Origin of the sequence: Enhygromyxa salina, assembly GCF_002994615.1 — a bacterium.
In the GTDB taxonomy this organism is placed as follows: Bacteria; Myxococcota_A; Polyangia; order Nannocystales; family Nannocystaceae; genus Plesiocystis; species Plesiocystis salina_A.
On sequence record NZ_PVNK01000166.1, the window covers coordinates 57,672 to 103,912 of the forward strand.

Annotated in this window: 36 protein-coding genes, 1 tRNA gene and 1 other RNA gene; 17 read left to right on the plus strand and 21 right to left on the minus strand. The window is 69.2% G+C overall.

Annotation, left to right across the window (positions count from 1 at the left end; all coding sequences use genetic code 11):
• Positions 1-119 precede the first annotated feature (119 nt).
• From ENSA5_RS18785 to rnpB, 6 genes are all read right to left on the minus strand, one after another.
• Positions 120-689: an EF-hand domain-containing protein gene (locus tag ENSA5_RS18785; protein ID WP_106393056.1), complete on the minus strand. Its 570-nt coding sequence runs from the start codon at positions 687-689 to the stop codon at positions 120-122.
• Positions 686-4,762 carry a thioester reductase domain-containing protein gene (locus tag ENSA5_RS18790; RefSeq protein WP_106393057.1) on the minus strand — a complete coding sequence of 1,359 codons (4,077 nt, stop codon included), beginning with the start codon at positions 4,760-4,762 and terminating at the stop codon, positions 686-688. Before ENSA5_RS18790 ends, ENSA5_RS18785 begins: the two co-directional genes overlap by 4 nt.
• Before the next feature lie 202 nt (positions 4,763-4,964).
• A complete protein-coding gene (locus tag ENSA5_RS39265) occupies positions 4,965-6,020 on the minus strand; it encodes a hypothetical protein (protein ID WP_258182920.1) in 1,056 nt (351 codons plus the stop codon).
• Positions 6,021-6,059: 39 nt separating this feature from the next.
• A complete protein-coding gene (locus tag ENSA5_RS18800; protein ID WP_106393058.1) occupies positions 6,060-6,737 on the minus strand; it encodes a potassium channel family protein in 678 nt (225 codons plus the stop codon).
• A 183-nt stretch (positions 6,738-6,920) separates the two neighbouring features.
• Positions 6,921-8,462 carry a TrkH family potassium uptake protein gene (locus tag ENSA5_RS18805; RefSeq protein ID WP_106393059.1) on the minus strand — a complete coding sequence of 514 codons (1,542 nt, stop codon included), beginning with the start codon at positions 8,460-8,462 and terminating at the stop codon, positions 6,921-6,923.
• Positions 8,463-8,511: 49 nt separating this feature from the next.
• Positions 8,512-8,889: RNase P RNA component class A (rnpB, locus tag ENSA5_RS18810), an RNA gene on the minus strand.
• A gap of 184 nt (positions 8,890-9,073) precedes the next feature.
• On the opposite strand from rnpB, the gene ENSA5_RS18815 reads away from it, so the two are divergent.
• Positions 9,074-9,709 (plus strand): hypothetical protein, encoded by a 636-nt coding sequence (locus ENSA5_RS18815; protein ID WP_146155862.1) that lies wholly within the window; start codon positions 9,074-9,076, stop codon positions 9,707-9,709.
• A gap of 40 nt (positions 9,710-9,749) precedes the next feature.
• Here the strand turns inward: ENSA5_RS18815 and ENSA5_RS18820 are convergent, their stop codons facing one another.
• On the minus strand, positions 9,750-10,517 hold the full coding sequence (locus tag ENSA5_RS18820) for a zinc ribbon domain-containing protein (RefSeq protein WP_106393061.1): 768 nt from the start codon (positions 10,515-10,517) through the stop codon (positions 9,750-9,752).
• A gap of 79 nt (positions 10,518-10,596) precedes the next feature.
• A tRNA-Ile gene (locus tag ENSA5_RS18825) sits at positions 10,597-10,670 on the minus strand.
• Positions 10,671-10,903: 233 nt separating this feature from the next.
• Between ENSA5_RS18825 and ENSA5_RS18830 the strand changes: the two genes are divergently transcribed.
• The gene (locus ENSA5_RS18830) at positions 10,904-12,163 is read left to right on the plus strand and encodes a glycosyltransferase family protein (protein ID WP_146155863.1); all 1,260 of its coding nucleotides are present in this window, start codon (positions 10,904-10,906) and stop codon (positions 12,161-12,163) included.
• 61 nt (positions 12,164-12,224) lie between these two features.
• Here ENSA5_RS18830 and ENSA5_RS18835 read toward each other — a convergent pair whose 3' ends face one another.
• Together ENSA5_RS18835 and gshB are read right to left on the minus strand one after the other, a co-directional pair.
• Positions 12,225-12,980 carry an RNA polymerase sigma factor gene (locus tag ENSA5_RS18835; RefSeq protein ID WP_106393063.1) on the minus strand — a complete coding sequence of 252 codons (756 nt, stop codon included), beginning with the start codon at positions 12,978-12,980 and terminating at the stop codon, positions 12,225-12,227.
• Between the two features lie 48 nt (positions 12,981-13,028).
• Entirely contained in the window at positions 13,029-13,985 is a 957-nt protein-coding gene (gene gshB / locus ENSA5_RS18840) for a glutathione synthase (protein ID WP_181197912.1), read from the minus strand.
• A gap of 201 nt (positions 13,986-14,186) precedes the next feature.
• Between gshB and ENSA5_RS18845 the strand changes: the two genes are divergently transcribed.
• The 4 genes from ENSA5_RS18845 to ENSA5_RS18860 all read left to right on the plus strand — a co-directional run bounded on the left by ENSA5_RS18845 (position 14,187) and on the right by ENSA5_RS18860 (position 17,875).
• Positions 14,187-14,753: a hypothetical protein gene (locus ENSA5_RS18845; protein ID WP_146155864.1), complete on the plus strand. Its 567-nt coding sequence runs from the start codon at positions 14,187-14,189 to the stop codon at positions 14,751-14,753.
• A complete protein-coding gene (locus tag ENSA5_RS18850; RefSeq protein WP_106393066.1) occupies positions 14,750-15,757 on the plus strand; it encodes a helix-turn-helix domain-containing protein in 1,008 nt (335 codons plus the stop codon). The genes ENSA5_RS18845 and ENSA5_RS18850 overlap by 4 nt, the downstream gene beginning before the upstream one ends.
• A gap of 137 nt (positions 15,758-15,894) precedes the next feature.
• Positions 15,895-16,587, plus strand: a complete 693-nt coding sequence (locus ENSA5_RS18855) for a DUF2293 domain-containing protein (RefSeq protein WP_106393067.1) — start codon at positions 15,895-15,897, stop codon at positions 16,585-16,587.
• A gap of 148 nt (positions 16,588-16,735) precedes the next feature.
• Entirely contained in the window at positions 16,736-17,875 is a 1,140-nt protein-coding gene (locus ENSA5_RS18860) for a DUF7168 domain-containing protein (RefSeq protein ID WP_106393068.1), read from the plus strand.
• 38 nt (positions 17,876-17,913) lie between these two features.
• Here ENSA5_RS18860 and asnS read toward each other — a convergent pair whose 3' ends face one another.
• A complete protein-coding gene (gene asnS, locus ENSA5_RS18865) occupies positions 17,914-19,305 on the minus strand; it encodes an asparagine--tRNA ligase (RefSeq protein WP_106393069.1) in 1,392 nt (463 codons plus the stop codon).
• 298 nt (positions 19,306-19,603) lie between these two features.
• Here asnS and alaS point away from each other — a divergent pair, with 298 nt between their 5' ends.
• The gene (gene alaS / locus ENSA5_RS18870) at positions 19,604-22,342 is read left to right on the plus strand and encodes an alanine--tRNA ligase (RefSeq protein WP_106393070.1); all 2,739 of its coding nucleotides are present in this window, start codon (positions 19,604-19,606) and stop codon (positions 22,340-22,342) included.
• Between the two features lie 736 nt (positions 22,343-23,078).
• Here alaS and ENSA5_RS18875 read toward each other — a convergent pair.
• Positions 23,079-24,503, minus strand: coding sequence for a serine hydrolase domain-containing protein (locus ENSA5_RS18875; protein WP_106393071.1), 1,425 nt, complete (start codon positions 24,501-24,503; stop codon positions 23,079-23,081).
• Positions 24,504-24,571: 68 nt separating this feature from the next.
• Between ENSA5_RS18875 and ENSA5_RS18880 the strand changes: the two genes are divergently transcribed.
• Both ENSA5_RS18880 and ENSA5_RS18885 read left to right on the plus strand, forming a co-directional pair.
• A complete protein-coding gene (locus tag ENSA5_RS18880) occupies positions 24,572-25,918 on the plus strand; it encodes a radical SAM/SPASM domain-containing protein (protein ID WP_106393072.1) in 1,347 nt (448 codons plus the stop codon).
• A 154-nt stretch (positions 25,919-26,072) separates the two neighbouring features.
• Positions 26,073-26,372 carry a hypothetical protein gene (locus ENSA5_RS18885; RefSeq protein ID WP_106393073.1) on the plus strand — a complete coding sequence of 100 codons (300 nt, stop codon included), beginning with the start codon at positions 26,073-26,075 and terminating at the stop codon, positions 26,370-26,372.
• A gap of 254 nt (positions 26,373-26,626) precedes the next feature.
• Here the strand turns inward: ENSA5_RS18885 and fdhF are convergent, their stop codons facing one another.
• Positions 26,627-29,467: a formate dehydrogenase subunit alpha gene (gene fdhF / locus ENSA5_RS39270; protein WP_258182922.1), complete on the minus strand. Its 2,841-nt coding sequence runs from the start codon at positions 29,465-29,467 to the stop codon at positions 26,627-26,629.
• On the minus strand, positions 29,464-30,978 hold the full coding sequence (locus ENSA5_RS18900) for an NADH-ubiquinone oxidoreductase-F iron-sulfur binding region domain-containing protein (protein WP_106393076.1): 1,515 nt from the start codon (positions 30,976-30,978) through the stop codon (positions 29,464-29,466). Before ENSA5_RS18900 ends, fdhF begins: the two co-directional genes overlap by 4 nt.
• Positions 30,979-31,094: 116 nt before the next feature.
• Here ENSA5_RS18900 and ENSA5_RS18905 point away from each other — a divergent pair, with 116 nt between their 5' ends.
• Both ENSA5_RS18905 and ENSA5_RS18910 read left to right on the plus strand, forming a co-directional pair.
• The gene (locus ENSA5_RS18905; protein WP_146155866.1) at positions 31,095-31,559 is read left to right on the plus strand and encodes a hypothetical protein; all 465 of its coding nucleotides are present in this window, start codon (positions 31,095-31,097) and stop codon (positions 31,557-31,559) included.
• 10 nt (positions 31,560-31,569) lie between these two features.
• Positions 31,570-33,270: a tetratricopeptide repeat protein gene (locus ENSA5_RS18910; RefSeq protein WP_106393078.1), complete on the plus strand. Its 1,701-nt coding sequence runs from the start codon at positions 31,570-31,572 to the stop codon at positions 33,268-33,270.
• A gap of 13 nt (positions 33,271-33,283) precedes the next feature.
• Here ENSA5_RS18910 and ENSA5_RS18915 read toward each other — a convergent pair whose 3' ends face one another.
• Positions 33,284-34,195 (minus strand): LysR family transcriptional regulator, encoded by a 912-nt coding sequence (locus ENSA5_RS18915; RefSeq protein ID WP_106393079.1) that lies wholly within the window; start codon positions 34,193-34,195, stop codon positions 33,284-33,286.
• Positions 34,196-34,251: 56 nt separating this feature from the next.
• Here ENSA5_RS18915 and ENSA5_RS18920 point away from each other — a divergent pair, with 56 nt between their 5' ends.
• The 3 genes from ENSA5_RS18920 to ENSA5_RS18930 all read left to right on the plus strand — a co-directional run bounded on the left by ENSA5_RS18920 (position 34,252) and on the right by ENSA5_RS18930 (position 37,229).
• Positions 34,252-35,130, plus strand: coding sequence for an alpha/beta fold hydrolase (locus ENSA5_RS18920; protein ID WP_106393080.1), 879 nt, complete (start codon positions 34,252-34,254; stop codon positions 35,128-35,130).
• A gap of 183 nt (positions 35,131-35,313) precedes the next feature.
• The gene (locus ENSA5_RS18925; RefSeq protein ID WP_181197914.1) at positions 35,314-36,840 is read left to right on the plus strand and encodes an FG-GAP repeat domain-containing protein; all 1,527 of its coding nucleotides are present in this window, start codon (positions 35,314-35,316) and stop codon (positions 36,838-36,840) included.
• Positions 36,841-36,971: 131 nt separating this feature from the next.
• Positions 36,972-37,229, plus strand: a complete 258-nt coding sequence (locus ENSA5_RS18930; RefSeq protein WP_106393082.1) for a hypothetical protein — start codon at positions 36,972-36,974, stop codon at positions 37,227-37,229.
• 94 nt (positions 37,230-37,323) lie between these two features.
• Here ENSA5_RS18930 and ENSA5_RS18935 read toward each other — a convergent pair whose 3' ends face one another.
• Both ENSA5_RS18935 and ENSA5_RS37845 read right to left on the minus strand, forming a co-directional pair.
• Positions 37,324-38,097, minus strand: coding sequence for an alpha/beta fold hydrolase (locus tag ENSA5_RS18935; RefSeq protein WP_106393083.1), 774 nt, complete (start codon positions 38,095-38,097; stop codon positions 37,324-37,326).
• A gap of 378 nt (positions 38,098-38,475) precedes the next feature.
• Positions 38,476-38,640, minus strand: coding sequence for a hypothetical protein (locus tag ENSA5_RS37845; RefSeq protein WP_181197915.1), 165 nt, complete (start codon positions 38,638-38,640; stop codon positions 38,476-38,478).
• A gap of 252 nt (positions 38,641-38,892) precedes the next feature.
• On the opposite strand from ENSA5_RS37845, the gene ENSA5_RS18945 reads away from it, so the two are divergent.
• Positions 38,893-39,894, plus strand: a complete 1,002-nt coding sequence (locus tag ENSA5_RS18945) for a S1 family peptidase (protein WP_181197916.1) — start codon at positions 38,893-38,895, stop codon at positions 39,892-39,894.
• A gap of 147 nt (positions 39,895-40,041) precedes the next feature.
• On the opposite strand, the gene ENSA5_RS37850 is transcribed toward ENSA5_RS18945, so the two are convergent.
• Complete coding sequence (locus ENSA5_RS37850) at positions 40,042-41,817, minus strand: IgGFc-binding protein (protein WP_181197917.1); 1,776 nt, start codon at positions 41,815-41,817, stop codon at positions 40,042-40,044.
• Positions 41,818-41,979: 162 nt separating this feature from the next.
• Positions 41,980-43,230, minus strand: a complete 1,251-nt coding sequence (locus ENSA5_RS18955) for a hypothetical protein (RefSeq protein ID WP_106393086.1) — start codon at positions 43,228-43,230, stop codon at positions 41,980-41,982.
• Positions 43,231-43,408: 178 nt separating this feature from the next.
• Between ENSA5_RS18955 and ENSA5_RS18960 the strand changes: the two genes are divergently transcribed.
• The gene (locus ENSA5_RS18960; RefSeq protein WP_106393087.1) at positions 43,409-44,356 is read left to right on the plus strand and encodes a hypothetical protein; all 948 of its coding nucleotides are present in this window, start codon (positions 43,409-43,411) and stop codon (positions 44,354-44,356) included.
• Positions 44,357-44,415: 59 nt separating this feature from the next.
• Here the strand turns inward: ENSA5_RS18960 and ENSA5_RS18965 are convergent, their stop codons facing one another.
• Complete coding sequence (locus tag ENSA5_RS18965) at positions 44,416-44,772, minus strand: hypothetical protein (protein ID WP_106393088.1); 357 nt, start codon at positions 44,770-44,772, stop codon at positions 44,416-44,418.
• Between the two features lie 484 nt (positions 44,773-45,256).
• On the opposite strand from ENSA5_RS18965, the gene ENSA5_RS18970 reads away from it, so the two are divergent.
• Positions 45,257-45,898: a hypothetical protein gene (locus tag ENSA5_RS18970; protein ID WP_146155868.1), complete on the plus strand. Its 642-nt coding sequence runs from the start codon at positions 45,257-45,259 to the stop codon at positions 45,896-45,898.
• 15 nt (positions 45,899-45,913) lie between these two features.
• Here ENSA5_RS18970 and ENSA5_RS37855 read toward each other — a convergent pair.
• A partial coding sequence (locus ENSA5_RS37855; protein WP_181197918.1) for a hypothetical protein occupies positions 45,914-46,241 on the minus strand: 328 nt, incomplete at its 5' end.

Genomic DNA, 46,241 nt, shown 5'->3' on the forward strand with positions numbered 1-46,241 from the left:
CGCAGCTGGGACGGCGCGCTCGCGTTGGCCGGATCTGGATCGACCTACAGACCGAGGGGCGCCCGGGTCCACCGTGTTGGAACCCGGGCGCTGAAGGACGCGCGACGCGAAGAGGCGTCTTACGCGGGGTCGCCAGACTCGCCGGTCACGAGCACGTTGCCCGGATCGGATGGGTCATTGCTCATCACCCACTGGGAGTAGAGCTCCTCGAGCTCGTCGATCTCGAGCCGCCCGGTGCCGCGAAGGTCCAGCCGCTTGAAGGCCGCCGAGGCGTCGACCGTGGCCCCGAGCGCGCGCAGCCACAGCTCGTACTCGGCGAGGGAGATCGATCCGTCGCCGTCGAGGTCGAGCACGCGGTGGAAGCCGTGGACCACGTTCATCGCCCAGGCGGGCACCTTGCCCAGTCGGCCGATCTCGTCGTTCACCTGAGCGTAGAACTGCTGCCACTCCTGGCGATCGACCTGGCCGTTACCGTCGGTGTCGACTCGCTGGCTTAGCTCGGTCCAGAAGGTCTGCATGGCCGCGAGGAGGCTTTTGTAGCCGGCGTGCTCGTCGGTCCAGCCGCGGTCGTCGCGGATGAAGCGGGCGGTCTGGGCGAAGTCGTTCCAGTCGATGGTGCCGCTCTTGTCGGTGTCGAGGAGTTGGAAGTAGCGCTCGTATTTGTTCAGTTGATAGGTCGTTGGGGTCATGATGGGTTGCCTTTCGGGAGGACCGGCAGCTTGCCGGTCTGCTGCAGCCAGTCGAGCCACAGATCGAAGAGATCAGCCGCGCGCGCGCAGCGGATCTCGGGGGAGCGAAGGAACGCGCCGGTGGTCCGCTCGGCCAGGAGGCGAGGGGTCTTCGTCCAGGCGGGGTAGCCGCCGACGATCCGGTCGAGCGGGAAGCTCTCGTAGCAGGGGCGCATCGCGACCAGCGGCTCGACCGAGGAGCTGCGGACCCGCTCGAGCCAGCGCTCCGCAGGCTCGAGGGTGATGGGGTGGCCGCGCGCGATCAGGCGGGCCACCACCTCCGGCCAGGGGATCGGCTCCGGGTTGGCGAGGTGGAAGCTGCGCCCCACCGCGCGCGGCTGCCGGGCCAGGTCGGCGATGACCTCGGCCACGTAGTCAACGGGGACCATGTCGAGCACCACCTCCACGTCCGGGGCCCAGCCGAGCTGCACGCAGCCGGCGATCGACGCGGCGATGATGTCTGACGCCGACCAGGCCCCGGTGTCGCTGGCCCCGGCGATGTAGGGCATCCGATACACGACCACCGGAAGCCCGCGCGCCTGTGCGGCCTGCACCAGCTGATCGGCGACCCACTTCGCCTGGATGTAGCCGAGCTGGAAGCCGCGCCGGCGTAGGTAGGGGGCATCGATCACCTCGCGGCTGTGCTCGTGGACGGGGCCTCCGTCGAAGCCGCCGTAGCCCTCGATCTGGGCGAGGGCGCCCAGGCTGGAGATGTGGTGGACCACCTTGGGCCGCCCCGCGGCGGCGAAGCGGAGCACGTCCCGCGTGCCGTCGACCACGGCGGGGACGAGGCGGTCGTAGGGGAGCACCCAGCTCACCGGCGCGGCGGCGTGGACGACCGCGTCGGTGCGCTCCGCCAGGCCGCGCCAGGTCGCCTCGTCCAGGCCCATCGAGGGGCGGGTCAGGTCACCGGGGATCACCTCCACGCCGTCCAGCAGCTCCTCGGCGGGGAGGCGGTAGCGGAGCAGGTTCTGCTTGATCCGCTCGCGCCCGGCGGCCGGATCCCCGTCCGGGGCGCGGACCAGCAGCGCCAGCCGGGCTCGGGTGTGGTGGCGAAAGGCGCGGAGGAGGAAGGCGCCGAGGAAGCCGGTGGCGCCGGTGAGGAAGACCTGCTCGGGGCAAGCGATCGCCGCGTCCTGGACCGGCGTGGGGAGCGGGCGGATGTCGTCGGGGAGCCGCGCGTCGGCGATCAGCCGGGAAGGCTCGATCCGCACGGCCCCGGTGTCACCGCCGAAGACGAGCCGCTCGTAGAGCCGTCCCGGCGGCTCGACGGGCTCTTCGCTCGCGTCGGGAGCGGGCTCACCGGGCTTCGCCTGGGCCCCCTGTGCACGCCCGCAGCGGACGGCGGTCAGCGGGACCGTGGTCGGGGAGAGGGCGAGCGCGCGCGCGCAGCGGCCCAGGTCCGCGCGGGGAAGGAGGGTGAGCTGGAGCCCGTGCTCTGCGGCCGCGACGCCCAGCGCCTGGAGCAGCGCGCCCGCCTGCAGCGTGGCCAGGCGGTCCCCGGAGGCGCCAAAGATCGGCGCGATCGCCTCTCGCTCGGCGGCCAGCACCAGGGTGCAGGCACCTGGCTCGCCTGACCCAAAGGCGTCTCGCTCAGCCGCGTCCAGGGCGGCTTCGGGGGTCAGCTCGAGCAGCGAGTGGTAGACGGGGTGGTGGTAGTAGGTGCCTGGCTCGAGCCCCTCGACCCCCTTTGGCTCCGCGCGGCAGTAGGCCTGGACGGCGTGTAGCCCCTCGACATCCGGGGTGCGATAGGCCGGCGCGCCGCCTTGGACGGCCTGGCGAAGGGTGGCGAGGAGCCCCCCGAGCTGGTCCAGCGAGATCGTCCCGGGGGCGATGCGTCCGCGCCAGACGGCGAGCTGCGAGCGGGTGGGGAGCGGTCCGGGGAGCCGCCGCGAGCGGCGTGCGTCGTCGCCGGTACGGATGCCGCGCTGGAGCTGGGCGAAGCCCGGGTCGGCGGGGCGGCTCGGCTCGGCGGGCGCGTCCGAGCTGCCCGCCTGGAGCCTGCGCCAGCGCTCATACTGCGTGACCAGTGCTCGAACGCTAGGCTGCGCGAGGAGCTCCCGCGCGGGAGGCGTGAAGCCGTAGGTCTTCTTCAGCGCGGCCGTCAGCTCGACCAGCGTCAGCGAGTCGAGCCCGAGGGCGAGGAGGTCGTCGTCAGGGCCCGGCGGCGGCTTCTCCAGCAAGCGCCCGATCAGCTCCGCGAACGCGCCGAAGAGCCCCTGCTGCGCGCCGCTCCCTTCGCGGTCGGGCGTCGAGGAGTTGGCGATCTCGCTCGCCGCGCGCTCCGGCGCGACCATCCCGACCATCCCGGCCGCGCTGGTCTCCAGGACCGAGAGCTTCTCCGCCAGGAACAGGCGCCGCGCCTCCGCCCGCCGGATCTTCCCGCTCGAGGTCTTCGGCATCGTCCGCGCCGCGATGGCCACGAAGGCGTGCACCAGGACATCGTGCCGAAGCGCGATGGCCTCTCGCACGGCCGGCCGCAACCCCGCCACGTCCCCGCGCGAGGGATCGACCTCCGCCACGATCACCAGCAGCTCCGTGTCCGGCCCGTCGATCGAGAAGGCCGCCACGCTCCCCGGGCGCACCGTCGGGTGCGCGTCTTGTACGGTCGCTTCGAGGTCGTGCGGGTGGTGGTTTTGTCCGCGGATGATGATCAGGTCCTTCACCCGCCCGGCGAAGAAGAGATCGTCCCCGTGGAAGAAGCCCAGGTCGCCGGTCCGCAGCATCGGTCCGGCGCCGTCCGTGGTTCGGGCGCCGAAGGTCTCCAGCGTCGCGTCGGGGCGGTTCCAGTAGCCGTCCGCGACCGCCGGCCCCTCGTACCAGAGCTCGCCGACGCGGCCCGGACTGCACGGGACGCGGGTCTCCGGGTCCACGATGTACATCCGCGACCCCGGCCCAGGCTGGCCCAGCGCGACAATCGGGACCCCGTCCGGGGCCACCACCACGCGCCCCTCACGTAGGGCCGCCGCATCGAAGCGCTCCACCCTTGGCGGCCGGCCCCAAAAGTGGACGCTCAGCTTCACCGACGCCTCCGCCATCCCGAAGGACGGCATCAGGGCTTCGGGCCGCAGCCCCTGCTCGCCGAACACGGCGAGGAAGCGCTGCAGCGTCGCCTCTCGCACCGGCTCCGCTGCGTTCATCGCCGAGCGCAGGCAGGAGAGGTCGAACTGCCCGTCGCGGGCCGGGTCGTAGCGGCGCAGCACCAGCTCATAGGCGAAATTCGGCGCCGCCGTGTGCGTGGCTCGAACTCGATCGATCGCGCGTAACCAACGCACTGGCCGCTCGATGAACGCGGCGGGCGTCATCCCCCAGGTGGAGAAGCCGAGGAAGATGCCGCCCAGGAGCGCGTAGATGAGCCCCATGTCGTGGTAGTGCGGCAGCCAGGTGACCTGCGACGAGTCCGGGCCCATCCCCACCGACCAGGCGGTGTCGCGCACCGTGTGTTCGAGCTGCCTGTGCGTCACCCGCACGCCCTTGGGCACGCCGGTGCTCCCCGACGTGTACTGCACCAGCGCCAGGTCGTCCGGCGACGGCAGCTCCGTGCAGGGAGCGGCCCCCTGAGCGTCGGATAGCTCCAACATCTGGATCGCCGGGTCCAGCGCGGTCTCCAGCGCGCGGTGCAGCTGTGGCCCGATCAGCATCGCGGCGGCCCCACAGTCGCCGGCGATGGCGGTGAGCCGCGGCAGCGTCCGCTCCGGACGCGAGGGATCGAGGGTGGTCGCCGGCACCGGCACCACGCCACCCGCCACGCAGCCAAGGAAGGCCTGGAGGAAGTCGAAGCCGTCGGCGTACTGGAGCAGCACCCGCTCACCGCGCAACCCGAGCGCGCGCAGGTGGCCACCCAGGCGCAGCGCCACGTCTGCGAGGTCGGCGAAGGTGATGCGCCGCCCGTCGCCCTCATCCCCGTCGAGCCAGGTCAGCGCCGTCCGATCCGGCTGCTCGCGCGCGTGGGCGAGCAACGCGTGCAGCACCGTCGGGGCGCCGATGGGTGGAAACGGGCCAGGGTGGGTGTGGGCCGGTTCGTATGTGAGCATCGGTGAGGCAGGCTGCGGCCTCGTGAGCTGTGGAGAGCCCGCGGCCGCGGCCGCGGAACTTTGCACAATTATGAGGGCGAGGGAAAGGCCGTCGCGCCGTCGCTTCGCCCTAGTTGGAGTTCGCGCGGTCGTCGTAGACCACGCAACGGCCGCGCGCACGAAGACACGAACATGATGCAATCGTGGTCAGGCGCGCTCTCGCTCAGGGAAGAACGACGAGGTCGGCCGCGTGACGGGGGGCGACCTCGTAGGTCTCTTCGTACTGCGCGACCAATCCCACGACCTCGACCGAGTCACCGATCGTCAACCCGGTCGTGTCGATGACTCCAACCTCGTCGACCAGGTGGATGAATACCTGGATTTCGCCCGAGCCGTCGTCGACATGGAGCTTGAGCCCATAGGGCGAATCGTCTTCCAGTTCTTGGCTCACGGTTCCGCTGATTTTGACCAGCAGCCCCTCGAGGTCTTCGTCGATGTCGCCGGTCGCCGCGTCCATGGGGGCGACCGTTTGTCCACCGTCGAACGAGACGATGTCCCCAGCGGTAGCCTCGATCACACGCAATTGGTTCATCTGCCCGAGCACACCCGTCACCTGCACGGTGGTGTCGAGCGGGAAATCCATGGCGTCGGAGGTCTTGATATAGATACCTCCGCTGGGGTCCTGGATGGCGAATCCAAGCTCGCCCGTCGCAGAGTTGAAGGTCCCCGGCGCTACGGTTGTGTCGCCCTCGACGGTGACGGTCATGCCGTCGCTTTGCGCGCGCGCTTGCGCGATCGAGATCACTTCCGCGTCGCCCGAGGTCTCTTCGGTACCCGAGGTCTCTCCGGTACCCGAGGTCTCTTCGGTACCCGAGGTCCCCGAGGTGTCGTCGTCGGCAGCGCCGCCTGTACACGCGGTCGCGACGAGCACAAAGCCGCCAAGGATCGGAGCGAGAAAGCTAAAAAAGGGGGATGTCGGGCTTTGCTGAGAAATCCTCATCCGGCCGGTGTATCCCTTTCGATCTTGGTCGACAAGTGTTTGCTGCCGAGCTCGTCGCCTCGCCTCTGATTGGGGCGATCCCACAGCAAGATGGTCTCCGAACTCTTCGCAGCGCGAGGGCGAAGCTCGACTTGCCTGCGCCGACCAGTCCGAGGACGAGCAGCCCGTGGTGCAATGCATCGTGTCGCCTCGCTTGGTCTTTTCGCCGAGGGCTTTGTCGCCAAAACTTGCAGTACGCCCGGTACAGCGGCGTTTTGGCTTCGCGCCCTCGGCGAACATTCCGGCGCGAGGCGACACGATGCATTGCACCACGGGCTGCTAGCCCTTGCGGGTCAGGATCGCAACCGCACGATCGATGTCGCCGCCCGCCGCGATCGCCAGGATCGAGTCGCCGACGCCGACGCAGGTGTCCCCGCGTGGGATCTCGAGCGAGGTCGAGCCCGCGCGCCGCAGCCCGATCAGCAAGCAGTCCCGGGGAAATTTCCGATTCGTCGCGATCTCTGACACCCGTCGCCCGGCGCACCAGCTGCCCGCGAGGACCGGGACCGAGAAGATCTGCGCGGCGTCGTCTCCGATCGACACGATCTCCTCGACGCTCGGGTGCTCGACGTGGAGCACGACCTGGTTGCAGAGCATGCGCGTGGATCGGATCAGGTGGGTGACGCCCGCGACCTCGTAGGCCGACGCGTAGGACACGTCGCGGAGCCGCCCGATGATGCGCTCGATCCCGAGGCTGCGACCGAGCAGCGCGCAGGCGATGTTGTCGGCGTCGCTCGGCATCGCGGTGATCAGCAGCGCCGCCCGCTCGCCGCCCGCGTCGCGCAGGACGTGGAGGTTGGTGGCGCCGCCGTGGACGGTCACCGCCCCGATCTCGGCGTAGATCGAGTCGCAGGCGTACTTGTCGTGATCGACGACGACCACGTCGTGGCGCCGATCGATCAGCGCCGTCGCGACCTCGCGCCCGAGCGCCCCGCCGCCCGCGATGATGACGTACATCGCGGCGAACCCTAGCAGACTCTAGCAGCCCGTGGTCCAATGCCTCGCGGCGCCTCGCTTGGCCTTTTCGCCGAGGGCTTTGTCGCCAAAACTTGCAGTACGCCCGGTACAGCGGCGTTTTGGCTTCGCGCCCTCGGCGAACATTCCGGCGCGAGGCGACACGATGCATTGCACCACGGGCTGCTAGCGGGTCCACGCGCGCGGGCTCAGGAGCACGACCAGCGGCAAGATCTCCAGGCGCCCGGCCAACATTGCGACCATCCACGTCAGCTTGACGGCGGGGTCGAGGGCGCGCATCTCGGGGATCGTGATGTAGCAGGGCCCGATGTTGTTGAGCGCCGAGCTCACGCCCGAGAAGGCCTGCCAGCCGTCGTGGGCCGAGAGCAGGGTCGTCAGCAAGGTCCCGAGGGCGAGCAGGCCCAGCCACGCGATCGCGAGCCCGACGACCCGCGCGAGCTCGGCCTGGTCGACGGCGTGGTGCTCGATGACCACGGGCGTGGTCGCGCCTTGGGGCAGCGTCAGGCGGCGCAGCTCGCGGGTCATGATCTTGGCCAGCAAGACCACCCGCGCGAGCTTGAAGCCGCCCGAGGTCGAGCCCACGCAGGCGCCGAAGATCATCAAGAGCAAAAACAGCGCCTTGGCCGTGCTCGCGAAGAAGGGCCCGGCGATGTCGACGGTCGCGAAGCCGGTCGTGGTCGCGATCGCGAGGGTCGTGAACAGGCTCGTGCGCACGCCTGCCTCGATCCGCGCGGCCCAGCCCGGCCCCGCCGCGTGGGTCGTGACGAGGCCGTCGGCCGCGAACATCCCGGTCCCGCGCTGCCACTGCTCGAACACGAGCAGCCCGAGCACAGCGATCAACAGCCCGAACCAGACCCGGATCTCGACCCCGTCCCACAGGGCCCGAACCTCGCCCCGCGCGAGGCGATAGTGGATGACGAAGCTGGTCCCGCCCGCGGCCATGCCCGCGATCACGACCCACTCGATCCACCGCGGGCTGACCCCGCTCAGGTCCGGGTCGCGCCAGTAGCCGACGCTCGCGTCGTGGGTCGAGAACCCGCCCGTCGACATCGTCGTCAGCGCGTGGGTGATCGCGTCGAACCACCCCACGCCGCCGAGCAGCAGCCCGAGCGCGACCAGGATCGTGAGCCCGAGGTAGACCAGCGCGAACAGCTGCAAGGTCCGAAAGGGGCCCGGGACCGGCCGGCTCGCGCGGATCTTGTGGGCCTCGGTCCCGCCGAAGCGGTGGGCCAGGGCCGGGCTCCGGGTCACGGCCACGAACAAGCTGAGGATCCCGACGCCGCCGATCCACTGGCTGAGCGCGCGCCACAGCAGCACGCTCGCCGGCATCGCGTCGAGGCCCTCGAGCAGCGTGATCCCGGTCGTCGTGAACCCGCTGACCATCTCGAAGCTCGCGTCGAGGAGCGTGGAGTCGAGCAGCACGCACAGCGGGACCGCGCCGATGACCGAGGCCAGGATCCAGGCGAGCCCGCACACGAGCATCGCCTGGACCTCGTCGAGGCGGACCGCCTCGGTCCGCCACCAGGTCAGCGCGCCGACGGTCGCGGTCGCCAGCGCCGGGGCGCCAAAGGCCCGCGCGAGCAAAGCCGCGGGCTCGCCGAGCAGCCAGCCGACGAACCCGGTCACGAGCATCGCCGCCGCGAGCAGCAGCAGGACCAGACCGAGGGCGTGAGCCACCGCGGCGGCCGTGCGTAGGCGCGGACGCATCGGGGGTAGGGTAGCCGTCGAGGGGGTGAGGAAAAAAAGTGGAAGCGAGGCGGCCGAGAGGATCGTAAGCCGGGTTTTGTCCCTGAGCTCGTTGCCTCCCTCAGGTGGTGATCATTCTTCTACGCGGCACTACCCGGGATAGGGCGGGCCACCCCTCGTCGCGGGCCCGAAGACCCGCGACACATCCCTGTTCGGCCTTGCTCCGAGTGGGGTTTACCGTGCGACTCCCGTCACCGGGAGCCCGGTGCGCTCTTACCGCACCCTTTCACCCTTACCGGCGCGAACGCCGGAGGTTTGCTTTCTGTGGCACTTTCCTGCGGGTCACCCCGACTTGCATTTCGCAAGCACCCTGCCCTGTGGGGCCCGGACTTTCCTCGATCTGCGAGCTCCCGAGGGAGCCCCGACCGCGATCACCTCAGCCTCTCGACCGCCTTGCTTCCGCCGCGCTATGTAGCACGGACAGCGCCTCGTTACACATGACAGTGACGCGCTCTGGGCCGCGCTGGGTTGTTCAGCCGGGCGTACTGCAAGTTTTGGCGACAAAGCCCTCGGCGAAAAGGCCAAGCGAGGCGGCGCGAGGCATTGCAGCCCGGGCTGCTAGACTGCTCCGGATGTCCCCACGACCTTGGCTCGGACCGACCCTGCTGGTCGCGCTAGGCACGAGCTTGACCCTGTTCCCGGGCAACGGCGGGGCGACGATCGCCGAGCAGCGCGCCCGGCTCCCGCCGCCCGCCGCGTGCAAGGACCCGGTCAGCGGGGTGTGGCAGTCGCACTCCTTCAACGAGATGTACCAGGAGTGGGGTCGCTTCACGCTCACGATCCGCCGCGTCGAGGGCAGCGAGACGGCGCTCGAGGGCGAGATCGTCAACGAGAGCTGGTACGGGCCCAAGACCGAGAAGGTCCGCGGGCCCTGCGTCGGGCGCCTGCAGTACATCGTCTCGATGGAGGCCCGGGGCGAGTACGTCGGCGAGACCGTCAAATTCCAGGGCATCAACTGGAAGATGGAAGATGCGCTGTGCTCCGTGGACGGGAGCTTCGGCTACAACCTCGACCGCTTCTCGGGCGTGATCGACCACGAGATCCAGGAATTCCAGTCGATCAACAACGACGGCGGCCGCTACATCGACGTGCCCACGGTGTTTCGCCGGGTCTCGTGCGACGACCGCGAGGAGCTCGCGCCCCGCGTCACGATGGCTCCGCCGCCGCTCTACCCGCCCGAAGAAGAGCGCGGCTGCGGGGTGTTTTAGACCCCCGCAGGCACCCTGCACTTTGGCGCCGCGCGGGCCGCTACTCGCCGGCGGAGGGCGCGGCTTTGGGCTTGGTCTCTTCGGGCTTGTCCTCGTCGGGGAACAGCCCGCCCCAGTACAGCATCCGCCCGCAGCTCTCGCACAGCGCGATGATCTCGGCGTTGCGCAGCGCCACGTAGGTCTGGTGGGCCACGGCCATCTTGCAGGCGGTGCACCGACGATCGCGGACGGCGACGAAGCCGATGCCGCCGCCGCGCTTGCGCACGCGCTCGTAGCGGCGCAGGTGCGGCTTGTCGATCTTCTCGGTCAGGCTGCCGCGGTTGCGGCGGGCCTTCTTGTAGCTGCGCGTGAGCTTGGCCTCGATCTTCTCCAGCCGCTCGAGCTCGGCGCGGACGCTCTCGCGTAGGTCCGAGAGCCCGCCTTCCATCGCCTTGATCCGGGCCTCGGCCTCGGCGATCGCTTCGTCGATGCCGCCGATCTCGGTCTGGCGCTTGTCGGCGAGGCGGCGGGTCGAGTCGAGCTCGCGCTGGGCAGCGTTGAGCTCGCGCGGGGTCTTGACCTGGGAGATGCGCGTCCGGCTGCTGCGGATCTGCTCGCGCTCCTCCTCGAGCTGCCGCTCCTGATCCATGCGGAACGAGCGGCTGGTGTCGAGCTTGTCGAGCTCGGTCTGGAGCATGGCCTCGAGTTTCTCGAGGTCGCGCTCCATCTCTTGTTTGCGGCGGGGGATCGCGCCGAGCTTGCGCTCGATCGACACCAGCCGACGGTCCTGCGTCTGCAAGCGGTGGAGCGCCTCGATCTGATCCTTCATCAAGTCTTTCGTGCCTTTGGTGGAGGGTGCCCGGACTTGCACACGGGCGTCAGTTGACGATCGCGTGTTCGAACGGGAGTAGGCCCACCAGGGCTCGAACCTGGGACCAGCCGGTTATGAGCCGGCCGCTCTAACCGACTGAGCTATGGGCCCGTGGGACGAACGATAGGGAGGGCGGTCGGTCCAGTCAAACCCTGGCGCCGATCGGGCCGGTGGGGAGCGCGGGAGCGAGGTCCGACGCCGACGCCCAGAAGCACCCCGCGGGTCGGCCGTCTGCGCCCGGGCAAAACCCGGATTTCGCGCCCCCCCTCCAGGTCCGCGGAGTTTGCGCGGGTGCAGGCGCAGCGTGGGAATTCCCCGCGCCTCGCACTACCCTGCGCTTGTCGATGGCACCTCCGAGGAGCACGCGCTGGATGTTGATCTCGCGCCCGGTGATCGGGCCGGTCCTCGACGGCGGCCCGGCGCTCTTGCGCGAGCTGATCCCGGCCTTGCCCGACGGGCCCTGCGACTACTTCGGCGACCACCGACGCCCGCTGCGTGCGCGCAGCCGCGGCGACCACCTGCTTCGGGTCCCGCGCTTGCCGGGGAGCCGGGGCGCGGAGGTGCTCGAGCGCGCGGCGATCGGCGCGGCCCTGCTCGCGCGCGAGCGTCGGCGCCAGCCTGTTCATTTGTTCTTCGCGCCCGGGCGCCTGACCGAGCGGGTCGCGGCTGGCATCGTCGCAACCCCGGCCCCGCTGTCGAGCTCGACGAGCCTGGTCGCGCGCGCGAGCAGCGGGGCGCGCTCGCTGTTCGGGGTCGCGTCCTCGATGTTGCGCGGGCGCAGGCGCGGCCACGACCGCCCGGCCCCCGTCCTCCAGACCCTGACCTGCGCCGCCGGGCTCGAGACCTGCGCGCACTTGCTCGAGGTCCTCGATGGCGTCGTCGCGCTGTCGAACCACACCCGCGATCGCCTGATCCACAGCGGCGTCGCGGCCGAACGCGTCCATCGAATTTATCCAGGGGTCGAGGTCTCGGGGGCGGCGGCGATCGAGAACCCGGCGGCGCTGCAGCGGCGCCGGGCGGTGCTCTACGCGGGCGAGCTCGACGCTGGCGCGGCCGACCGCCTGATCGAGCTGGCGCGGACGCTGTCCGAGCCGGCGCTGCGCGGGTGGAAGCTGATCGTCGCCTGCCGCCCGGACCAGATCATCGAGCGTGACGAGCGGACCCGCCTCGGCCGCGAGCTCGCGGGCGCGATCGGGGCCGGCCGCGTGGAGCTCTACGGCGAGGTCGAGGACATGGGCGCGCTCCAGCGGCGCTGCGCGATCCAGCTGTTCGTGGCCGACGAGGTCCACCGCCGCGTCGACCTGCCCTTCGTGCTGCTCGAGGGGCTGCGCGAGGGCCTGGCCCTGGTCGCGCTCGATCGGGCGCCGATCCGCGAGCTGTTCACGACCGCCGATCAACGCGGGCGCGAGGTCGGGGCCCGGGTCGATCCAACCCTCGGGCCCTCGGGCATGGTCAAGGCCGTGCACGAGCTCGCCGACCACCCCGAGCAGCTGCTGGCGATGTCGCACGACTGCGTCGGCCTGGTCCGCGACGCGTTCTCGGCCGCGCGCATGGGGGCCGACTACGCCGCCCTCCACCGCGACGTCCTGCGTCGCTACTCGTAGTCGCTGCTCGCCGTCGGGCCGGGGAGGTCGGGCCGGGGAGGTCGGGCCGGGGGCGCGCGGCTCAGCCTTTTGCGAGCCGGTCGATCTCGGTCTGGGCCAGGGTCACGTGGGGCAGGCCGCGGTAGAGGCTGCCGACGTCGCGCTGGGGCCCGCCCGTGTCGTGGGGCTCGTGGGGGATGTCTTCGCCCGAGGTCGGAGGCTTCACGAAGCCGGCGTCGACGGCGATCATCAGGCGCCCGGTGCAGGTGCAGGGGTTCTCGCGGTCGACGTGGAAGCAGCGCGGCGCGAGGTAGTCTTCGATCCGCTTGCGCGCCCGCGTGAGCCGGACCCGGTAGGCGCTCTCCTTGATCCCGAGGATCTCGGCCGCCTCCTTGGGCGAGAGCCCGACGAGGTCGGTGAGCACGAAGGACAGGCGCACCCCCGGCGGCAGGCAGCCGAGGACAGAGGTCAGGCAGGTCCGCTTGAGCTCCCACAGCATCAGGTGGACCTTGCTCGGGTCGTCGCCCATGCCGACGTTGCTCAGATCGATCGGCCGGGTGATGTCCGAGCGCAGGATCGTGTCGAGGGACTCGAAGCTGTGCTCCGAGCGCCGCCCGAGGTTCTCCTCCATGGTCCGCGCCATCATCCCGAGCAGCGTGCGCCCGGGGTCGCCGTCGTGGAGCAGCTTCTGGTCGTCGAGCTTTGCGACCTGCTGGCTGAGCTCCTCGAGGAAGCGCGCCGCGTCGCGGCGGGCGCCACACATCTGGTAGGCGAAGGCGTAGAGCTTCGGCAGCTCTTGGTTCAGGAGCTCCCGAACGGTCTGAGGCGGGCTCGACATCTCCGCGAGGTTATCACTCTTTGGCGTGTGCCGGATTATTGGGCAGGCTCACGCTGTCAGCCGCGCTTCAACCCCGTCCCAAAATTTCGCTTGCATGGTCGCGTCGCCTTCGAGGCCGCCGAGTCGGTTGACCTCTTGCATCCCCGTCGGGCTCGTGACGTTGATCTCGGTCAGGTAGGGGCCGATGACGTCGATGCCTGCGAACAGCTGACCGCGCTCGCGCAGCCACGGGCCCACGACCGAGCAGATCAGCCACTCCCGCTCGTTGAGCTCGGTGGCGATGCCCTGACCGCCGGCATGGAAGTTATCGCGCAGCTCGCCCGCGGCCGGGACCCGTAAAACCGCGCCGATCGGCTCGCCCTCGACGAGGAGGATGCGCTTGTCGCCGACGCTGGCCTCGGGGATGAACTGCTGCGCGACGGTCCAGCGGGTCTCGTCGGCGGTCGCGATCTCGAGGATCGTCGAGAGGTTCGGATCGCCGTGCGCAGCTCGCAAGATCTCCTTGCCGCCGTAGCCGAGCAGCGGCTTGACGATCATCGACCCGCCCATGTCATCGAGGGCAGCCCGCAGATCCGAGATCTTCCGGAGCAGGCGCGTGTCCGGGATCAACTGGGGAAACTCGAGCATGCTCAGCTTCTCGTTGAGGTCGCGCAGGCCCGCGGGCTTGTTGAGCACCAGGGTGTCGGCGCGATCGAGGATCCACGTCGCCGCGATGAAGCTCGCGTCGACCGGCGGATCCTTGCGCATGAACACGACCGCGAAGGAGCTCAGCGGGCGCGGCTCGGGCTCGCCGCGGTCGACCAGGGGCGCGAGCGGCTCGTCGCTCGCGGGCCCGAGCGCGCGGGCGTGGGCCCAGGCCTGGCTGCCGCGCAGCGCGAGCCCGTCGAGGGTCGTGTAGAAAGGTCGGTGACCCCGACGCAGCGCCTCGGTGATCATCACGTAGCTCGTGTCCGCGTGGGGGTTGATCGACGAGAGCGGATCGAGAACGAACAGGACGTCAGCCATGCGCCGTGACCATAATTGAAAAACTGGTCGAGACACGTCCCCGGGTTTTGCGCCTGTGGATGACCTGTGGACGACGCACTTGATCTGGCCCCGATCTCGCGGGCGGTTGTGTCGACCACCGAGCTTGGCGAACATCAACCTCCTCCTGAGCCGGCTCGTTTTTTTGGGGCCGGGTCCTACCCAGGCATACTTGTAGGCCCCGTGACTACATCTGACCCCAGCGACATCAACCCGGGCGCCACGGCTTGTGCGCGCGAGCTCTTGGGGCCGACCTGGCCTCGGGTTCGCCGCATCCCGCTCATCCGCCGTGAGATCCGCGAGTCCCTGTCCGACAACGCGCTCGAGATCCTATTTTGCTCGGCCGAGCTGCTGCTCGAGGGCGACCGCGATCTCGAGGCCAGGGGCCGACGGCTCGACGACGTCGACCGCGCCTACGCGACTGTGATGCTGACCTTGGACCTGAGCCAGAGCGCGTCGCTCTTGCGCGAGCCCGCCGACGAGGCCACGGCCCAGCGCGTGGCCGAGCTGATGCGGGGCAGCGACTCGGTCCGACGGCGGCTGATCGCGCTCGCGCGGCCGAAGCTCGCCGAGCTGTTCGACGCCGCGCCGCGCTCGCTGAGGATCGAGCTGCTCCCGGTCGTGCGGGTGTCGGGCGCGACCATCCTGATCGATGGCGACGCCGTGGTATCGCTGTCGTCCAAGGCGTCCAAGGCGTCGAAGGTGTCCACGATGGCCGCGGTGGCCAAGGTCGCGAAGGTGCAGGGATGAGCGAGGCACGCAAACGAGTCGAGGTCGAGGCTTCGAACGACAACGCCGAGCACCTCTACACCGTCGCGGAGGTCGCGCGTCTGTTCGAGCTGCCCGAGAGCCGGGTGCGCTACTGGTCACAGACCGGGTTCATCTCTCCGTCGATCCGCCGGGGCGCGCGGCGCTTTTACACCTTCAAAGATCTGATCTCGATCAAGGTCGCCAAGGAGCTGCTCGACGCCGGCCTGCCGCTGCAGCGGGTCCGTCGCAGCCTCGACGCCCTGCGCTACCACCTCCCGCGCGTCGACTCTCCGCTCGCCCGCCTCCGGATCCGCAGCGACTCCGATCGGATCCTGGTCGAGGACGGCGACACCACCTTCGAAGCGACGACCGGGCAGCTGCTGCTCGACTTCGACGTCGACAAGCTGCGCGACCGCGTGGCCGAGGTCCTGACCTTGCCGTGGGTCGGCGCCGATCAGGTCGAGCCCAGCCTCGGGCCGGCCAGCGCCTACGTGGCCTTTCAGCGCGGCCTCGAGCAAGAAGAGCAGTGGGACGGGGTGACGCTCGGCTCACCGCGCTTCGTCGCCGCGGTCGCGGCCTACGAGCAGGCCGTCGAGCTCGACCCCAGCTTCGCGGCCGCGTGGACCAACCTCGGGAGCCTGTTGGCGTTCACCGCCGACCTCGACCGCGCGCGCGACTGCTTCGACCAGGCCCTGCAAAACGACCCCGATCAGCCCGAGGCCCAGTGCAACCTCGCCGAGCTCGCGCTGCGCTCGGGTGAGGTCGAGCTCGCGATCAGCGGCTTTCGCCAGGTCTTGCGCAGCGAGCCCGACCAGCTCGAGGCCCACTACGGCCTCGCGCGGGCCCTGCTCGAGGTCGGCGGCAAGGGCCAGGCGCTCGCGCACCTCGAGCGCTTCAGCGTCGGCGTGCAGCGCTTGCCTCCGACCGAGCGCAACCGCGAGCTCGAGCAGCGCCAGCGCCAGGTGCAGCGGGTCATCGTGCTGCTGCGCCAAGAGCTGGGCTGAGGGGTGAGCGCTCAGATCCCGGGGCCGAGCGCCAGCCGCGAGGCCCAGGGATCCTTGTCTGTCGCGCGCTCTTCACTGTCGAGCTCCAGGTGTCGGGGCCGCTTGAGTCGCGCCGCCCGGCGCCGTATGGGTTGCCCGTGCCCGAGCAAAGCCGCGACGTCGCCCCCGGCCCCGAGCTTCGAGTGGTCCGCACCGCCAGCGGCGAGCTGCTCGAGGTGCCCGAAGGCTGGGAGCTGCTGCCGCCCGGCGACGCGGGCCTGACCCGACGCGTGAAGAAGGCCGGGCCGAGCTGGACGGTCAAGCAGCGCCGCGGCCGAAAGAGCTTCTCGCGCGGGGTCTGGGCCCCGCGCGAGCACATCGAGGTCGCGCGCCGTGAGCTCGAGGCCGAGCGGGCCAAGCCCGAGTACGGCCGTCGGCTCGAGGCCGGTCGCAAGCGCCGGGCGCGAGAGCAGGTCCGCTACGCCGACGCCTTCGAGGCCGCGATCCTCAGCTACCTGAACTTCGCCCCGCGTCACGCCGAGCTCGCCCAGCGGCTCGCGGCGGCGATCGCCGAGCACGCGGTGCCGGTCGGGAGCGGGACCGTCGCCCGGACCAAGCGGATCCCGATCGAGAACCGAGCCGAGGCCGCGACGATCGCGTGGCTGCGCCACCAGACCACGGGCTACGACTCGCTGAAGATCCCCCGCGTCAAGGGCATGCGCCGCGAGGTCCGGCGGCTGCTCGCCCAGCGCTCGCGCGAGCTGCTGGATCGCTACCGTCGCGGTCAGGCCGTCGCGGCCGACCAGTGCCCGCTCGAGCGCGGGCTGGCGGCGGCCTCTGACCTCCTCTGAGCCGCTCCACCGTCCTCGGCGCACGCGCGGCTGAGCGCAGCCACGCCGATGAACGAGCGAGACCCGCCGCAGACCGACGAAGCGCGTGCCGCATGAGCTGAGCCGCCTCGCCGCTCAATTTGGTCGCGGCGTGCGATAAACGAGGCCCGTGACCACCAACCCCAAGCGCGAGGCCGCGCGCCTGAGCGTCGAGCTCGAGGCCCAGCTGGTCCAGCGCCTCGTCCAGGAGTGGCGCGGCATCAACTACAGCTACTTCAAGGGCGCGCTGCGGATCCCGGTCATCCAGCTGTGCGATGCGGGTGAGCCGCTCGGGCGCTGGTGCAGCGAGCTGCGCAGCCTCGAGATCTCGCGGACCTTGGCCCTGGACTACGACTGGGGCGAGGTCCTCGAGGCCCTCAAGCGCGAGGTCGTGTGCCAGTTCATCGACGAGCGCCTGTCCGTCGCCGACGAGCGCCGCCACGGGCCGACCTTCCGCCGGATCTGCGCGCGCCTGGGCATCCGCACCCGCGCGCCCGGCCGCCCCCGCCCAGCGCGAGCGGGCGAGGAGCGCGACCCCACCAGTCGAGTCGTGAGCCGGATCCACAAGCTCCTCGCCCTCGCCCACAGCCCCAACCGCCACGAGGCCGAGACCGCGGCGGCGACGGCCCGGCGGCTGATGATCAAGTTCAACATGTCCGAGCTGTCCGACATCCACGGCGAAGCCAGGCCCGACCCCGGGCGCGCTCGCTACGGCTACCGCCACCTCGGCAACCCGTCCGCGCCGGTGCGGGAGCACGACCGGCGCCTGGCCAAGATCCTCAACGACTTCTTCTTCGTCGAGAGCGCCTGGTTACCGGTCTACCTGCCGCGGGTGGGCAGGCGCGGGAGCGTGCTCGAGATCTGCGGGCTCGAGGCCAACTTGCTCATGGCCGAGCACGTCCACGCCTTCGCCAACCGGACAGCCTCGCGCCTGTGGTCCGAGTACGCGCGGGCGACGGACCGCCGGTCCAATCGTGACCGCCAGGCCTACCTCGCGGGGGTGATGAAGGGCTTCGAGACCAAGCTCGCGGCCCAAGACCAGCAGCTCCAGGCCCAGGGCCTGGTCTGGGTGCCCGCGCCGGAGCTCGGCGTCTACTTTCGGCGGCGCAATCCCACGCTTCGCCACGTCCAGCCGGGCGACGCGGGCGGCTGCGAGGCCTACGAGCACGGCAGCCGAGCCGGGCGCGAGATCGTGTTGACGCCCCCGGTCGCCTCGGGCTCGGGCTCGGGGCCGGGCGCCGGGCCCAAGGCCCTCGGGCCCGGCGGGTGAGGTCAATCCCTCATTGTGTGCTCATCGAATTAACGCAATCAAAAATCACACGAGTTCGGCGTCCGTGGAAAGGGCACGACATCGCGGATGTTCTGCATCCCCGTCGTGTACATCAACATACGCTCGAAGCCGAGGCCGAAGCCGGCGTGGGGCGCGGTGCCGTAGCGACGCGTATCGAGGTACCACCAATAGGCCTCGGTCGGCAGCCCGGCCTCGGTGATCGTCTGGGCGAGGACGTCGTACCGTTCTTCGCGCTGCGAGCCGCCGATCAGCTCGCCGACGGTCGGGACCAGCAGGTCCATGGCCGCGACGGTCCGACCGTCGTCGTTGCGGCGCATGTAGAAGGCCTTGATCTCCTTGGGGTAGTCGGTCACGAACACGGGCCGGCCGACGATTCGCTCGGTCAGGCAGCGCTCGTGCTCGGCCTGGAGGTCGGCGCCAAAGAACACCGGGAACTCGAAGCTCTCGCCGCTGGCCGTGAGCCGCTCGATCGCCTCGGTGTAGGTCATGCGCTCGAAGTTGGCCTCGGCGACGTCGCGGAGCCGGGCGATGATGCCCTTGTTGATCCGCTGGTCGAAGAAGGCCATGTCCTCGGGGCACTTCTCGAGCACCGTGGTCAGCAGGTGGCGGACGAAGGCCTCGGCGAGGTCGCAGTCGTCGGCGAGATCGCAAAAGGCCATCTCGGGCTCGATCATCCAAAACTCGGACGCGTGCCGGGTGGTGTGCGAGTTCTCGGCCCGAAAGGTCGGGCCGAAGGTGTAGATGTCGGACATGCCGAGGGCGAAGGCCTCGCCGTTGAGCTGGCCCGAGACGGTCAAGAACGCGGGCTTGCCGAAGAAGTCCTGGCTGTAGTCGACGGCGCCCTGCTCGGTCCGCGGGGGCTGGTCGAGGTCGAGGGTCGTGACCCGAAACAGCTCGCCCGCGCCCTCGGTGTCGCTGGCGGTGATGATCGGGGTGTGGACGTAGGCGAAGCCACGGTCCTGGAAGAAGCAGTGAATCGCGTGGGCGAGCACGCTGCGGACCCGAAACACCGCGCCGAAGGTGTTGCTGCGGTTGCGCAGGTGCGCGACGGTGCGGAGGAACTCGAACCCGTGGCGCTTCTTCTGCAGCGGGTAGTCGGACGCGGCGGCGCCGAGGACCTCGACCTTGGTCGCGCGCAGCTCGACCTCCTGGCCCTTGGCCATCGACGCGACCAGGCTCCCGGTCACCGCGACCGCCGAGCCCGTGCTCAGGTGCCGGACCTCGTCGACGTTGGGCAGATCGTCACCGACCACGACCTGGATGCCCGACAAGTTGGAGCCGTCGTTGACGTTGAGGAAGGTGATCTGCTTGCTCTTGCGAATGGTCCGGAGCCAGCCCTTGACGACCACCGCGTCCTGCGGTGGGGTCAGCGCTAACACCGATGCGATCCGACGGCGGGGGCCCTGCATGGTGCGCGAGCCTACTCGATAGCGGCCCTTGGTCAATTGACCGTGTTGATTCGAATGTCCACGTCTGCCCCCCTTGGTCGGCCGAGCTCGCGCCCGCGTCGCCGCCCGCGGCGGGCACGAAGCCCGGGCGCCTCCCGCACTTGCGAGCTACCCTGCCTCCGTGACGCGGCGCGCCTGGGATGCGAGAGATAACACACTGGTCCCCGCTGCGTCGCGCTCACGCGAACGCCTCGCTTTTCGGCCTGGCGCTCCCTGAAGTAGAGTGCCGGGCCGCATCCACGGGCCTCAGAGAGCCGCAATGAACTCGACAACTGCAGAACACGGCAGCACGACCACGGCTGACGCCATTCGCGCGACCTTCCTCGATTTCTTCGCCGCTCGCGGTCACACGGTGGTGCCCAGCGCGTCGGTGATCCCCGCGGCGGATCCCACGCTGATGTTCGTGAACGCGGGCATGGTCCCGTTCAAGAACGTGTTCTCCGGCCAGGAGGCGCGACCGTACACGCGCGCGACCTCGTCGCAAAAGTGCATTCGGATCAGCGGCAAGCACAACGACCTCGACAATGTCGGCGTCACCGCTCGCCACCAGACCTTCTTCGAGATGCTGGGCAACTTCTCGTTCGGCGACTACTTCAAGGAAGAGGCGATTCACTCGGCCTGGGAGCTGCTGACCAAGGTCTACGAGATCCCCAAGGACCGGATCATCATCTCGGTGTTCAAGGGCGGCGACGGGTTCCCGGCCGACGACGAGGCGGCCGAGATCTGGCGCAAGATCACCGGGTTCGGCGACGACCGCATCGTCCGCCTCGGCCTCGCCGACAACTTCTGGTCGATGGGGGACACCGGGCCCTGCGGCCCCTGCTCGGAGATCCACGTCTACCAGGGCAACGATCTCGACGTCAGCAGCTTCGGTCAGGAGGTCACGATCGACGGCGTCGGCTGGACCGAGCTGTGGAACCTGGTGTTCATGCAGTTCGACCGCGCGAGCAAGGGCGCGCCCGTGACCGAGCTGCCCTCGCCCTGCATCGACACGGGCATGGGCCTCGAGCGGGTCGCCTGCGTGCTCCAGGGCGTGATGTCGAACTACGACACCGATCTGCTCCGGCCGCTCGTCGAGAAGGTCGCGACGCTGTCGGGCAAGCCCTACCAAAGCAGCCGCTCGCACGACGACGTTGCGATGCGGGTGATCGCCGATCACGCCCGGGCGACCGCGTTCTTGATCGCCGAAGGGGTGATGCCCGACAAGCAAAAGCGCGAGTACGTCCTGCGTCGGGTGATGCGTCGGGCGATCCGCCACGGCCACCAGCTCGGCATCGCCCGGCCCTTCTTGCACGAGGTCGCGGGCGAGGTCGTCGATCGCATGGGCGCGGTCTACCCCGAGCTCGTCGACCGCCGCGGCCTCATCGAGCACGTCGTCGAGGACGAGGAGGTCCGGTTCCGCGCGACGCTCAAGCGCGGCGTCAAGATCTTGAACGAGCGCTTCGCCGAGCTGCGGTCTCGCGGCGAGCAGACCTTGCCGACCAGCGCCGCGGCCGAGCTCTACTCGACCTACGGCTTCCCCCTCGATCTGACCGAGGTCATCAGCGCCGAGTCGGGGTTCACGGTCGACGTCGAGGGCGCCCGGGCGATCGTCCACGAGGATCACGAAGGCGACGGGCCGATCGATCCAAACGCCGCGGTCGACTCGGTCTATCACCAGGTCAACCAGGCCCCGGCGAGCTTCATCGGCTACGAGTCCGAGGTCGGCCACAGCACGGTCACCGCGATCGTCCGCGTGAGCGTTGACGCCGAGGGCGAGGCCAAGCCGACGCTCGCGGCCGTCGAGCGGGCTGGGGTCGGTGAGACGATCGACCTCGCCGTCGCCCAGACGCCCTTCTACGCCGAGTCCGGGGGCCAGGTCGGCGACGTTGGAACGATCCGCGCGCCCGGCCTGCGGATCGCCGTGACCGACACCCACACGCCGCTGCCCGGGCTGATCCTCCACCGCGGCGTCATCGAGGAGGGCAGCGTCGAGCTCGGGCAGGAGCTCGAGCTCGCGGTCGACCACGCGTCGCGGGCGGCGACCCGGCGCAACCACTCGGCGACCCACTTGCTGCACTGGGCCCTGCGCGAGGTGCTCGGTGAGCACGCCTCGCAAAAGGGCTCGCGCGTGGGCCCCGACGTGCTGCGCTTCGACTTCACCCACTCGCGCCGCCTGACCCCCGAGCAGATCACCGAGATCGAGCGGCTCGTGAACGACAAGATCCTCGCCGACGCTCCGGTCGCGACCGACGTCCTGCCCTTCGACGTCGCCAAGCAAAAGGGCGCCCAGGCGATCTTCGAGGAGAAATACGGCGACACCGTCCGGATGGTGACCATGACCCCCGAGGTCGTCGAGCTGTGCGGCGGCACCCACGTCAGCGCCCTCGGCCAGATCGGCCTGTTCAAGATCCTCAGCGAGGGTGGCATCGCCGCTGGCGTCGGTCGGATCTTCGCCGCGACCGGGCACAACGCCCTGCGCCACGTCCACGAGATCGAGGACGAGCTGTGGCGGGCCAAGCAGGCGGCCAAGGCCGAGGCCGGTGATCTCGTCCGCAAGATCGAGCGCATGAGCGAGCGTGAGCGCGAGCTCGAGCGCAAGCTCGCCAAGCTTCAGCGCAGCCTGCTCGAGGGCTCGTCCGCGGGGGGCATCGACGCGATCCTCGGCCGCGCGCGCGAGATCGACGGGATCAAGGTCCTGGGCTACCGCGCGCCCGACGGGACCGAGTCCGCCGCGCTGCGCGAGCTGGCCGAGAAGCTCCGCGATCGCCTCGGCGGGCCCGCGGCTGTGGTGCTGGGCTCGAGCGCGGACGGCAAGGCCAAGCTCGTGGCCGTGGTCTCCAAGGCCGCCGTCAAGCGCGTCCGCGCGGGAGACGTGGTCAAGGACGTGGCCACGATCGTCGGGGGGCGCGGCGGTGGCCGGCCCGACCTCGCGCAGGCCGGGGGCAACGACGTCGCGCGCCTCGACGACGCGATCGCGGCGGTCCACGATCTGGTCCAACAAAAGATCCAGGCGTAGTCAGCGAGGTCTTCCGCGAGCTGGGTCTGCGCGGGCATGTCGGGGAGATCTGGCGGCGTACGCGTCGGATGCACAAGCCCTGGCCGTGGACGCAGTTCGGTGAGTCTCTCGACCGGCCGCTCGCGCAGATCCGCGCAGAGTTCGGCATCGAGCTCCTGCCCGCGAGCTGAGCTGTGAAAGAGGCCGCGGGGCAAGTCGACCCCCCGAAATCGCACCCCCAAACTGATCCTGAGCCTTCTCAATCTACACACCACCCGCCTCGGCGATGGGTCGGAGCCTCGCGGACCCGGGCGGCTGGACCTCGCGAGCGCTCGCCAGCCCTGAAGATCCGCGAGCTCGGGCTCGCAGAAGGCTCGCGTGTCCCGCTCGAGCCCGCCGGCGGGCACAACGCAGCCTCGGAGGTCACCTTTGGGGTACGCATTGGGTGCCTCGTGTATGCAATCGAGGACCCGCCACCCACAAAGTCGGGCTTCGAGCATGCTCGGGACCATGAATCGAGCACACTGACCGTGGCCCGAGCAAGAGTCGGAGGGTCGGCGGGCCCCGAGGCTGGGGCCCGATGACCCTCGACTTCGTGCCCGGGGCCCGGACGCGCGCCTGGGCGTGGGCTCTGGGTCGCCGACCGGTCGCGAGCTTGCAGGCCGCGGTCAGCCCCTGATGACGGCGACCGCCACCTTGGGTTGGGTCATCGATGGACATGAAGCGGCCCGAAGAGAGGCCTCTTGCGTGCCGGTCGTCAGCCCCTCGAGCCCCGGCAGACCCGCGTCCCCGTCGCCAAGACATCCTCTTCGCGCCGGATCTCCATGAGCTCTGCCTGCCCTCCGGCGAGCCCAAACACCAGGCGGACATCGTCGTCGCAGCGAAGCTCGACCCCGGCTCCGCCGCGGTGCCAGCCGAGGGCGAAGCGGCGGTCCGAGAGCGGCACGAGCTGGACCTCCTCGCCGCGCAGCCAGGTCTGGAGCACCCCGCCTTCGACCTCGAAGACCTCGAGCCGCTTGTCGGGGCCGCCGAACTCGTAGGTCCCCACGATCGCGCGGCGCTGCGCGGCGTCGAGGCTGACGAGCTCGAGCTCGGTCTCTCGCGCGAGCTCGGTCCACTTCGGCATCGGTCCCGGGAGCTCGAAGGCGTCGCCCGCCCGCATCGCGAAGCAGTACATCAGGTCGCGACCGCGCGACTGCGTGAAGTAGAGCGCGATCAGTCGCCGCTCGGGCACGACCAAGGCCGCGGTCCCGTCGGAGCCCCCGTGCCCGAAGGCCCACGGGAGCTGGCCCGCCCGCGCCGTGGTCGGCAGATCCCAAGACATCCCGTAGCGTCCGAAGGGCCCGGGCTCGAGGGCCGCTCGCGCCGAGGCCTCGCTGATCAGCCGCCGGCCCTTCCACTCGCCGAGGCCGAGCCACAGCTCGAGGAAGCGGGCGTAGTCCCGGATCGAGCAGTACATGCCTCCGGCGGCGCGAAAGAAGGGGACGACCTGCGCCCGGCTCGGATCCCAGTAGCGCTCGAAGCCGCCGACGCCACGGCCGCTGGCCACGGTCCACCGGTAGGTGCTGTTGACCCGCGCGGCCCAGGGGGCGTCGACCTCGAAGTGAAAGTGGCTGTCCCGCATCTCGAGGGGCTCGCAGATCCACTCGCTCAAGATGCGCTCGGCGGGCTCGCCAGTTCGCTCGGCGATGATCGCCCCGAGGGTCGCGCTGCCGATGTCGCTGTAGCGGTAGGTGCTGCCGGGCGGGTGCTGGGGCCCGTGCTCGCCCATCGCGTCGACCGCCGCTCGCAGCGATCGGTAGCGCGCGAGGGGCTGGGGCCACGCGCTCTGCTCGAAGCCGCCGACCTGGTGCAGGAGCTGGCGCAGGGTGACCGCCCCCGAGCGCGGGTTGTCCCAGGCCGGCAAGTGCCGGGCGACGGTGTCGTCGAGGTCGAGCTCAGCGGCCTCGGCGAGCTTGAAGATCGCCGTGGCGACCAGGGGCTTGGTCATCGAGCGAACGCGGTAGAGCGAGTTCTTCTCGAGCTCGCGGCCGCGCTCCCGATCGCTCCAGCCGCTGGCCTCGTGGACCACGAGCTCGCCGTCTTCGAGGACCATCAGCTCGGCTCCGACCACCCGCCCGGCCTCGGCCCAGCTGCGGACGTGGTCGGCGAGGATCACCGCCGACTCCCGGGTGCTTCGCATCGCCGACTCCCTTTAGCACGACCATCACCCGCCGCGGGGGCCTCGCTCCCGCGTGCTATCGTGGGCAGATGCGCCTCGACGAAGCCCGTAAACGGCTCCCGATCGTAGACCAACTGCCCAAGGGCAAGACACGCAAATTCATGACGGGCGAGGGTGCACCTCGTCCGGCGCTCGCGGTCTGGGAGCTGACCCTCGCCTGTGACCACCGCTGCCTCCACTGCGGGCCCCGAGCGGGTGAAGCTCGGCCCGACGAGCTGAGCACCGACGAGGCCCTGCGCCTCGTCGACGATCTCGCCGAGGCCGGGGTCGGCGAGGTCGTGCTGATCGGCGGTGAGGCGTATCTGCGCAACGACTTCTTGCTGATCATCCGTCGGATCCGCGAGCGCGGCATGACCTGCAACATGACCACGGGCGGGCTCGGCCTGACCAGGACCCGCGCCGAGGCCATGGCCGAGGCGGGGATCGAGAGCGTCTCGGTCTCGATCGACGGGCTCGAGGCCAACCACGACAGGCTCCGCGACCGCCCCGGCAGCTGGAAGCGCGCGTTCGAGGCCCTCGCCAACCTGCGCGCGGCCGGCATCCAGATCGCGTGCAATTCACAGATCAACCGGGTCAATTTCGGGGACCACGAGCCGCTGCTCGAGCTGCTCGCCGACGCCGGGGTCCACTCGTGGCAGCTGCAGATCACGGTCGCCCACGGCAACGCGGCGAGCAACGCCGAGATCATCATTCAACCCTACATGTACCTCGAGCTGTTCGAGCAGCTCGACCGCATCGCCGACCGGGCGTTCGAGCGTCGCGTGCGGATCTGGCCGGCCAACAACCTCGGCTATTTCGGGCCGCTCGAGGCCAAGTCGCGTCGCCACCAAAAGTCCGCCCACTACCGGGGCTGCTCCGCCGGGCGCACGTCGATCGGGATCGAGAGCAACGGCATGCTCAAAAACTGCCCGAGCCTCGGCGGTCCGGCCAACGTCGCGGGCAGCTGGCGCGAGCACGGCTTCAACAAGATCTGGCAGGGCGCGCCCGAGATGACCCACATGCGCCGCCGGACCCTCGACGAGCTGTGGGGTTACTGCCGCGAGTGCTATTACGCCGAGACCTGCATGTCCGGGTGCACGGCGGCCAACGAGCCGCTTTTGGGCCGGCCGGGCAACAACCCCTTTTGTCACCACCGGGCGCTCGAGATGGACCGCATGGGCATGCGCGAGCGCATCGAGCCCGTCGCCCTGCCAGGCGGAAAACCCTTCGACAACGGGCTGTTTCGGCTGATCCGCGAACACAAGGACCCCGAGCTGCGAGCTCGACACGGGCCCGTCGAGATCACCGAGCCGCGGATCTCTCGGCTCGTCGAGGAGATGGGTCCCGGGCGGCCGATCGACCTCGACGAGCTCGTCGACGGCGTCGTGCCCTTTTGAGCTCTCGACGCGCGGCGCCAGCTTGTTGTACGCTGGCACAATGCTGCTTTGTCATGGCTGCCAACGTTACGTCCATACTGCCGAGGATGCTTGCCCGTTTTGTGGCACCGCCGTTCACACCCAGGTCGCCCCGGCCCCGCGCCGAATCAGCGTGATGGCCCTCGCCGTGGGCCTGGCGGTGCTCGGGTGCGATGGCGACGACGAGGGCGACTCGGATGAGATGACCACCACCGCCACCGGGACCAGCGGCACGAATGGGACCGAGGGTGACGGCGACGGGGACCCGACGACCGGAGATCCGACGACCGGCGACGGCGACGGAGACCCGACGACCGGAGATCCTACGACCGGCGACGGCGACGGTGACACCGCGACCGGCGACGGCGACCCGGGCGAAGGCGAGAGTGACTACGGCGCGCCGCCGCCGGCCTACTCGAGCGAGTGTTGGTTCTGAGCTGACTCTGAGCTGAGGATCGGCTGGTTCTCGGCTGGCTCTCAGCTGGCTCTCGGCTGGTTCTCAGCTGGCTCTCGGCTGGTTCTCAGCTGGCTCTCGGCTGGTTCTCAGCTGGCTCTCGGCTGGTTCTCAGCTGGCTCTCGGCTGGTTCTCAGTTGGTTTTTCAGTTGGGGGCCCCTGGGCCTGGGCCCGAGTTCGTCGCGCCGCCGGGCCCACCAAGGCGGGCCAAGCGAGCGCGAGCGTCCGCCTCGGCGCTACTGCGCCGCCGAGGCCTCGTCGTCCACCGTCTCGACCCGGACCGCGCAGACCTTGTACTCGGCGGTCTGCGTGACCGGATCTCCGGCGTCGTTGGTCAGGTAGTTGGTGTTCGCGTCACCGAAGTGCAGCGGCATCCACACGCAGCCAAAGCGCATCCGCGGGCTGATGTTGACCCGGGCGAGCACGGCCCCACGCCGCGAGACCACCCGGACCCGCTGTCCGTCCGCGAGCCCGCGCTTCCTGGCGTCCTTGCGGTGCATCTCGATGAAGTTCTCGGGCTGGCGCGCGACGGCGCCCGAGCTGCGCCGGGTCTGGGTCGCGGCGTTGTAGTGGTAGAGCGTGCGCCCGGTGCTGAGTAGCAGCGGGTACTCGTCGTCGGGCAGCTCTTTGCTGGGCCGGTAGACCGTGGCCTGGAAGGGTGCGTGGCCCTTGATCGGCCCGTCGCCGTGGAGCGTGACGGTGCCGGGGTGCTCGGCGTCGGGGCACGGCCACTGCAGCCCGCCCTGCTCGTCGATCCGCTCGTGGCTGATGCCCGCGAACTGGCCGCAGAGCCCCGAGAACTCGGCGTAGACCTCGCCCGCGTCCTTGTAGTGGGGCATCGGGTAGCCGCAGGCCCGGGCGACGTCGCAGAGGATCTCCCAGTCGGGCCGCGCCTGGCCCGGGGCGTCGACGGCCTTGCGGACCCGCTGGACGCGGCGATCGGAGTTGGTGAATACGCCGTCCTTCTCGGCGAAGCACGCGGCCGGCAAGACCACGTCGGCGAAGCGGATGGTCTCGTTGACGAAGATGTCTTGAACGACGAGGAACTCGATGTTGTTGAGGCCCTGCTCGATGTTGCTGGCGTTGGGCTCGGACAACACGATGTCCTCGCCCATCACGTACATGCCCTTGACCTCGCCGCGCATCATGGCCTTCATCATGACGTTGAGGTTCATGCCGTCGTCGGGCGACAGCTCCACGCCCCAGGCCTGCTCGAACTTGGCCCGGGCCGCGGGGTCGGACACGCGCTGGTAGCCGGGGTAGAACACCGGGCTGGCCCCGGCGTCGTTGGCCCCCTGCACGTTATTTTGGCCGCGCAGGGGGTTCATGCCAGCCGAGCGAACGCCGAGGTGGCCGGTCATCAGGACCAAGTTGGCGAGGCAGTAGACGTTGTCGGTCCCGTGGGTGTGCTCGGTGACCCCGAGGGTGTAGTAGATGCCGGCCTTGCGCGTGGTCGCGTAGGCGCGCGCGGCCTCGCGGATCGTCTCGGCGGGCACGCTGGTGATCGTCTCGGCCCACTCGGGCGTGGTCTCGCGGGTCGCCTCGACCACGGACTCGAAGCCGTCGGTGTGCTTGGCGATGAAGTCCTCGTCGACCAGGCCCTCGCTGATGATCACGTGGGTCATCGCGTTGAGCAGCGCGACGTCGGTGCCGGGTTTGAGCTGCATGTGCCAGTCGGCGATGTCCGACAGCCAGATCGCCCGGGGGTCGGCGACGATCAGCTTGGCCCCGCGCCGGACCGCCCGCTTCATCTCCATCGCGATGATCGGGTGAGCCTCGGTCGTGTTCGACCCGATCACGAACAAGAGCTCCGCCTCGCGGATCTCCGTGATCGAGTTGGTCATCGCGCCCGCACCAAACATTGTCACCAGACCGGCGACGGTTGGAGCGTGTCATGTCGCGGCGCACTGATGACAGTTGTTTGTCCCGAACGCGGCCCGGGACAGCTTCTGCATCAGGTAGTTCTCTTCGCCGGTGCAGCGGCTCGACGACACGAAGCCGAGGGCGTCGGCGCCGTAGCGCTGCTTGACGCCGTGCAGGCCCTCGGCGACCCGGGCGATCGCGTCGGCCCAGCTCGCCGGGTGGAGCTCGCCGTCCTCGCCGCGGATCAGCGGCTCGGTCAGGCGCTCCTCGTGGTGGATGAACTCGTAGCTGAACCGGCCCTTCACGCACAGGTTGCCGTCGTTGACGGTGGTCCCGGGCTCGGGCGAGGTCACGCGCACGACCCTTTTCATCGTCTCCGAGACTCGGGCCTGCGGCCCGACAACCTCGCTGCGCTCGGCCCCGAGGTCCTGGGAGACTGTTTGGCTCGGGCCCTTGGGCGCGGCCACGGTCGCGACGTGGAGGTCGAGCTGGCAGCCGACGCCACAAAAGTTGCAGGTCGTGCGCACGATCTGCTCGCTGGGCTGGTCGAGCGAGGGCTTCTCGGTCATCGCCCCGGTCGGGCACACGGCGATGCAGCCCCCGCACAGCTCGCAGCTGGTGTCGAGCAGGCTGCGCTGGTCGGCGGTCCCGATCGTGGTCGAGGCGCCGCGGCCGAACAAGGTGATCGCGCTGACGGCCTCGACCTCGTCGCAGTAGCGCACGCACAGGCCACAGACCACGCAGGCGTCGGGGTCGAACTGGATGTAGGGGTTTTCGTCGCTGCGGCTGGCCCGGGGGGCGTTGACCGGGGGCAGCTCGGGCCCGGTCCCGTAGGTGTCGATGTGATCCGCGAGCTTGTCGTGGACCCCGCGCGAGACCGGGCGCCCGCGCTCGTCGAGGCGGTGGTCGGCCTTGTACAGCGACAACAGCCCGCGCCGGTGTCGGGCGACGCGCTCGGTCTTGGTCTTGACCTCCATGCCGGGGCTGGCCTTGAAGGTGCAAGCGGGCTGCAGGCGGCGCTGGCCCTCGATCTCGACCAGGCACATGCGGCAGCAGCCGGCCGGATCCACGCGGTCGTCGTGGCACAGCACGGGGATCTCGACGCCGAGCTCGCGCGCGGCCTCGAGCACGGTGGCGCCGGGCCGGACCTCGACTTGCTCGCCGTCGATCTCGAGCTCGAGCTTGGTCTCGGCGGTCTCGATTTTGGTGTTCATGTGAAGTCCTCCTCGAAGTACTTCATGGCGCTTTGGAGGGGCAGGCTCGCGACCATGCCCAGGCCACAGATCGAACCTTCGTTCATCTCCCAGGCGACCTCGTTGACGTGCGCGAGGCCGACCCGGCTCTTGCCGTCGATCCAGCGATCCACGGCCTGACGCTGGACGCGGGCGCCGATCCGGCACGGGGCACACTGACCGCAGCTCTCGTCCTCGAAGAAGATCTGCTGCCAGCGCGCGGCCTCGGCCATGTTGATGGTGTCGTTGAGCACGACCAGGCCCGCGCTGCCCATCATGCTCCCGGCCTTGGCGAGGGCGCCGAAGTCGAGGGGGAGCTCGCGCTGGCTCATGGGCAAGAAGCCCGAGGACGCGCCGCCGGGGGAGAAGGCCCGGGGGGTGCCGAGGTAGCCGCCGGCCTCTTCCACGAGCTCGTCGAGGGTCACGCCGAGGGGGAGCTCGTAGACGCCCGGTTTGTTGACGTGACCCGAGATGCAGTAGAGCTTCGAGCCCGGCTCGGTCCGCCCGAGCGCGCGGAACCACTCGCCGCCTCGGTCCACAATCGCGGGCACGCAGGCGAGGGTCTCGACGTTGTTGATGAGCGTCGGCTTGCCCCACAGGCCCGACTCGGTCGGGTAGGGCGGCTTGAGCCGCGGCATGCCCCGGCGGCCCTCGATCGCCTCGAGCAGGGCGGTCTCCTCGCCGCAGATGTAGGCGCCGTGGCCCTCGACGATGCGGACCTCGAGCCCGCCGATCAGCCGGTCGAGGTGGGGCTTGGCGGCCTCGAGGGCCCGCTCGAGCGAGCGGCGGCAGCCCTTGAACTCGCCGCGCACGTAGATGAACGCGGTCTTGGCTCCGGTCGCGAACGCGGCGATCGCCATGCCCTCGATCATCAGGTGGGGGCGGCGGAGCATGAGCTCGCGGTCCTTGAAGTTGCCCGGCTCGGCCTCGTCGGCGTTGACGACGACGTAGCGGGTCGTCTCGGCCTGGTTGCGGACCGCGTCCCACTTGAAGTGGGCGGGAAATCCGGCGCCGCCGCGACCCTGGAGCCCGCCGGCCTTCAGCTCGGCGATGACCCGCTCGGGCCCCTGCTCGACGGCCCGCGCGAGGGCCGAGTAGCTGGCGTCGTCTTCGGCCCCGAGCTTCATGGCCTGGTCGTCGCTCACGGGGCTGATCGCGCCGCGCGGCCCGGCGACGAGCTCGAGCTTGTCGTCGAGCGCGGCCGGGGCCCGGTCACACTGGCCGAGGCAGCTGACGGGCTCGACCTCGACCCCGCTCTCGCGCAGCTCCTCCATGCGTCGGCCGGCGCCGGCCATCATGCAGGTCAGGCCCTGGCAGACCCGGGTGTGGGCGCCGGGGCGGGCGAGCAGGGTGTAGAAGCTCGCGACGCCAAAGATGTCGGCCTCGGGCACGCCGGTCTCGCGCGCGACCTCGCGGGCCACGCCGGGACGCATGCCCCCGTGCTCCTCGAGCAGCTCGATGATCCGGCTTCGTTTGGCTCCCTTTTTTTCCATGCAGCTTGGCCGAGTGTACCAAAAGCTCGAGCTGACAACGGCTGGGCGATCGCGCAGCTGTGTGCACGGGACCCCTCGGGCTTGTCTGTAGGACGGGATTTGCCGAAGATCCTGCGGTGCGCTCCCCTCGGCCGTCCGCGCGTTTATTGCACCCGCTCGCGCTCGCGCTCGCGCTTGGGGCTTGCGTCGGCACGGCGTCGGACTCGTCGGCCCCCGGTGACGAGCCCTGCGCCGACTTCGAGGTCCAGGTCGAGACCTACTGGTCGGCGTCGGTCAGGGCCGAGGTCATGAACCAAGGCGGCGAGCTCGAGGTCGAGAAGCGCGCCGGGGTCGTGACCAAGATGGACCGCATCTCCGAGGACTGGGTGATGATGCGGACCGCGGTCTGCAAGGACCACTTCGCCCGCCAGCTGATCACCAAACAAGAGTACGCCGCCCGGGTCCGCTGCTTCGACGACCGGCTCGAGCGCCAGCGGACCCTGGCCACGGCGCTGGCGGGCGAGGGCGAGCTCGCGTCGGTCGAGGGCGCGCTCGACGAGCTCCTCGCCGCGCCGCCGAGCTGCGACACGACCCAAGACTGAAGGACGACCCGTGACCAAGCCAAGCCTCATTCCCACCGTCCTCACCTTGGGCTTGCTGGTCGGCGTCGCGCCGGGCTGCGCGACCGCTCCGAGCGCCCAGAGCAACGGCCCCTGCGACGACTTCGAGCTCGACGTCGATCGGATCTGGGGCTCGAGCACCCGCCGCTCGGTCCGCGACGGCCTGCGCTCGTTCGCGGGCGAGAGCCAGCTCGTCAACGTCGATCGGATCGTGACCAAGATGGACGCGATCACGACCGACTGGGTCATGATGAGCCGGCGCTCGTGCAAGGACACGATCGAGCGCAACACCATGCCCGAAGAGATCTACGTCCGGGTCTCGCTGTGCCTCAACACCGCGCTCGTTCAGCAGCGCACGCTGATCACCGCCCTCGGCGAGATCGACCGGACCAGCTACGAGCACATCGATCGGGCGATGCTCGACATCTCCGAGAACATCGCGACCTGCCAAAACCAGGCCGTGCTCGCCTACTACAGGGCCCCCGAAGAGACCGCCGACGCGGGCGCGGCCGAGACCGCCGACCAAAAGACCGCCGAGGCCAAGACCCTGCTCGCGCTCGGCAAGAGCGAGGCCGCCAGCGGGCTGCTCAACGACGCCGAGATCGCGGCCAAGAAGTCGGGCGACGAGCGCCGGACCCTCGACACCGCGATCGCGGCCTGCAACCACGCCGTGCTCGAGGGCGAGTACGACAAGGCGATCGTCTACGGCAAGCCGGCTCTGACCCAGGCCCAGAAGCTCGGCTACGCGATCGGCGAGGCCGACGCGCTGATCTGCCTCGGGACCGCCGAGCTGCGCCGCGGCGACCACGAGCAGGCCCGGGTCCGGCTCGAGTCGGCGCTCGAGCAGCGCGAGGCCTTCTTTGGCAAGGAGCACCCCCGGGTCGCCGACGCGGCCAACCGCCTCGGCAACCTCGAGGCCGCTGTTGCCAACTACAAGTCCGCCCACGCGCTCTACATGCGCGCGCTCGACATCTGGACCAGGGCCTTCGGGCCCAACGACCCGGTGACCTCGCGGGCCTACCACAACCTCGGCTTCGTCCACATCGGGCTCGACGACATCGAGGGCGCCGTCGCCTGGTACCAAAAGGCGATCGAGGCCGAGACCGGCTCGCTCGGCAAGGATCACCCCGCGACCGCCCTGTCCGAGGCCAACTACGCCAGCGTCCTGCTCCTGCAGGGCAAGGTCGACGACGCCTACGCGCTGCTCAACCACGCCGTCGAGGTTCAAGAGCGGATCCTCGGCCCGGGCCACCCCGAGGTCGCCGTCAGCTACCACGGGATCGGCGAGGTCTGGGCCGCGCGCAAGGGCTACGAGACCGCGCTCGAGTGGTACAACAAGGCGCTGACGCTGAGGAAGCTGGCGTTCGGGGACCACCACCTCGAGACCGCCAAGACCCTCGACGCGATGGCCATCGCCCACTTCAAGCTCAAGAAGTACAAAGAGGCCACGGACCTGGCCGAGCAGGCCCTCGCCGTGCGCGAGGAGCTGCTCGGGCCCGACAACATCGTGACCGCGACGAGCTACTTCAACCTCGGGTTGATCTACGAGAAGCGCAAGAAGTTCAAGGACGCGCTCGGCTACTACGAGAAGTCGCTGGTGGTCGAAGACAAGGTCCGCGGGCCCGGGCACGTGCTGACCAAGCAGACCCGCGCGGCGGTCAACCGGCTCGGGGATCTGGTCCGGGGGCGCTGAGCCTGCTGTGGTCTCACGCCCCTTGGCGGGCGACCTCGATCAATTGCTCGCGCAGCCACGCGTGGCCGGGGTCGCTGCGGTGGAGCTCATGCCACCCGAGGTGGAGGGCGACCGGCTCGAGCTCTAGCGGCGGCTCGAGGATGCGCAGCGGGTGGAGCTCGGCGAACTTCGCGGCGAGCCGCCGCGGCAAGGTTGCGATGCGCTGGGTCCCGACCAAGAGGTAGGGCACGCTCGCAAAGGTCGGGACCTGCACGCTGACCCGCCGACTCAGCCCCTGCTCGGCCAGCTTGTGATCGACCAGGCCCCCGGGTCGCTCGCCGGGCGCGACCAGCACGTGCTCGAGCTTCACGTAGCTCGACAGCGACAGCCGCCGGCGCGGGTGCTCGGACCAGACCACGCAGGTGAAGTCGTCGTCGTGCAGCGGCGTCCAGATCACGCCCGCGGCGCTGCGGCGGGTTCGCGGCGCGACGTAGAGGTCCAGGGTCCCGGACTCGAGCTCGCGCTTGGTCCGGACGGACAGCTGCCGCACGACCACGTCGACCCCCGGCGCGCGCTCGGCCAGCCGCGCCGTCCACGGGCCGAGCAGCGTCAGGTGGCTGTAGTCCAGCGCGGCGATCTGAAACCGCCGCGCGGCGGTGCGCGGATCGAAGTGGGGCCGGGGCTCGAGCACCGCGCCGAGCTCGCCGAGCGCGCGGCGCAGCGGGGTTGCGAGCTCGAGCGCGCGACGGGTCGGACGCATGCCCTGCCCGGTGCGGACCAGCAGCTCGTCGTCGAACAGCTCGCGCAGCTTGCTCAGCGAGCGGCTGACGGCCGACTGACTCAGGCGCAGCCGCCGTGCAGCCGCGCTCACGCTCTCTTCGCTGAGCAACAGATCCAGCGTCACGAGCAGGTTGAGGTCGACCCCACTGAGTTGCGTCTGAGTCATGGTCACTATGATGATAATGCATTAGACGCACGGTGGAGACGCGCCAGACTCCGCCCATGTCCAACCCCATCGCGCTCTTGCGGTCCGCCAACACCGTGCTGTCGCCCGTCGTCCCTCGGGTCTCGGGCGGGATCGCTGCCCGGCTGTTCACGACCCCGCGTCGGCACGACCCGCCCGTGCGCGAGCTGATCGCCGAGCAACAAGGCGAGCGCGAGCGCGTGGACTTCGGGCCCGACGGCGGTGAGCTCTCGGTCCTGCGCTTTGGCCAGGGGCCGCGGGTCCTGGCCATGCATGGGTGGGAAGGGCGCGCGACCCAGTGGGGTCCGCTGGCCGGGCGCCTCGACCGGGCCGGCTTCGAGCTCGTCGCCCTCGATGGCCCCGCCCACGGTCACTCCCCCGGCCGCCGCGCGCACCCGGTCGCGTTCGCCGACGCCCTGCTCGCCGCCGACCGGAAGTTCGGTCCCTTCGCCGCCGTCGTCGGTCACTCGATGGGGGTGCCCTCGGTCGCGATTGCCCTCGCTCGGGGGCTGCGCGCCGAGCAGGCCGTGTTGATCGCCGGGCCCTCGAACGTCGAGGATGTGCTGGCTCGCTTCGCGGCCATGCTCGGGCTCGGGCCCGCGGCCGCGCGCGAGGTCGAGGTCCGCGTCCTGGACATCGTCGGCAGCTCGGCGCGGGAGCTGTCGATCGCCGAGCTCAGCCGCCGCGTCCGCCAGCCGGCGCTGGTGATCCACAGCAAGGACGACCGCGAGGTCCCCTTCGCCGACGCGCTCGACCACGTCGACCACTGGCCCGACGCGCGGCTGCTCGCGGTCGACGGCCTCGGTCACCGCCGGATCATCCGGGACGAGGCGGTGCTCGAGGCGATCGTCGATGTGATCGCGCCCGCTCCAGCGCACGCCGAATCCGACGACGCGGCGGTGGCCGCCATGTCGTAGCTCTGGCAGGGCTGCGAGAGGCGAGCGTTTCGGGTGCCACGACGCCAGCCAGACCGGCGTCTCCCAACTCCGTGGTTGGTTCAATGACGGAGAGTGAGGGCCCTCAGTTGTCCGGAGATGATGGTTTCGGGGACTCGAGTAACCCCCTCGAGTGTGAACACAGCTATTCTTCTTTCCACGATCTTGAGCGCAATTCCGAGCCTGCCGTCGGCCAACGCCGAGGGCCGGATCGACGGCGCTGGTGGTGATCGCTTCGGCTTTGCGATCACCAGCGGAGACCTTGACAGCGACGGCCAGCTCGATCTGGTCGTCACCGCCCCCCACCCCTCGGGCGGCAACCAGGTCTACGTGTTCTCGGGTCCCCTCGACCTCAGCGACGATCTCGCCCTCGACACCAGCATGGCCAGCGTGACGATCTCGGGGCCCTTCAACTCCGAGACCGGCTGGTCCGTGGCCGTCGGCGACATCAACGGCGATGGCAACGACGACCTCGTGGTCGCGTCGCCGAACGAGGCCGTCGGCGCCGGGAACCTGCACATCTTCGAGGGTCCCCTCTCGGGCGGCATCAGCCTCGACACCAGCAACGCCGACCACAGCATCGTCGGCGGGGTCGCCTACGACTACCTCGGCTGGTCCCTGACCCTCGGTGATTTCGACGACGATGGCGTCGTCGAGATCGGCGCCGGAGCTTGTGGGGTGGGCTCGGGCGTCGAGGAGGGCCTCGGCGCCGCCTACATCTTCGATCTTGACGGTCCGACGCTGCCCACGAGCGTCGCCGACGCCACCGCGACCTTCAAGGGTAGCGGTAAAACAGGCTGCGCCCTCGCCAGCGCCGACTTCAACGATGACGGCGCCGATGAGCTCGTGATTGGATCCTACGGCGACTATCTCAACACCGGCCTGGGCTGGGGCGGGAGCGCGGCGATCGTCTACGGTCGCGCGCAGTTCGATTCCGACTACAGCCTCCGCAACAGCGACCTCATCGACCAGGACATCGCCCTGATCCGCAGCGAGCTATCCGGGAGCAACCTCGGCTTCGACCTCGCCAGCGGCGACCTCAACGGAGATGGCCACGCGGACCTCATCCTCGGCGCGCCCTCGAAGAGGTGCTACGGCTGCTCGACCTGGGATCACTTCGGGCGGACCTACGTGGTCCTCGGCGGCCGGGACGTCGGCGGCCCCAACGGCGGCCGGGTGCTCGCGGGTTCGTCCTCGGTCGCCGACGTCTCCGACATCATCTACGAGGACTTCAGCTACGCCGACGAATTCGGCCGCAGCGTGGCCTCGCCCGGCTTCGCCGGGCCGGTGTTCGGCGACACGGGCCGCATGGCCTTTGGCGCCCCGGTCTACGGGCCCCTCGTCATGGTCGGCAGCGGCGCCAACACGGGCTGGGGCCTGGCCTACGACGCTGGCGCGCGCTATCAGATCGGGCCCGACTACGACTGCACGTGGAATCCGGATCTCGGCACGCTGACCTGCGACCTGCCCAAAGAGCCCAACGACCCGCGATCCCTCCGCATCGACGTCGGGGCGTTGGTCTGGGGCGGGCACCGCTTCGAGGGCGGCCCCGGTGAGGTGTTCGGCTTCGAGGTCCACGGCGCTGATTTTGACGCCGACGGCCTCAGCGACCTCGTGTTCGGCGCGAGCCACCAGCTCGACTTCGAGGACCCCGCGGGCGACGGCAAGGTGTTCCTGTTCCAGGGTCGCTGAGCGGGCGCGTAGGCCCCTGTGGGCACGCGCGAGCGTGCCCACAGGCGCGGCCTTCGATCTTGGCGATCCTGGTGCACGAATTGCGGCGGGGTTCGCATGGCCGGCCCCGACCGGGCTGCTAGCGTGGACCTATGTTCACGAAGACGCTCGTATTCGTGCTGCTCGCCGGTTGTGGCGTGCTCTCCAACAACGCGCCCGCGCCCGAAGATCGTGAGCCCCCGGATCAGGGGGAAGAAGACCAGCACTTTTGCTGCTCGTCGATCGACACCCAAAACTGGACCGGTGACGGCTGCGTGGCAATCAACAAGGAAAACATCAACAGCTGCCAGAAGGTGCTCTACTGCCCGGGCAAGTGGGCCAAGGATGACGGCACCGTGACGTGTGCGTGAGTGCGACGCGATTCGAACCCCTCACGCGGCCTCAGAAGACCCCGCCCCCCCAAAAAGCATCCGCGGAGGCACTGCACCGCGGCTCCTCGCTCGTTCACGCCCGCAGCAGCTCGATGAGCTTCGCGGCCGTCGCCTCGGTCGCCTCGATCTGCGGATAGTGCCCCGGCCCCGGCAGGTGCACGAACTCGGCGTTGGCGATCGGCTCGACGACCATCGAGCGCAGGACCTCCGGCGACAAGAAGGGATCGTCGGTGCCGACGACCCAGGTCTTCTTGCACTTGATCTCGCCCAGCCGATCCGCGAACCCGCCGCTCGTCCACGCGTCGAAGCTCTCGGCGATGCAGTTGGGCATCACGGTCGCGGCGGTGGCCAGGATCTTCTGCAGCCCGGCGTCGTCGAGCTGCTTGCAGGCCATGTTGAGGATCGCGGTCTGAGCCTCGACCTTGCCGGCCGAGGTCCGGAACAGCTTGACCAGCTCGTCGGGCAGGGGCACGCCCGCGGCCGGGACCGAGCACAGCAAGACCATGGTCTCGACCCGCTCGCCGAGCTCGATCGCGGCCAGCTGGGCGATCTGTCCGCCCATCGAGTGACCGAGGAGCTTGAAGTTGCGCAGCCCGGCCGCCTCGACCAGCCCGACCAGATCGCTGGCGTAGTTGGCCAGGGTGTAGCCCGTGGGCGGCTGGGCTGACTCGGCGACCCCACGCTGGTCGGGGATGATCAGCTGGAGACCCGCGCTCGTGAGCGCGTCGACGATCGGATCGAAGACCGCGCCTCCGACCATCCATCCGTGGACGAGCACGACCGGCTGGCCCTCACCGAGGACGCGATAGGACAGGTTGAGACCACCGGGGTTCGTGTAGCTCGGCATCGTAGGTGCGGATCGTACGCACGCACGCACGCGGGGGTCAACGTGAATCCTCGACTTCGCGCTCCGCCGCGCGCGGCGGAGCGCGAAGTCGCCCGGCGCCGCGACGAGCTCACTGCGGGTTGATCGTCAGATCGAGCCCGCCAGGATACCAGTAGCTGCCGTAGTTGAGCACGCCGTAGACGCTGATGTCGACCTTGTCGTCGGCGTCGACCTCGTGCCGCTGGCGAAGTGCGAGAGGCTGCGCTGGACCGCCAGGCCGGTCTCGAGTCCGGCGGCGCCGAGCCGCGCGACCAGGCTCGTAATCTCGATCCCGACCCGGGCGAGCGCGACGATCAGCGTCGCCGCCAGGACCATAGTTTGGGTCAGCGCGGCCGGGGATCACACCCCGAGGCGCCAGCTCGAGATCGCCTCGCGGGCGCGGACATCCCAGGGCACGCCCGCGAGCGAGACCCTGCCGACCTCGCCAACCTCGATCCGCGTCTCGCCCTCGTGGGTGCTCGCGCGCGCGGACGCGCTCGCGCTGCAAGCAACTGGCGACATCATGTCGCAACTAAAGTGCAAAAATTCCAAACTATGAATCAGATATTTTTCAGCGTCCCATTGTCCAAAAGGACAGTGTCCCGGCGCCGGCGAGAGTCGTGTAATTGCCACCCTTGATCGTGACGTCGAGCTTTGCGAGAACGATCGCGCCTTCGGTTGGGGAGATGCCCATCGAGGCGGGAAGTCACCATGAATGTCCGACATAACCAAGTGATCCTTTGTGCGAGTCTCGGCGTGAGCATGGGCCTCGGCTGTGTGCCCGGATTCGACGATGCTGGCGACGACGAGTTTCGTGTCATCAATGGCGCCCCCGCGTACAGCAACATCGACAAGTACGCCGCGACCGTTGGGATCCATCAGCGGTCCGGCAACCAGGTCTCGATCAGCCCCTTTTGCACGGGAACCCTGATCAGTCCCGAGGTCGTCATGACCGCCGCCCATTGCTGCGATGAGGCCAATGGCGGGGGCAATTTCAACCCGATGGAGCCGACCGAGGTCTCGGTCTACTTTGGCGACGGCCCCGCCTTCGCGGGCAACGCTGTCAATGGCGAATTTTTCTGGCTGTCCGAGGTCCTGATCCACCCCAGCTACAACCGCTACTCGCTGACCAACGACATCTGCCTGCTGCGCCTGGAGACACCCAATCACAGCGCGCCTACGGTCCCCCACCTGCCCGCATCGATCGGCTTGAGCAACAACGACGCGGGCACCATGCTCGATCATGTGGGCTTTGGCTACGGTGACGTCCAAAAGACCGAATACGGCATCAAGCTCCAGTCCGAGGTCCCGATCGCCGGCCTCGGCTGCGTGGTGCCGGGCTGCTCGAGCGGCGGCTACGACACCCAGTTCTCCTATGAGCAAGACGGAAGCCCCTTCTATGGGCCGTGCAACGGCGACAGCGGCGGGCCTGCGTTCATCTCCCGCAACGGCACGCAATACGTCGCGGGCATCACTTCATATGGTGACGCTCAGTGTTTGTTGTATGGCGTGAGCACCAACGTGTCGGCGTTTCAGGGCTTCATTGACGACTTCATCGGCGAAGGCGAAGGCGAAGGCGAAGGCGAAGGCGAAGGCGAAGGCGAAGGTGGCGGCGGCGGTGGTGCGACCTGTGACAACGGCGTGTGTGAGGCCGGCGAGAGCTGTGACGGACGCGACGGGACCACGCGCTGCAGCGCGGACTGCCCTGGTAAGACCAGCGGCAAGCCGTCCAAGCGCTTTTGTTACGTGGGCGACACCTGTGAAGGGCCTGGCTGCTAACCTCCCGCCCTTCGACGTTCGCAGTACTCGGCCTTCGGCCCCCATAGGGGGCCGTGAGGCCCCAGCGGTCGGCTCAACCTTTCGCAAGACCCCCGGATCGTCATCGACGACGAAGTTCGGCCGGGCTCCTGCGAGGCACTGGGTCGCTCACTGCGGGTTGATCGTGAGGTCGAGCCCGCCAGGATACCAGTAGCTGCCGAAGTTGAGCACGCCGTAGACGCTGATGCCGACCTTGTCGTCGGCGTCGACCTCGTGCGAGCCGTTGCCGTTGTTGTTCAACTGGACGTGCGCGACGGAGTAGCCGGTCGCGCCGATCGCCGACCAGCTGGCGACGTCGACCGCGTCGACGGTGACGTTGGTTCCGGTCGGCGCGATGATGTCGACGAAGTTCGCGTCCCAGGTTGGCTCGGCGTAGAACAGGTAGTTCTGGCGGTACTGGGCGATCGGCACGGCGAGGAGCATGGCCGGATCGCTGGTTCCGAACCCGGCCGACTGCCCGACCATGTACTGGACGGCGAGGATGTCCTTGTCGGCGGTGACCTTGAAGGCCGCGGTCGTCATCGGGATCTCGAGGAAATCGCCGACGTTGGCGAGGACCTGGTCCTGGCCCTGGTCCGGGTCGAAGGTCACCTGAGTGTCAGCCTCGGTCGCGATCACGCGGACGATCGTGGCCTTGGCCTGGTTGGTGTTCGGGACCTGGACGGGCGGCGCGATCATGTACTCGTTGGCCAGGGTCTGGGTCGGGAAGATCGACTCCTCGAGGTGATCGCAGGCGCTGATGTTGAGCGGGACGTTGGAGCACTCGTGGCCGCCGATCACCTGGATCGGCTTGTCGGCGGTGATCAGGGTCCCGGTCAGATCCCCGCCGGAGCTGAGGACCTGAAGCACGTCGGAGTTGTCGAGCATGACCTGGCCAGTGCCGTCGGCCGCGACGCCGCCGCCGGCCTGGACCTGACCGCCGGTCGCCGAGGGCGTGAGCGTGACGGTCGTCTGGTCCTCGCTGGCGACGATCGAGTACATGCTCGGATAGTTGAACGAGCCGGCCCAGTGCCTCCACGCGGCGACGACGACCTCGGGGCCCCAGGCGTTGACCGGGAGCAGGATCGAGGCGTCGTTGGTCACCGTCGCGCCGATCGGGTTGTATTGATAGACGACCACGGGCCGGTCGCTGCGCAGGCGGTAGGCGCCGTCGGCGAGGAAGGTCGAGGGCCCCGAGCCGTTGGTCAACTCGTTGACCCACGGCAGCGCGATCACGTCGACGTTGCCGGGCGCGACCACGACGTTGGTGACCGGGTTATCGCCGCGCGTGACCGTGATGTTCGCTTCTTCGAGCCCGGCGTTGGCGACGGTGACCGCGAACTGGTGCGGGGCCTGGTCGTAGCTGTCTTGCTGGTTGGTGACCACCGGGTAGTAGTCGCAGCCGATGTAGCTCAGGCCGATCGCGTCGGCCGAGCACGGGCCCTCGCAGGCGCCCAGATCGGGGTTGCAGACCAGGCCGAGGACCTCGTCGCACAGCTCCTCGGGCTCCCAGGCGGTGCCGTCTTCGTTGCAGGTCTCGGCGATGTCGCCGTTGCACTGCTGCTCGCCGGGGCAGCACTCGGGGCCGCAGGGATCGCCGTCGCCGTCGCCGTCGCCGTCGCCGTCGCCGTCGCCGTCCCCGTCGCCGTCGCCGTCGCCATCGCCATCGCCATCGCCCGGATCGCCGTCACCGTCGCCATCGCCATCGCCCGGATCCCCATCGCCATCCCCCTCGGCGGTGCCGCTCTCGCCGTCGCCGTCGCCGTCGCCGTCGCCGTCGCCGTCGCCCGCGGTCTCGCTCATCAACCCGGTCGTGTCGTCGGTGACGCCGTCATCGGAGCAGGCGGGCGAGAGCAGCAAGAGCCCGAGGGCAGACAGGGTCGGCGCAGTCCAGCGAGTCGTCATGGCGAGCATCATAGCTCTCCAGCACGCTTCGCTACCAACCCGGCCTGGGGACCGGGCTGAAGTCCATCGCGCGGACGGCGGACGGGATCCTCGCGGGTTGTGCGGGCGCTCAGCGAAGGCCGCGGACCTGCGGCAGCAGCGTGAACAGGCTCGGGACCACGTCTATTGGATCGGCACCAGGGCGCTCGGCTCCGTGTTGAGGACCGCGATGTACTCGCCGACCTCGAAGGGTGCATTCAAGAACGCGAACGAACCGTCGAGGCTCCGGGTGGCGGTGGCCGGAGCGCTGTTCGAGTACTCGGCGCGCGTGGGCAGGCCGGCAAAGAGTGGCTCGCCGTCGACGCTGACGATCGACGACACGGTGAAGCGCAAGGTGCCGGGCGCGAAGATCACCGCGTCGCCCTCGAGGGTCCCGCTGGCCGGACCCGCGAGCGAGACTTGAACGTCTCGCAGGTCGAAGGAGCCGGCGCGGGTGTCGGTGACCGTCGCGTCGAAGCTCGTGAGGGTGAAGTCGATCGAGAGATCGCGGTTGAGGACCTCGTGGATTTCGAAGGTCGCGTGTTCGATCGTCGCAGAAGTGTCGACGCCAGGGCCAAAGACGGAGACCGCGCCGCCGTTGACGGACCCTCCGCTTTGCTGCTCCTGCATCGCGTCAGGGATGTTAGTGGGCTCGGTGCACACGCCGAACTCGGAGTCGATGACAAAGGGCTCATCGGGGTCGAGGTTGCAGCCCAGGAAGATCGTGGCGTCCTTGATGTGGCCGAAGGCGGCGGGGCTCGTCACCCCGGAGCCGAGGCCGATCGAGACGACCTCACCTGGAACGAGGGCGACTTTTTGCGCGCAGTGCTGCAGCGAGGCGGGCGCATCGAGGAAATCTGCGTAGGCGTAGAGATCGGCTTTGGAGGTGTCGACCACGTTTTTGGGGACACCCTTGATTGGCTCGAGTGCGTCAGCGGTCGCTCGGATCGCAGCGATCGCGGTCTTGCAGGCCGCGTAGCCGCAGTCGAGGACGCAGACGCCGCCGATGTTGTCCTCGGCCGCGTCCTCTCCGCAACAGCCGCGCGGGCGGGGAAGGTCGAAGGGAACGAGCTCGAGAGGTACTGGGGCGCAGTCCTCCGGCGTCGGGTTGTCGGGGGCGACTCCGTCGGCGTAGGCGAGGCAGTTGGTCATCGGGTTGAGCTTGCCGGCGCCGTAGACGTCGGTGACGAGCCAGCCCTCGCCCTCGCCCTGGCACGTGAACGAGGCGCCCAACTCGACCTCATCGTAGGGCAGGCAGCCATCGTAGAGCTCCTTGCCCGTTTCAGCTTCCGCAAGACCCCCGTCGCCCTCGAGCGTTGGCCCCGAGTCGGCGCAGGCGACGAGCAAGAGGGACAGGCTGGCGGCGAACAGAACGTGATGTACGTTGGTGTGCATGCCAGCACCGCAGTGCAGTGGGCGTGCCAACGTCCTCGCCATCTCGCTCCTGTCGGCGACCCTTTGCGGGTGCGTGGAAGAGGATGCGCCTCGACCGGCGCGGTGCAGTGATCATGAAGCGCTCACGGATTTGCCCGATATGGCGTTGAGCTCTTCAACGCAACATATCGATTTCCATGTGGACGACAGCACGTTCTTGTGCGCGGGCTCCGTGATCGATCAGGAGCGCTTCGTTCATTACGTGGCCGAGGAGTTGGATGTCGAGCTCGGTCGACGTATCCCGGTGTATGTGTTCGGCAACGTCGAGGGCTATTGCCCCGAGACCGCAGCCGCGTGTGTGACTCGCGATGGCGTCGTGTTCACCTCGCCTCGGGCGGCCGCTCACGAGCTCGCTCATGCGGTCAGCTGCGAGTGGCGCAGCGGCAGCGCGCCGGCCTTCTCCGAGGGTCTCGCGGTCAGCTTCGAGCTCGAACCTTCGGAGTCCTTGAGAGACCCACGAGAGTTCGTCACCGCGGGCGTGGCGGCAGATGTCGACTACCCAGGTGCGGGGCACTTTGTCCGCTGGCTCATCGAATTCCACGGGTTGGCCGCGTTTCGCGAGCTCTTCCTGACCAGCCCACGGGGAGGAGGTGGGGGCGTGCTCGACGTGCTCGAGGCCGTCTACGGCCAGGACGCCGAGTCCTTGTTCGCCGAGTACGAGGCCTCGGCGCCGCACCTGTGGGTCCCCCATCGACAGTGTGCAGATCTCGAGCTGCTCGAGCCCAGCGCGGGTACTTGGCAGTTCGACGCGACCTTCGACTGCGAGGACCCGTCGACGCTTGGGCCGTGGGTTCGGGACTTTTTCTCCTACGCCGACTCGATGTACCAGAGCTTTCTGATCGAGATCGACACGCCGGGCACCTACACCTTCGAGCGCGGGATGGATACCGAGCTATGGGTCGAGCGCTGCCTCGACGAGACGGGGCTGAGCGAGGCCGAAGCCGACTCGCTGTGGAGGAAGGAGCCAGTGTCTCCCATCCCCGGAGTGATGGACATCGACCTGGACCCGGGGACCTACCGCGTCGACGTCTTGCGCAAGTACGGACCACCCCATCAGGTCACGCTGCAGATCAGGCAAAAGCCGTGAGCCAGCTCGAAGCCCTCAACTGACGAATGGTTCGTCACCACTGACGAGAAACTCGGCAGTCATCGCGTTTTTTTGCGCGCAGTACTGCAGTGAGGCGGGCGCATCGCGGCGCAGTCCTCCGGCGTCGGGTTGTCGGGGGCGACTCCGTCGGCGTAGGCGAGGCAGTTGGTCATCGGGTTGAGCTTGCCGGCGCCGTAGACGTCGGTGACGAGCCAGCCCTCGCCCTCGCCCTGGCACGTGAACGAGGCGCCCAACTCGACCTCATCGTAGGGCAGGCAGCCATCGTAGAGCTCCTTGCCCGTTTCAGCTTCCGCAAGACCCCCGTCGCCCTCGAGCGTTGGCGCCGAGTCGGCGCAGGCGACGAGCAAGAGGGACAGGCTGGCAGCGAACAGAACGTGATGTACGTTGGTGTTCATGCCGGGGACGCAGTGCAGTCGACGTGCCAACGCTCTGGTCGTCATCCTCGCCTCGACGACCCTCGGTGGGTGCGCCGAGGACGAGCAGCCCCAACCAGCGCGGTGCGTGGATCACCAGCCTCGGACGGAGCTACCTGAGATTCCTTGGAGTTCTTCGACGGAACATCTCGATTTTCACATTGGTGAAGATGTATTTCTCTGCGCGGGCTCCGCTGTCGACGCCGAGCGTTTCTATCAATACATCGCAATGGCACTGGATATTGAGCTCACGCAACGGGTTCCAGTCTATCTCGTGGCAGATGTCGATGGCTACTGCCCGGAGGGCGCGGCAGGCTGCCGAGCCAGAGATGGTACCGTTTTCACCTCACCTCGCCTGGCCGCTCACGAGCTCGCTCATGCGGTCAGCTGCGAGTGGCGCAGCGGCAGCGCGCCGGCCTTCTCCGAGGGGCTCGCGGTCAGCTTCGAGCTCGAACCTTCGGAGTCCTTGAGAGACCCACGAGAGTTCGTCACCGCGGGCGTGGCGGCAGATGTCGACTACCCAGGTGCGGGGCACTTTGTCCGCTGGCTCATCGAATTCCACGGGTTGGCCGCGTTTCGCGAGCTCTTCCTGACCAGCCCACGGGGAGGAGGTGGGGGCGTGCTCGACGTGCTCGAGGCCGTCTACGGCCAGGACGCCGAGTCCTTGTTCGCCGAGTACGAGGCCTCGGCGCCGCACCTGTGGGTCCCCCATCGACAGTGTGCAGATCTCGAGCTGCTCGAGCCCAGCGCGGGTACTTGGCAGTTCGAGGCGACCTTCGACTGCGAGGATCCGTCGACGCTTGGGCCGTGGGTTCGGGACTTCTTCTCCTACGCCGATTCGATGTACCAGAGCTTTCTGATCGAGATCGACACGCCGGGCACCTACACCTTCGAGCGCGGGATGGATACCGAGCTATGGGTCGAGCGCTGCCTCGACGAGACGGGGCTGAGCGAGGCCGAAGCCGACTCGCTGTGGAGGAAGGAGCCAGTGTCTCCCATCCCCGGAGTGATGGACATCGACCTGGACCCGGGGACCTACCGCGTCGACGTCTTGCGCAAGTACGGACCACCCCATGCAGTCACGCTGCAGATCACGCAAAAGCCGTGAGCCGGCTCGAAGCCCTCAACTGACGAATGGTTCGTCACCACTGACGAGAAACTCGGCAGTCATCGCGTTTTTTTTGCGCGCAGTACTGCAGTGAGGCGGGCGCATCGGGGTGCAGTCCTCCGGCGTCGGGTTGTCGGGGGCGACTCCGTCGGCGTAGGCGAGGCAGTTGGTCATCGGGTTGAGCTTGCCGGCGCCGTAGACGTCGGTGACGAGCCAGCCCTCGCCCTCGCCCTGGCACGTGAACGAGGCGCCCAACTCGACCTCATCGTAGGGCAGGCAGCCATCGTAGAGCTCCTTGCCCGTTTCAGCTTCCGCAAGACCCCCGTCGCCCTCGAGCGTTGGC

What these genes read in the sequence shown, in the direction of transcription:
- ENSA5_RS18785 (WP_106393056.1), bottom strand. Translation starts at nt 689, where the DNA reads ATGACCCCAACGACCTATCAACTGAACAAATACGAGCGCTACTTCCAA.
- ENSA5_RS18790 (WP_106393057.1), bottom strand. Translation starts at nt 4,762, where the DNA reads ATGCTCACATACGAACCGGCCCACACCCACCCTGGCCCGTTTCCACCC.
- ENSA5_RS39265 (WP_258182920.1), bottom strand. Translation starts at nt 6,020, where the DNA reads ATGTTCGCCGAGGGCGCGAAGCCAAAACGCCGCTGTACCGGGCGTACT.
- ENSA5_RS18800 (WP_106393058.1), bottom strand. Translation starts at nt 6,737, where the DNA reads ATGTACGTCATCATCGCGGGCGGCGGGGCGCTCGGGCGCGAGGTCGCG.
- ENSA5_RS18805 (WP_106393059.1), bottom strand. Translation starts at nt 8,462, where the DNA reads ATGCGTCCGCGCCTACGCACGGCCGCCGCGGTGGCTCACGCCCTCGGT.
- ENSA5_RS18815 (WP_146155862.1), top strand. Translation starts at nt 9,074, where the DNA reads ATGTCCCCACGACCTTGGCTCGGACCGACCCTGCTGGTCGCGCTAGGC.
- ENSA5_RS18820 (WP_106393061.1), bottom strand. Translation starts at nt 10,517, where the DNA reads ATGAAGGATCAGATCGAGGCGCTCCACCGCTTGCAGACGCAGGACCGT.
- ENSA5_RS18830 (WP_146155863.1), top strand. Translation starts at nt 10,904, where the DNA reads ATGGCACCTCCGAGGAGCACGCGCTGGATGTTGATCTCGCGCCCGGTG.
- ENSA5_RS18835 (WP_106393063.1), bottom strand. Translation starts at nt 12,980, where the DNA reads ATGTCGAGCCCGCCTCAGACCGTTCGGGAGCTCCTGAACCAAGAGCTG.
- gshB (WP_181197912.1), bottom strand. Translation starts at nt 13,985, where the DNA reads ATGGCTGACGTCCTGTTCGTTCTCGATCCGCTCTCGTCGATCAACCCC.
- ENSA5_RS18850 (WP_106393066.1), top strand. Translation starts at nt 14,750, where the DNA reads ATGAGCGAGGCACGCAAACGAGTCGAGGTCGAGGCTTCGAACGACAAC.
- asnS (WP_106393069.1), bottom strand. Translation starts at nt 19,305, where the DNA reads ATGCAGGGCCCCCGCCGTCGGATCGCATCGGTGTTAGCGCTGACCCCA.
- alaS (WP_106393070.1), top strand. Translation starts at nt 19,604, where the DNA reads ATGAACTCGACAACTGCAGAACACGGCAGCACGACCACGGCTGACGCC.
- ENSA5_RS18875 (WP_106393071.1), bottom strand. Translation starts at nt 24,503, where the DNA reads ATGCGAAGCACCCGGGAGTCGGCGGTGATCCTCGCCGACCACGTCCGC.
- ENSA5_RS18880 (WP_106393072.1), top strand. Translation starts at nt 24,572, where the DNA reads ATGCGCCTCGACGAAGCCCGTAAACGGCTCCCGATCGTAGACCAACTG.
- ENSA5_RS18885 (WP_106393073.1), top strand. Translation starts at nt 26,073, where the DNA reads ATGGCCCTCGCCGTGGGCCTGGCGGTGCTCGGGTGCGATGGCGACGAC.
- ENSA5_RS18900 (WP_106393076.1), bottom strand. Translation starts at nt 30,978, where the DNA reads ATGGAAAAAAAGGGAGCCAAACGAAGCCGGATCATCGAGCTGCTCGAG.
- ENSA5_RS18915 (WP_106393079.1), bottom strand. Translation starts at nt 34,195, where the DNA reads ATGACTCAGACGCAACTCAGTGGGGTCGACCTCAACCTGCTCGTGACG.
- ENSA5_RS18920 (WP_106393080.1), top strand. Translation starts at nt 34,252, where the DNA reads ATGTCCAACCCCATCGCGCTCTTGCGGTCCGCCAACACCGTGCTGTCG.
- ENSA5_RS18930 (WP_106393082.1), top strand. Translation starts at nt 36,972, where the DNA reads ATGTTCACGAAGACGCTCGTATTCGTGCTGCTCGCCGGTTGTGGCGTG.
- ENSA5_RS18935 (WP_106393083.1), bottom strand. Translation starts at nt 38,097, where the DNA reads ATGCCGAGCTACACGAACCCCGGTGGTCTCAACCTGTCCTATCGCGTC.
- ENSA5_RS37845 (WP_181197915.1), bottom strand. Translation starts at nt 38,640, where the DNA reads ATGATGTCGCCAGTTGCTTGCAGCGCGAGCGCGTCCGCGCGCGCGAGC.
- ENSA5_RS37850 (WP_181197917.1), bottom strand. Translation starts at nt 41,817, where the DNA reads ATGACGACTCGCTGGACTGCGCCGACCCTGTCTGCCCTCGGGCTCTTG.
- ENSA5_RS18955 (WP_106393086.1), bottom strand. Translation starts at nt 43,230, where the DNA reads ATGCACACCAACGTACATCACGTTCTGTTCGCCGCCAGCCTGTCCCTC.
- ENSA5_RS18965 (WP_106393088.1), bottom strand. Translation starts at nt 44,772, where the DNA reads ATGAACACCAACGTACATCACGTTCTGTTCGCTGCCAGCCTGTCCCTC.